Here is a 43,453-nt window from a genome sequence, read left to right as displayed (position 1 = left end):
GAGGACAAAGTCCTTTTAGAAACTTTCCTTAGGTGAATACGAACGTCAGCGAACTTCGAAGAAGTTCCATGACTTAGTTTTGGACCTTAGGCTCCAAAACTCTCGAGTGCCTGAATCAATTACGTTTCAGGCACTTTTCTCACAGCGGAAAGTTTTTAATCTTCTTAAATAACTAAAAAGATAGATTTAATTTTTTAAAAAACGTCTAGCCATTATATATAAAAATTAGTATGGAAACAGAATGTTTTTTACACCATTTAGGTGTTTTTTGTTCTGAATCTAGCTTGGATTGTTGATGCTTGATATAGGTCAATTTTTCCTCTCGGCTCTTCCGTTTAAAAAGTGCTTCTGCAGACATAGCTGCTCTTTTGTCGGGAAAAGACTCCTGATAGATCAAGGTCACAGGAAGTCTGGGACGTGTATATTTGGCGCCTTTGCCAGCGTTGTGGGTTTTGATACGGCGCTCGATATCGGTGGTGTAGCCAGTATAGAGGGTTCCATCCGCACACTGGACCACATACATATAAGCTTTAGTTCCCATAATAAATCTCATGAATTTCCGGCGTATAGCTCCCATCCTCCTCATGGATGAACAGTGGAGGAAGAATTTTTAGACCATCCTGCGATCCATCTTTAATGGCCTCGATGAGGAGCATGTTGGCATCTTTATGGACCTTGGGGTAGACAAATTGAATCCGTTTAGGAGCCAGATTGTAGCGTATCATGGTTTCAATGATATCTAAGAAGCGATCCGGACGATGCACCATGACGAGTCGGCCATTGGATTTGAGGGTCCGTTGGGCCACTTGACAAATTTGGTCCAGATTGGTGGTGATCTCGTGACGGGCTAGCAAATAATGAGGGCTTTCATTTAAATTGGAGTGCTCATCGACTTTAAAATAGGGAGGATTACAGAGAATAAGGTCAATCTTGCTACCGGGGAAATGGTGAGGCAAGTTTTTAAGATCATCTGTAATCATGGACATACGGTCAGACAAACCATTTAATTGGATGGAACGCTCTGCCATGTCGGCGAGTCTTTCTTGAATTTCCACTCCGACGATGGTTGCTTTAGTCCGCGTGCTAGCAAAGAGTCCGACTGCACCATTGCCAGCACAAAGGTCTACAATTAGACCACGATTGGGCAGTTTAGGAAAGCGTGACAGGAGGACACTATCAATAGAGTAGCTAAAAACCTCTCTGTTTTGAATGATTTTTATATCACTAGAAAATAGTTGGTTGACGCGTTCGCCGTCTTTTAATTCGATATCGTTCATGGCTCTATTATAGCATGAAAAGAGGACGTGGAAAAGCGTAGAAAGGGATAAGAAAAAACAAAGGACAGAACTTTTGTTCCATCCTTATCCAAGAGTTGTTTAATCAAACTCGTATTTTTGATAAATCGTAGCCAAGATGAAGATCCCTGTAAAGAGGGACATCAAGGCAAGGTAGACTGGGAAGGTCACAGCTGTCAATGTTCCGATTTCAATCAGACCTTTCAAGTAAAAGGCAGAAAGGTAGAAACCACAAACAGAGAAGATGATTAAGAGACCTCTCCAGATATTGAGTGGCAAACAAGCCCGAATGACGGACAAGAAACCAATAGATCCTAACAAGTAGTAGGAAAGGGTAGACATGTCCAGGCTAGACCAGCCATGATGAGCTCCCCATAAACGAACAAATAAGACGCTAAAGACAACCATCAAGGCATTTGGTAAGGCCAGATGCAAGGAGCGTTTGAGGAAGTGTTTTTCCACTGGCTTAATGTTTCGTTCAAAGGTTAAGACAAATGGAGGGAATCCTTCAACAAACTGGTCAATGAGAGTAATCTGAATTGGAATAAATGGGAAAATCAACAGGTAGTTGACATCAAAGAAGAGAGCACTTGCGATACAGATAATGGCTAGGATGAAGGAGTAAATGGTCTTGATAAAGAAGATAGGAGCAATCCGTCCAATGTTATTGACCACCCGACGTCCTTCAAAGAGAATTTCTGGAACATCATTGAAGTCTGAGTTTAGTAAGACGAGATTGGCAATTTGACGGGTTGCAGGATCTCCTTCAGCCATCACGATGGAGCAGTCAGCTTCTCGTAAGGCTAGAATATCATTGACTCCGTCTCCTGTCATGGCAGTGGTTCGACCAGCAGCCTTGAGTGTTTGAATCAAGAGTTTCTTTTGATGAGGAGAAACCCGTCCAAAAATGGCTGTACTTTCTGCTAGGTCCACCAACTCATCGTCCTCAATCTTAGAACAGTCAATATAACTTTCATAGCTTTCAAAACCAGCTTCCTTAGCAATGTAAGAAACAGTGACTGGATTATCACCAGAGATAATTTTTAGATCTACATCTTGGGAGCGAAGATAATCCAAGGTTTCAGCAGCCCCTTCGCGGATTAGATCGAGGATTTCAATGACGGCAATCGCTTCTACATCACTTGGTAAAGTCAAATCATGCATATCGATAGCTTCCACACTGCGAGCTAAAATCAAGACTCGTGATCCATGGGCTTGGGCTTCCAATACCGCTGGAGGGTTTTCTTTGAGGAGCATTTCTGGGGCCCCTAAATAAATGGTTCCCAAGTTGGTCAGGGTCATGGCACCCCATTTTCGATCACTTGAAAATGGAATGATTGATTCGGCTAAATAAGCGTGTTCTAACTCGCCATATGCTTTGCGGATTGCTTGGGCAGTTGGATTGTTATCCTCGGAATTTTGCATATAGGCAGCGAGAATAACTTCGATAGTTTCTTCAGAAAAGTGTTCAGATAGCGAGTGAATGCCTTTGACAGTCATTTTTCCTTGGGTGATGGTTCCTGTTTTATCCAAACAAAGAGTATCCACACGAGCTAAGGTTTCTACAGAGTACATCTCTTGGACCAAGACCTTGCGCATTCCTAACTTGATTACAGCTGTCAAGAGAGAGGTTACTGTCAGAAGGGCAATTCCTTTTGGCAACATGCCCAGGAGGGCAGTGGAAGAGGTAATCACAGAATCTTTCATTGGAAGCAGTTTGATTAAAAAGGCTTCACAAAAGAGGGCAATTCCAAATGGGATAATAATCTTTCCAGTAAAACTAGAGATTTTAGCCAGATTATAGAGAATGCGGGAGTTGATGGGTTTGAGAGTTTTCGCTTCTACCATTAATTTATTGGCATAGTTATTGGCCCCCACACGTTTGACACGGGCGTAGACCTGGCCACTCGCTAAGAAGCTACCGGATAGAAGTTCATCTCCCTCTTCCTTGAGAACCAAGTCACTTTCTCCCGTCAGCATGGCTTCGTTGGCTTCAGCAACTCCCTTTTGAACGAGGGCATCACTCGGAATTTGGTCCCCAGCAGATAGCTTAATCAGGTCACCAAGGACAATTTCCTCTGGGGCAATGGTTTCTTCTTCCCCAGCTCGGATGACAGTGACCAGCTCCTTACTCATCAAATTCAATTTATCAATCATCCGTTTGGCGCGGAGCTCTGTGGCAATTCCGGATAAGGCATTAAAGCAGATGACTGCAAAAAAGACCAGGTTGCTCCAGGCTTGTACCGCAACCAAAGCGACGGCAATCACAAAGTTCAAAGCATTAAACAAGGTGAAGACATTGCGCTTGATGATTTGCCAGGTACTGGTACTGGTATTCGCTTTAAATTCGTTGGTTTGGCCACGCTGTATTTTTTTGCGGACCTCTTCATAGGTTAATCCCTTTAATTCATTCATTTCCATAAAAACATCATATCATTTTTTTAAGAAAAAGACTAGATGCAGTCGGTTTGTTGACTTGGCAACTTTTTGAAAAGATTTGCGGGGAACAGAAGGATAAGGTATAATGGATAAACAAGAGAATTATCAAAGGAGAAAGCATGTTTTATACCTATTTACGTGGCTTAGTGACCTTTATTTTATGGGTTCTGAATGGAAATGCTCATTATCATCATAAGGAACTGATTCCGAGTCAAGAAGAAAATTACATTCTCGTAGCTCCTCATCGAACTTGGTGGGATCCTGTCTACATGGCCTTTGCGACCAAGCCCAAGCAATTTATCTTTATGGCTAAGAAAGAACTCTTTACCAATCGGATTTTTGGCTGGTGGATTCGCATGTGCGGGGCTTTCCCAATTGACCGTGAAAATCCAGGTGCCGCTGCGATTAAATACCCAGTGAATATGCTCAAAAAAAGCAAGCGTTCCTTGATTATGTTTCCAAGTGGAAGTCGCCATTCACAGGATGTTAAGGGTGGAGTTGCTGTGATTGCTAAGATGGCTAAGGTACGCATTATGCCTGTTACTTATACGGGTCCAATGACCCTGAAAGGCTTAGCTACTTGTGAACGGGTTGACATGAACTTTGGGCATCCCATTGATATTTCTGATATTGCAAAGATGAACGATGAGGGCGTGGAAGAAGTTGCAAGACGTATCCAGGCTGAGTTTGATCGCTTAGATGCGGAATCTCAGGCACTCCGCAATGACCGGAAACCTTTTATCCTCATCCGTTTGTTGAAGTTTTTACTCCTGCCATTTGTCTTGGTGGTCGTTCTACTGACCCTCTTGTTTAGTTATATCGCAAGTTTCGTTTGGGATCCAGACAAGCATCGGAAGGACTAATGAGTTTTCTTGAGAACAAGAAAGTCAAAAATCATGTGATTTTTGACTTTCTTTTTTTTTATTTCTTCGATTTTTTACGAATAATAAAAATAAAAGGGGTATTTATGGAGACGTGGATTGAGAAGATCAAGGAATATAAACTATTTTTAGGCTTGGCTGCTGTGGGCTTGGTAATTGGAGGACTATTTCTCTTTTGGCCTAAGCAGCCCCCACAAGCACCGGAAACTGTCATTTCCCAGTTAGAAATGGTGGATCAGGAGACGTCTCCTAAGGAAGACACAAGCCTCTCTTCCAGCTCTCAGCAGAGGAGTGAGGAAAAGATGGAGCCCTCTCAAGAGAAAATCATGGTGGATGTGAAGGGAGCTGTCAGACAAGCGGGGGTTTATGAGCTTCCAGTGGGGAGCCGGGTCTATGACGCAGTGCAAAAAGCAGGAGGGATGACAGACGAAGCTAACAGCCAATCCGTCAACTTGGCGCAAAAATTGGAGGATGAGTCCATCGTCTATGTTGCTAAGAATGGAGAGGAGATAGCGCCTGTTGCATCCGCATCTGCTGGAACGACAAGTGGCGAACAGCAGTCAAAAGATGGGAAAGTCAATCTCAATACGGCAACAGAAGCAGAACTACAGACGATTTCTGGGATAGGTCAAAAGCGAGCCCAGGATATCATTGCTTATCGAGAGGGGAAAGGAAAATTTCAATCTGTTGATGAATTGAAAAATGTTTCTGGGATTGGCCAAAAGACGCTAGAAAAGTTAAAAGAGCATGTTACAGTGGATTAGAAGTCTCCATATTCATTTATTTCATCTCACCCTGCCGGTCTTAGCTCTCTATTACTGGATGTACACGGAGCACTGGCTCGCTCTAATCTTCCTGCTGGCTTTCCTCATCTTGTTTAGGAGACGCTACGGGGACAAACGATTTTTGTGCCTCATAGGGTTTCTTTCCCTCTTTGCCCTTTGTTTTGCTTTCCGGATCGAACAAGGAAGACGAGAGTCAAGCGATCATAGGGTCCCAAGTGTTATTCAGCTTTTACCGGATACCATCAAGGTGAATGGAGATGCTTTATCCTTTCGTGCCAAGTCAGGTAGCCGTACTTTTCAGGTTTTCTACCAGCTTCAGTCAGAGGAAGAACAAGCCTATTTTAAACACCTGGATCATGGGCTAGAATTACGGATCAAAGGGGAATTAGAACCCCCGACAAAACAGCGGAATTTTATGGGTTTTGATTACCAGGCTTATCTGAAAACACAAGGGATCTATCACCTTTTGAAAATTAGCCACATCCTTGAAAAGAGACCTGCTGAGCCTAGAGATTTCATAGGTCTGCTGTCTAGTTGGAGGAGGAAGGCCCTTGTATGGGTTCACCAGCATTTTCCCCAGCCCATGAGTCACTATATGACGGGCTTGCTTTTTGGTTTTTTAGACGTCGAGTTTGAGGAAATGAGCCAGCTGTATTCGAACTTGGGGATTATTCATCTGTTTGCCTTGTCAGGCATGCAGGTTGCCTTTTTCTTAGATGCCTTTCGACGATTCTTTCTCCGCTTGGGATTGGAACAGGAGAAGGTTGTAATCCTCCTCTATCCGTTTTCCCTTCTTTATGCTGGGATGACGGGGTTTTCGGTTTCAGTCGTTCGAAGCGTCTTACAGAAACTCCTGGCCCAGGCTGGGCTCAAAGGAATGGAAAATATGGGAGTCACCCTTCTTTTATTGATTGTTCTCCTACCTTCCTCCTTATTAACTGCTGGAGGTCTCTTATCCTGCGCCTATGCCTTTATATTGACGCTCACCTCTTCTGAAGAGGAGAAGTCAGGAATCCGAAAAGTCGTCAAGGAAAGTCTAGTGTTAACACTAGGGGTTCTTCCTTTTCTCATCTTTTTCTTTGGAGAATACCAACCCTGGTCTCTTCCTCTAACCTTTATTTTTTCTCTCTTATTTGATCTTCTGTTGTTACCAGGTCTGAGTGTCGTCTTTCTCCTCTCCTTTTTCTATCCCTTGACCTTCTGGAATCCTTTCTTCGTCTGGATGGAAAAAAGTATGGAGTATATAGCGAGCTTCACTAGCAAATCCTTGGTTTTTGGACAGCCAAGCATTTATTTTTTCATCTTGCTTTTGTGCTTGCTGGCTTGTCTCTATGAGATGCGAAAGGTTAAGAAATGGAGATATCTTTTTCTACTCTTAGTATGCTCTGTATTTGCTATCGTGAAGCATCCTTTAGAAAATGAGATTACCATCATTGATATTGGTCAAGGTGATAGTATTTTGTTGCGTGATTGGCGAGGAAAAACGATCTTAATTGATACAGGAGGAAAAGTGGACTTTGGCCAAAAGGAGGAATGGAAGAACCGAAGGTCTACTAGCAATGCAGAACGGACCCTGCTCCCCTATCTCAAGAGCAGGGGGATTGACCAGATTGATCATATGATTCTCACGCATACTGACACAGATCATATGGGAGATTTGGAAGTGCTTGCGACTAAGGTTAGGATAAAGGAAATAAATATTTCTAAGGGAAGCTTAAAGAAAGACTCTTTTGTCCGTTTGCTCAAACGGTTGAACTTACCGGTGAAAACGCTAGAGATTGGAAATCGGTTATCAATCTTTGATGGGAGTGCAGAAGTCCTCTATCCGGTAGAAGTAGGAGATGGAAGTAATAATGATTCCATTGTTCTCTATGGACGCTTTTATGGGTGGTCCTTCCTTTTTACAGGAGATTTAGAAGAAGAAGGGGAAAAGACCTTGTTAGCCCGTTATCCTCAACTGCGCGTGGATGTCCTAAAAGCAGGCCACCATGGTTCTAAGGGTTCTTCTCACCCTGCCTTCTTAGAGAAAATCCAAGCAAAAATTGCCTTGATATCTGCGGGTGAAAAAAATCGTTACCAGCACCCTCATCAGGAAACCTTGGAGCGTTTCGAAGAGTTACAAATGACTGTTTTTCGTACAGACCAGCAAGGAGCGATTCGTTTTAGAGGGTGGAATCAGTGGAAGATTGAAACCGTTCGATAGGAGCTGTTTGATTTCTAGCTTGAAAATTGCTATGATAAAGTCAAGGAAATGAGGTTACAAGTATGAAATCATTACAGTTGTTTTGGATGCAATATGCTGATTTTTCTAGAAGATCAGATAGAAAAGAATTTTGGATTAGCCAAGTCTGGCATTTATTGTTTACAAGTCCTTTTTGGATTTACCAATTGGTCTTATTCTTTTCAAATTCGAAATCAGAGGAAGAGGTGATTCCCTTGACCGGGATGGACGTTTCAGCTTGGTTCAGCATCTTTTTTCTCCTCTATCTCTATCTTATTTTTGTTCCCCAGCAAGCGGTAGTCGTTCGGCGATTGAGAGATGCGGGTCTTCATTGGTCGTTGATTTTCCTATTTCTAGGCCCTATCTTGCTCTACCTTTTATCTCCTATTTCAATTTTTCTAGTCTTAGCTCTTGCAGGCTTGCTTTGTTTGGCATGTCTCTTGGTCCTTCCAAGTGCTAGACTTGCACAACCGGACCAGAATGCTTCTCCAGGATTTGATTTTACGAGTCCCGTGGTCTCTTCGCCAAGTATGCCATCCCATTTGATGGATCCCAACAGTTTTTCAGCTATTCCCCAGATTGTTTCGGCTCCACCAACTCCACTAGAGAAAGCGCCACTTGAAAAGAAAATGGAATCGGAACAGACCCAGCATCAGTTTAGAGAGTGGAATGAGGTACCTTCAGAACATGCAGGCTTTACAAACAATTAAAAAAATCAGTGCTGAGAACCTTCCTCCAATCCTGGTTCTATCAGGAGATGACATCGGTCAGTTTGAGTGGATGAAAGAGCAACTTTTAAAGAAAGTTGGCTACAATTCATCTGATTTGAACTATTCCTATTTTGACATGAAAGAAACAGCATATGCAGAAGTCGAGCTTGACTTGGTCAGCCTCCCATTTTTTGCGGACGAAAAAATAGTGATTTTAGATCATTTTATTGATGTGACGACCGCAAAAAAAAGATACCTGACAGATGATGAATTGCAGTCCTTTGAAGATTACTTAGCGGCGCCTTTAGAAACGACTCGCTTGATTGTCATTGCGGAAGGAAAACTGGATAGCAAGCGAAGGATTGTCAAGCTTTTAAAACGGGATGCCCAGTTGCTGGAGGCAACTGAATTAAAAGAGCAGGAGTTGCGTGCCCATTTCACGGAAGAGATCAAGTCTCTAGGGCTAGCGATTGATTCACAAGCCTTCGACCAACTTTTGATTAAATCGGGCTTTGATTTTAGTGAGATTCAGAAAAACTTGGAGTTTCTTAAAACTTACAAAGGAGCTTCTAGCATCACCATCTCAGATATTGAGGAGGCTATTCCGAAGACACTACAGGATAATCTGTTTGATCTGATTCAGATGATCCTAAAGAAACAAATTGATTCCGCCCGCAGTTTGGTTAAGGACCTTCGGTTACAAGGAGAGGATGAAATCAAACTTCTGGCCATCTTGTTGAGTCAGTTCCGCATCTTCACACAGGTTAAGCTGTTGAAGCAAGAGGGACGGACAGAACCCCAAATCGTTTCAGACCTATCAGAGTTGACCGGTCGGAAAGTGAACCCCTACCAAGTCAAATTTGCCCTAAGAGATAGTAGAGGGATATCTCTATCTTATTTGGAGCAGGCGATTTGTCTTTTGATTGATACCGACTTTCAAATGAAGTCGGGAACGTATGAGAAGGACTATCTATTTGATTTAGCTTTACTAAAGCTGGCCAACCCATCTGTGTAAGCAGAATAGTTGAATTAATTAGATGATTGCGTTATCATTTTTATATACATAAAGAAATAGAGGTATTTTCCATGGCAATTATTTTACCAGATCTTCCGTACGCATACGATGCATTGGAACCATACATTGATGCTGAAACAATGCACTTGCACCATGACAAACACCATCAAACTTACGTAAACAATGCAAATGCAGCTCTTGAAAAACACCCTGAAATCGGTGAAGACCTTGGAGCTTTGCTTGCTGACGTAGAATCTATCCCAGCTGATATCCGTCAGGCGCTTATCAACAATGGTGGTGGACACTTGAACCACGCTCTTTTCTGGGAATTGATGACTCCTGAACAGACAGCTCCTTCAGCAGAACTTGCAGCAGCAATCGATGAAACTTTTGGTTCATTCGAAGAATTCCAAGCAGCCTTCACTGCAGCAGCAACTACTCGTTTTGGTTCTGGATGGGCTTGGTTGGTTGTTAACAAAGAAGGGAAGCTTGAAGTGACTTCAACAGCAAACCAAGACACACCAATCTCAGAAGGGAAGAAACCAATCTTGGGCTTGGACGTTTGGGAACATGCCTACTACGTGAAATACCGCAACGTTCGTCCTGACTACATCAAAGCTTTCTTCTCAGTGATCAACTGGAACAAAGTAGATGAGCTTTACGCAGCAGCTAAATAAGCTTTCATAATAAAAAAAGTTTGAATCAAGAGGCCACTTAACGGGGGGCCTCGATTCAGGCTTTTTATTTTTAAATTGGTCAACATAGACTAAAAGGATTCTCCCGTTTTGGAAGGGATATTTCTTGCGTTTATACCTGAAAATGATACACTAGAGGAGTATGTGAAAATGAGGAGAAAGGTTTCCTACATAAGGAAGAAGCCTTGTCACTTTTTCTGAAAAAACTGTGCCTTAACAAAAGGGAGAATGAAAATGACAAGTATTACGATTACAAAAGGAGCAGTGGATACGCCACTTTATCTAAAAATGCTCAACCGCCACGGTTTAATTGCAGGAGCTACTGGTACAGGGAAAACCGTGACCTTAAAAGTGATAACTGAAAAATTAAGTCAGCAAGGGATTCCGGTGTTTCTAGCAGACATCAAGGGAGATCTTTCAGGTCTTGCAAAAGCTGGACAATGGACGCCAAAGATGGAAGAGCGCTATAAGCTACTAGGTATTACAGATCCTTTTGAACCTCAAGCTTTTCCAGTTCGTTTATGGGATGTCTTTGGTCAAGCAGGCCATCCAGTCCGTGCAACGATTGAAGGAATGGGGTCTCTTTTACTAGCTCGCTTATTGGACCTCAACGAAACGCAAACAGGGATTTTGGCCATCGTCTTTAAATTGGCCAAAGAAAAAAATTGGCCTTTGATTGATTTGAAGGATTTGCAGAGCCTTTTGAAGGAAGTGTATGACCATGCCTCAGATTATTCCGCTCAGTATGGAAATATCAGTAAACAATCAGTAGGGGCTATTCAACGAAGCTTGTTAGTGCTAGAGCAAGAGGGAGCAGATCAATTCTTCGGAGAGCCAGCTTTGGATCTTCAAGATTTTATGCAATTGGATAACAGTGGACGAGGTTACATTAACATTCTATCAGCGACTCGTCTCTTCAACTCCCCTAAACTCTATTCAACCTTCCTTATCTGGATGTTATCTCGTCTGTTCGAAACCTTGCCAGAAGTTGGAGATTTAGAAAAACCAAAATTTGTCTTCTTCTTTGATGAAGCCCACCTTTTGTTTAATGATGCGAGCAAGCTCTTCCTTGAAAAAGTTGAGCAAGTCGTTCGACTCATCCGGTCTAAAGGAGTGGGGATCTACTTTATTACACAGAATCCTCAAGATCTTCCTGAATCTGTATTGGCCCAGCTTGGTAATCGTGTCCAACATGCCTTGCGTGCCTATACGCCAAAGGAAATGAAGGCTATCAAAGTTGCTGCTCAAAGTTTCCGACCAAACCCAGAGTTTGATACGGAAACTGTCTTGACGGAGTTGGGAACAGGGGAAGCTCTAGTCTCCTTCCTAAATGAAAAGGGGCAACCAAGTGTGGTTGAGCGCTCCTATATTTTGTCTCCACAATCCAGTTTTGATTTGTTAAACGAGAGTGAACAGTTGGCCTTGATTACCAGCTCTCCTTTCCATCAAAAATATGCTGTTCGAGTAGACAATGAATCAGCTTATGAAAAATTGACTGAAAAATCTGCTAGAGAAGAGAAGGAAAAGGAGAGGGAAGCGGAAGAAAAGACAAGAGTTGCAGAAGAGAAGGCTAGCCAAAAACGGAGTCCGGGCCGTCCACGAAAATCTAGTATAGAAAAGGCCAAAGATTCCTTTATCAGTTCCTTGTTCCGTACCATTGCGCGTGAAGTTGCTAAATTGATTATGGGATCTTTTAAGCGCAAGTAAGACAGTCAAAAGGGGACAGATTCATAGGAACAGGAGGAAGGATTCAGTCGGGATTGCTAAAAAAGTTTCTTCCAGAAGAAATCGTTTTCTGATTCAGAAATACCTTGTTATTTTAAAGAGAATCTTTTATAATTAACTTCATATGAAAAAAATATTTAATGTTCGATCGATCATGATTGTATTGGGAATTTTACTATGTATAGGAGGAGTTGGAGCATTAAGTTACCTTCATCTTCATCAGGCTCCAGCTTCTCCTCTTGCTCAAGAGGGAACGACGGCTCAACCAGCTGAGTCAAAGCAAGAGAAGCAACCCCTCCAACCTCCTCGTGTCAAAACTCCTGAGGAGAAACAAGCCGTCATGGATCAAGATCGTGAAACCATGGAGAATTTGGGTCTTGTCTATGATTATGCCAATAAAGGCTTGGTAGAAGTTGTACAAGACTACATGGCTGAATATGGTATTGATCCTTCCCAAATTACCTTTACCTATAAAAATCCTGCGACAGGTCAACAATTTTCGATGAATGAGTTACAGCCAATGACAGCGGGAAGTACTTATAAACTACCCCTAAATATGTTAGTCGTGGATGAAGTCGATGCAGGAAAGTTAAACTTAACGGATGAATTTGATATTACCAATACTTACTACGAGTACCTTGGAGAGCATGATAATTATGTAGCTGCCTTTGGTGGAGCTATGACGATTCCAGATATGCAACGTTATTCTCTTGTCTATTCAGAAAATACGCCGGCATATGCCTTGGCCGACCGCTTTGGTGGCATGGACAATGTCTATGAGAAGTATAAAAAATATGGAAAATCCCGTGCAGAAATAAAAACCATTAGTCCTGAAAACAAAACGACATCTGATTACTATATTCAAGTCTTGGACTATCTTTGGAACCACAAAGAAAAGTATGGGACCTTGCTAGAATTAATCGGAGAGTCCTTTCCAAATGAATACTACAAACGGTATTTACCAGATTTAGTCATTCAGCAAAAACCTGGTTATGTAGCGGAAGCCCTGAATGTCGAAGCTATTGTTTACGAACAAACTCCTTATCTTATCTCAATTTTTACAGCTGGTCTAGGGGGGACAACCCCAGAAAGTACGGAGATCAGTGGTTACGGTCTTCATTTACTTGGTCAACTCTGCTATGTGATCAATGAATGGCACCGTGTAAATGTCAATTAAGGAATTAGAACCTTTCCCAAGATAGTTTTGGGAAGGTTTTTTCTATGCAAAAATATGGTTTAATGGTTAAAATCTTGGTGACATTCTTTGAGGTCAGTGAATAAATATGATATAATAACTAAAGAACCTAAAGAAAGAATAAAAATGATTACAAAAGAAGATTATCAGTTGATTCGATCCCATCCAGCTTTCTCTGAAATTCCAGTTGAAAAATTTGATAAATTAGCTGTAGAAATCCATTATAGAGAAATTCCAAAGGGACAAATCCTATTTTTTGCTGGTGATAAACGCGATCGTATCTTTTTAGTGGTGGAAGGCTATGTCCGGATTGAGGAGTTTGACTCTTCAGACACCTTCTCGTATATGGATTACATCAAAGAAGGAGCTGTTTTTCCATATGGTGGTATGTTTACAGATTCAACTTATCACTATACAGCCACTTCCATGACAACGGTAAAATATTTAAGTATCCCTGTTCAGCTTTATGAAGAAATTGTTCAGTCCAGTATGGAACAAGTTCTCTTTATAACGAGAAAACTTTCAAAAATTCTGGAATTCCAGGAGTTGCGACTTCGCAATGTGGTGGCAGCTAGTGCCAGTGATCGTGTGATCCAATCCCTAGCTCTACTCTGTAAGGATTATCAAAAGTCTGGGCCAACTATTCCTTTTCCAATGAGTATGAAGGAGTTGGCTAGATTAGCTGCGACGACGAGAGAAACCGTCAATCAAGTGTTAAAGAAGCTCCTAGAAGAGGAGAGAATCGAGTACAAGCATAAGAAATTAACTTTTCTAGATCTTCCGTTCTTTTTAGATAGTTTTGAAGAAGCCTAATAGGGCTTCTTTTATTTTCTGTCAAAAACGTTAAAAAGTTTCAAAAATCAAATAAAAAAATATTTACTCGCAAAAAGAATATATTTAGCAAAATATTCAAAGAAAGCGGTTGATTTTTCATAAAACAAGGGTAATATTTAAAAAAGTGTCAGATTCTTGGCGTTCGTAATGGAAGATTGGCTGTGAAAGCGGTACCAATTGGTGATAAAATAAAACCTGTAAACGGGATTAGCTAAGCTAAACCGCAAGAAAAAGGAGGACTATAGATGTCTACACACCCAATTCATGTTTTCTCAGAAATTGGAAAACTGAAAAAAGTTTGTTTGCACCGTCCAGGTAAAGAGTTGGAAAATTTGATGCCTGACTATCTTGAACGTCTTCTTTTTGATGATATTCCTTTCTTGGAAGATGCTCAAAAAGAACACGACGCATTTGCTGAAGCACTTCGTAACGAAGGTATCGAAGTACTTTATCTTGAACAGTTAGCTGCTGAGTCATTGACTTCTCCAGAAATTCGCGATCAGTTCATCGAAGAATACCTTGAAGAAGCGAACATTCGTGGACGCCAAACAAAAATTGCGATCCGTGAATTGCTTCACAGCATTGAAGACAACCAAGAATTGGTTGAAAAAACAATGGCAGGGGTTCAAAAAGCTGAACTTCCAGAAATTCCTGAAGAAGCAAAAGGATTGACAGACCTTGTTGAATCTGACTATCCATTTGCTATCGATCCAATGCCAAACTTGTACTTCACACGTGACCCATTTGCGACAATTGGTAATGCAGTATCATTGAACCACATGTACGCAGATACACGTAACCGTGAAACCTTGTATGGTAAATACATCTTCAAATACCACCCAGTTTACGGTGGAAAAGTTGAACTTGTCTACAACCGTGAAGAAGATACTCGTATCGAAGGTGGAGATGAGTTGGTACTTTCTAAAGATGTATTAGCAGTTGGTATCTCACAACGTACTGATGCTGCATCAATCGAAAAATTGTTGGTAAACATCTTCAAGAAGAACGTTGGCTTCAAGAAAGTATTGGCCTTCGAATTTGCTAACAACCGTAAATTCATGCACTTGGATACAGTATTCACAATGGTGGACTACGATAAATTCACAATCCACCCAGAAATCCAAGGTAACCTTCGCGTCTTCTCTGTAACTTACGAAAACGAACAATTGAAGATCGTTGAAGAAAAAGGTGATTTGGCTGAATTGCTTGCTGAAAACCTTGGTGTTGAAAAAGTTACATTGATTCCATGTGGAGATGGCAACATCGTTGCTGCTGCACGTGAACAATGGAATGACGGATCAAATACTCTTACAATCGCACCTGGTGTGGTAGTAGTATACGACCGTAACACTGTTACCAACAAGAAATTAGAAGAATACGGACTTCGTTTGATCAAGATCCGCGGAAGTGAATTGGTTCGCGGTCGTGGTGGACCTCGTTGTATGTCAATGCCATTCGAACGTGAAGAAATCTAATCATCCTTCTACAGGTTAGACGGGCTCAGTGTCTAAACTGAGCCCTCTAAACTGATTGACAGGATCTTATCATGCATAATTAAAGGAGATAATTAATGACAACTTCAGTATTCCAAGGACGTAGCTTTTTAGCAGAAAAAGACTTTACACGTGCAGAGTTAGAATACCTTATCGGACTTTCAGCTCACTTGAAAGACCTTAAAAAACGCAACATTGACCACCGCTACCTAGCTGGTAAAAACATTGCGCTTTTGTTTGAAAAAACTTCAACTCGTACTCGTGCAGCCTTCACTACTGCAGCCATCGACCTTGGTGCTCACCCAGAATACCTTGGTGCAAACGACATCCAACTTGGTAAAAAAGAATCTACAGAAGATACTGCAAAAGTTCTTGGACGTATGTTTGATGGTATTGAATTCCGTGGTTTCAGCCAACGCATGGTTGAAGAATTGGCTGAATTCTCAGGTGTTCCAGTATGGAATGGTTTGACTGACGAATGGCACCCAACTCAAATGCTTGCTGACTACTTGACTGTTCAAGAAAACTTTGGACGTTTGGAAGGTTTGACACTTGTATACTGTGGTGACGGACGTAACAACGTTGCAAACAGCCTTCTTGTAACAGGTGCTATCCTTGGTGTGAACGTACACATCTTCTCACCAAAAGAACTCTTCCCAGAACAAGAAATTGTTGAATTGGCAGAAGGATTCGCAAAAGAAAGTGGCGCTCATATCTTGATCACTGAAGATGCTGACGAAGCTGTGAAAGGTGCAGATGTACTTTACACTGACGTTTGGGTATCTATGGGTGAAGAAGACAAATTTGCAGAACGCGTTGCCCTTTTGAAACCTTACCAAGTAAACATGGAATTGGTTAAGAAAGCTGATAACGAAGACTTGATCTTCTTGCACTGCTTGCCAGCTTTCCACGACACAAACACTGTTTATGGTAAAGATGTTGCTGAAAAATTCGGCGTAGAAGAAATGGAAGTTACTGACGAAGTGTTCCGTAGCAAATATGCTCGCCACTTTGACCAAGCTGAAAACCGTATGCACACAATCAAAGCGGTTATGGCAGCTACTCTTGGTAACTTGTACATTCCAAAAGTTTAAGACTTTATAACCGTATACCAACAGCTATAGGGGCTGGACTGCTAGCTTTAGTCCTGCCCCTATTTTTTATAGAAAGGGAAAAACTATGTCAAGAAAAATCGTCGTTGCTTTGGGAGGAAATGCCATTCTCTCATCTGATCCTTCTGCAAAAGCTCAACAAGAAGCACTTGTAGAAACAGCAAAACACTTAGTAAAATTGATTAAAAATGGGGATGACTTGATCGTCACTCACGGAAATGGTCCTCAAGTAGGAAACCTTTTGCTCCAACATTTGGCAGCAGATTCTGAAAAGAACCCAGCTTTTCCATTGGATTCATTGGTTGCAATGACTGAAGGAAGCATTGGTTTCTGGCTTCAAAACGCTCTTCAAAATGCTCTTCTTGAAGAAGGAATTGAAAAAGATGTGGCTTCTGTTGTGACACAAGTCGTTGTTGATAAAAATGACCCAGCTTTCGTTAACTTAAGCAAACCAATCGGCCCATTCTACTCTGAAGAAGAAGCAAAAGCAGAAGCTGAAAAATCAGGTGCAACTTTCAAAGAAGATGCTGGTCGTGGCTGGCGTAAAGTTGTTGCTTCTCCAAAACCAGTGGATATCAAAGAAATCAATACTATCCGTACCTTGTTCAATGCAGGCCAAGTAGTGGTTGCAGCCGGTGGTGGCGGTATTCCAGTTGTGAAAGAAGCTGATGGCAGCTTGACTGGTGTTGAAGCTGTTATCGATAAAGACTTTGCATCCCAACGTTTGGCTGAATTGGTAGAAGCAGACCTCTTCATCGTTTTGACAGGTGTGGACTATGTCTTTGTGAACTACAACAAACCAGATCAAGAAAAATTGGAACATGTAAATGTCGCTCAATTGGAAGAGTACATCAAACAAGACCAATTTGCACCAGGAAGCATGCTTCCTAAAGTAGAAGCTGCGATTGCCTTTGTAAATGGTCGTCCAGAAGGAAAAGCAGTCATCACTTCACTTGAAAACCTTGGCGCTTTGATTGAGTCTGAAAGTGGAACAATTATCGTTAAAGACTAAATCATGCACATGAGGAGGGGAGTAAATCTTATTTTTACAGGATTTTGTATAAAGATTCTCCCCTTGTTTTTTCTAAAAAAGATTAGGAAAAACTAGTTTTTTAATCTTAAATATGATAAAATAAACATATAGGTAAGCGCTTTCTAAAAGATAAACCTTTTGAAAGAGTCACTCAAACTTTGTTGCGTTAGGAGGATAAGCAAATGAGTGAAAAAGCGAAAAAAGGGTTTAAGATGCCTTCATCTTATACCGTATTGTTAATCATCATTGCCATTATGGCAGTGTTAACTTGGATTATTCCAGCTGGTCAATACAAAGTTGACGATGGTGGTGCCATCATCGCAGGTAGTTATGAAGCTGTGAAACAAAATCCTCAAGGGATTTGGGACGTCTTGATGGCCCCAATCAATGCCATGCTTGGTAAAGCACCAACCAGTGCAGCCATTGACGTAGCCTTCTTTATCTTGATGGTCGGTGGTTTCCTTGGTGTTGTGAACGAAACAGGTACCCTTGATGTAGGGATTGCTTCTATCGTTCGTAAATACAAAGGCCGCGAAAAAATGTTGATCTTGATCTTAATGCCATTGTTTGCCCTTGGTGGGACAACTTATGGTATGGGTGAGGAAACCATGGCCTTCTATCCACTTCTTGTACCTGTTATGATGTCTGTTGGTTTTGACAGCTTGACAGGGGTAGCCATTATCTTGCTTGGTTCACAGATTGGATGTTTGGCATCTACCTTGAACCCATTTGCGACAGTTATCGCATCTGATACTGCAGGTATCTCAAGTGCTTCAGGTCTCTTGCTTCGTTTAATCTTCTGGATTGTCATGACAGCCCTTAGCACCTACTATGTATACCGTTACGCTGATAAAATTCAAAAAGACCCAACCAAATCTCTCACCTATGCTACTCGTGAAGAAGATTTGAAACACTTCAACGTTGATAGTGGCGAAGAAATTCCTTCACAAATGAACAAGAAACAAAAACGTGTCTTGCTCGTCTTCATTTCAACATTCGTCATCATGGTTGCTGGATTTATCCCATTCAAAGATTTGGGTATTACATTCTTTGACAGCTTTAACGAGTCTCTCCATAAAGTTCCTTACCTTGGTCAATTGATCGGTAACACAGATGCTCTTGGTACTTGGTATTTCCCTCAAACAGCTATGCTCTTTGCCTTCATGGGAATCCTTGTTGGTATCATTTATGGCTTGAAAGAAGAACAAATCATTTCATCCTTCATGAATGGTGCAGCTGACCTCTTGAGTGTTGCTATTATCGTAGCAGTAGCACGTGGTATCCAAGTCATCATGAACGACGGTATGATCACTGCAACAATTCTTCACTGGGGTGAAGAAGGACTTAAAGGTCTTTCATCTCAATTGTTCATTGTCTTGACTTACATTTTCTACTTGCCAATGTCATTCTTGATTCCATCATCATCTGGTCTTGCCAGCGCGACAATGGGTATCATGGCACCTCTTGGTAAATTCGTTAATGTACCAGCTAGCTTGATTGTTACAGCTTACCAATCTGCATCTGGTGTCTTGAACTTGATCGCACCAACTTCAGGTATCGTAATGGGAGCTCTTGCTCTTGGACGTGTTGAATTGAGTGCATGGTGGAAATTCATGGGTAAATTGGTCGTAGCGATTGTAGTGATTACCATTGCCCTTCTTCTACTAGGAACTGTGGTTCCATTCTTACAATAGAATAAAGTAGGTGTTTCATGAAAAATAGAATAAAGGACGATGTAAAAGAGCAGTTTTTAACCTCTCTTCAAACCATCATTTCTTATCCTTCGGTTTTAAACGAAGGCGAAAATGGAACACCGTTTGGACAAGCTATCCAAGATGTCCTTGAGAAAACGTTAGAAATTGCTCAAGAAATGGGCTTTCAAACCTATCTAGATCCTGAAGGATACTATGGATATGCAGAGATCGGTCAGGGGGAAGAACTCCTGGCCGTTCTTTGTCACTTGGATGTTGTTCCAGCCGGTGATTTAGAAGATTGGCAAACGCCACCTTTTGAGGCAACTTTGAAAGATGGATGGTTGATTGGACGTGGGGTACAAGATGACAAGGGGCCATCCCTTGCGGCCCTTTACGCAGTTAAGAGTCTTCTCGACCAAGGAGTGACATTTACCAAACGGATCCGCTTTATATTTGGTACAGACGAGGAAACTCTCTGGCGCTGTATGAATCGCTACAATCAGATAGAAGAAAAAGCAGATCTTGGCTTTGCTCCGGATTCCTCTTTCCCATTAACCTATGCTGAAAAAGGCTTGCTTCAAGTGAAGCTCCATGGACCAGGCTGGGAGGATCGTCCCTTACAAGCTGGTCGTGCCCTTAACGTGGTACCAGATAAGGCAACTTATAAGGGGGAACGTTTAGAGGAACTTTTACCAGTGATCGAGCAAAGTGGTGTGAACTATACAGAAGAAACAGGAGCAGTAACCGTTCTTGGACTGTCTAAACACTCCAAGGATGCGGCTGAGGGTGTCAATGCTATTGTCGGCTTAGCGGAAAGTCTTTCCTTGATCCAGCCTCATCCAGCTCTTCTCTTTATAGCAGATGCTGTTGGGGAAGATGCGACAGGAGCAGCTCTCTTTGGTGAAATCAAAGATGAACCAAGTGGTGCTCTTTCCTTCAATATTGCAACCCTCTCCATTGATGAACAGCAATCTGAAATCGGGATTGATATTCGGATCCCTGTCCTAGCAGATAAGGATGCTTTAGTAGAGCGATTAACTGAGGTGGCGTCTAGTTACCAACTTCAGTATGAAGAATTTGATTATGTAGCTCCACTGTACGTGCCGTTAGATAGTCCATTGGTAAGTACTTTGATGAAGGTCTACCAAGAAGAGACTGGTGATCAAACCCCAGCTATGTCCTCAGGAGGAGCTACTTTTGCTCGAACCATGGAAAATTGTGTGGCTTATGGGGCCCTCTTCCCTGATGCTCTCCAAACAGAGCACCAGGCTAATGAGCGAGCCAAACTGGATGATTTATATCGTGCAATGGAAATTTATGCCGAGACCATTCGACGGTTAGCAGGCAAGGAAGTCTAATATAGATTTGAAAAAAAAAGCTTAGATGGTCAGACCATCTAAGCTTTCTTTTATTTGCTAAAGAAGAAGGGAGGAGTAAATTCTTTCAATTTTTCAAAGCAGTCCAAGGCACCTTGATTGTCTTCACAGATGATGAGGCAGACGTCGTCCCCACAGACGGTTGCGACAATTTGTGGTAATTCAAGGGCGTCTAAGATAGCACCAAAAGACTGAGCCAGTCCAGGTAGAGTTTTCACCACCACTTGGTTTTGGACGGGACGAAGCATGACGAGGGCATCCTCCATATAAAAACGAAGTCGGTTTTCCCAGCGAGATGGGGCAATGCTATTGATGGCATAGTAAGAGGTATCCCCTTCGTTAATTTTTACTAGATTCAAGGATTTGACATCTCTTGATAGGGTTGACTGGGTCACGATGATGCCGTTAGCTTCCAGGCTGTCCTGCAATTCCTGTTGGGTTCGAATTTTCTTTTCTGAAATAATGGACCGGATCAGGCGGTGGCGACTTTCAATCTTATTCATAAGGGGCTCTCCTTATTTGATAAACATAGCATCTCCAAAGCTGAAGAAACGGTAGCCTTGGTCGATAGCGTGCTGATAAGCATTCAGAGTGAGTTCTCGACCTGCGAAGGCAGAAACGAGCATGACTAAGGTTGATTTTGGTAGGTGGAAGTTGGTTGAAAAGGCGTCGACAACCTGCCACTGATAGCCTGGTTTGATAAAGATATTGGTCCAACCAGAGTCGGCTTGTAACTCCCCATTAAACTTGTTGCCAATTGTTTCTAAGGTTCGGATAGAAGTGGTTCCAACAGCTACGATGCGGTGACCGCTCGCTTTAACTTGCCGAAGGGTTTGGGCAGCCTCTTCAGAAAGTTGATAAAACTCGGAATGCATCTCATGTTGGTCGAGATTGTCGACAGATACAGGACGGAAGGTACCCAGCCCGACATGGAGGGTTAGATAAACCAAGTGAACCCCTTTGTCTTCAATTTTTTGTAAGAGCTCGGGTGTGAAATGGAGGCCAGCAGTAGGAGCAGCGGCGGATCCATTTTCTTTGGCATAGACCGTCTGGTAACGTTCTTGATCTTCTAATTTTTCATGGATGTATGGTGGTAGGGGCATTTCCCCTAGACTTTCCAAGACTTCAAGGAAAATTCCTTGGTAAGAAAACTCTACGATACATCCTCCGTGTTCCAGCTTTTTGATTAGGGTAGCTTGAAGACGTCCATCTCCAAAGCTGACGACCCCTCCCTCTTTGAGACGTTTAGCAGGTTTGGCAAGAACCTCCCATTGATCGCCCTCGATATTTTTTAAGAGAAGAAGCTCCACATGCCCCCCTGTATCCGGTTTGACCCCATGGAGACGAGCTGGCAGGACACGGGTATTGTTCATCACCAAAGCATCCCCTGGTTCTAATTCATTGATAATGGCATCAAAATGCTGGTCTTCCATCTGACCTGTTTGTCGATTGAGGATTAGTAGTTTTGAGGCATCGCGCTTCTCTAGTGGGGTTTGCGCAATTAATTCCTCGGGGAGGTGGAAATCAAAGTCATTCGTGTTCATGTTCTCTCCTTGTATCTAAATTCTTCTATTTCTTACATTTAACCTTCCCCATTATATCATGAAATAAGAGTGAAACAAAGGAAATCACTAGCCGAATTTTAAAGGGATGAAGGTGAAAAATCCTTTTCTAACATCAAGAAAGCGCTTGACAAAAATTGGTCTATACCATATAATGAAAATAAGAAATAAGAGGAGGTATAATCATGAAAGTTATTGAAGTAGCCAATCAAATCGAAGGAGGGCAGGTTGCTTTTGACCTGTTAAAAGAAAAGTTAGAGCAGGGTGCCAAAACTTTAGGGCTTGCGACTGGAAGCAGTCCACTTGAATTTTATAAATTGATTCGAGAAAGTGACTTGGATTTCTCAGACATGGTCAGTGTCAACTTGGATGAGTATGTCGGTTTGACGGGAGAGGATCCTCAATCTTATCGTTACTTTATGCAGGAAAATTTATTCAATGAGAAACCCTTTAAAGTCAGCTATCTTCCAAAAGGAAATGAAGATACTGCAGAAGAGGAAACAGCTCATTACAATGAAATTTTGGCTCAAAACCCAGTAGATCTGCAAATTCTAGGAATTGGTCGCAACGGGCATATTGGTTTTAACGAACCTGGAACCCCGTTTGACAGCCAAACGCATTTGGTCCATTTGGATCAATCAACGATTGAAGCCAACGCTCGCTTCTTTGAAAAAATTGAAGATGTGCCAACTCAAGCCATTTCCATGGGAATTGCGAACATTCTCGATGCTAAGTCTATCATTCTCTTTGCCTATGGAGAATCAAAGGCACAAGCAATCGCAGGAATGGTCAATGGTCCAAAAACAGAGAGTTTACCAGCGAGTGCGCTTCAAGCTCATCCAGATGTCGTGATTATTGCAGACCAAGCAGCCTTGAGCCTACTGTAACCAGTTGAAAAAGAGAGACCTATCTGAAATATCCTGAAAGATAGGTTTTTTTATGGATTGAAGTATGGTACAATAAGATAAAATTAAATATTTGAGGAAAATATATTTTGAAAAAGAAGTTGCTCGTTTTAGGAATCGTCGTCTTATCTCTGCTCCGGCCATTGTCGATTGTGGCTGATGAGTTAGTGGATATGGCGCAAAAAATGTATCCCAATGATCATGTGCAGGCCTATAACCGACCTAGGTCTTCCCTCGTTATCGACGCGAATACCGGGGATGTTTTATGGAAAGACAATATTGATGAAGTGCGGGATCCTGCAAGTATGAGTAAGCTCATGACGTTGTATCTGCTTTTCGAATCCATGAAAGAGGGGAAGATTACCAAAGATACGGTTGTCACTGCAACAGCTGCGGATCAATCCATGTCAAAAATCTATGAGATTTCCAACAATAACATCGTTGCAGGCGTAGACTATACGGTCTCTGAATTGATTACCATGACCGCGGTTCCATCCTCCAATGTGGCAACGATTATGTTGGCCAATCTCCTTTCTAACCACGATGCGGATGCCTTTATTCAGAGGATGAATGAAAAGTCCAAGGAGTTGGGGATGACTAATACCATTTGGAACAATCCTAGTGGTGCGGCCATTTCAACCTTCCAAGGTTTATATACCAGTTATAACTATCCAAATGATGCTGCTAACCAGACAACTGCAAGAGACTTGGCGATTCTCGTCTATCATTTCGTGAAAGAATATCCTGAGATTCTTAGCTATACCAATCAGGCTAAGGTGACCGTCAAACAAGGAACTCCTTATGAGGAAACCTTTGATACCTATAACTATTCCTTGCCAGGAGCTAGATATGCTCTTGAAGGAGTAGATGGTCTGAAGACAGGCTCGAGTCCTCGCGGTGCCTTCAACTATATCGCAACTGCTAAACGAGGAGAGCAACGAATTATCTCCGTAGTCATGGGAGTTGGTGATTGGTCTGACCAGGATGGCGAATACTATCGACATCCATTTGGCAATGCCTTGATTGAAAAAGCTTTTGCAGATTATCGTTATAAGAAGTTATTGGACAAGGGTGTTCAGACGATTGATGGAAAGACCTACACACTGGATCAACCTTTCTATGCCACGGTGAAAAAGGGAGAAGAGAATCCAAAACTAGTTGTCAAAGATGGACAGGTAGAGGCGGATTCAGGCTTGATGACCCTATCAGAAAAGATTTCTGATGGACTTCCAGTAAAAGAAGGAGCAGTGAATCAATCGGATACCCAAAGTACTACGGCTTCAACTACAGGGAAATCCTTCCATTTTCCTCTTGAAAGCCTGGTCATTCTGATTCCAATTGGTATTCTTGCTATGATTCTGTATTTAGAAAGAGCCCGTCGTAAAGAACGTGCGCGCAAGGCTCAGGATCGATACAAAAAATAAATAATCAAAACTCAACTGAAATCCAGTTGGGTTTTGTCATTGCCTCTTATATTTAAATTTGAAAGGAAACTAATGAAAGCATTTCGAAATTCCTATCCTGCTTATTTATTTTTATATAGTTTTTACTTCATGTCGACTGCTCTCTTTACGACTCTAATCTCTGTCTATCTTATTGGCCAGCAGTATTCAGCCAGTCAGGTCTCTCATTTGGTATCAATGGCCTTTTTCCTATCCATGCTTGCCCAGCCCTTATTTGGTTATATCAATGAACGATTTGGCATTGTTAAAATCACCACTTTGAGCTTGGGAGTCCTCATGGCAGGAGTGGCTGGCTTCATCTGGGCCCCTAACTACTTTTGGTTGACGATTTTTTATGGCTTGGTTTTGCTGTGTCTAAATGGGACGGCTCCCATGATGGAGGTTTTCGCTACCCAGAGTTCCTATGCTTTTGGAAAAATCCGCGTTTGGGGGACACTAGGGTATGCGGCTGGAGCGCAACTAGCTGGTTGGCTCTATGCTCATCTTAGCCCCCAGTCTGTATACTATTGTGTTTTGGTAACTATCCTTCTTAGTTTCCTCACTTTAGGAGCTATTCGTATCGACAAGACCAATCGGGTACAGAAAGAAGCTGTATCGATCCGTCCTTTGCTCCACAATGGTCCCTATCTCTTTTTCTTACTTTTGATGGGGCTTGTGTCGGGCGTGGGCAATATTGGCCATACCTATATTCCAGCTCTCTTGATGGATAGTGGGCTCCCTGTTCAGATAGCCTCTACGGTTGTGGCCATATCTGTCGTAGTCGAAGCACCTCTCATCTTTTTCTCAGATCGTTTTATGGACCATTGGCCCTTGCGCTTACTGATTTTGCTTCCTGTGGGGATTCTCTTGCTCCAGTATTTCATCTATGCTCTTCCAAGTCCTGTCTTCTTAAAAGTGCTGGTCACTCTGTTGGCCAAGCATACGACGGGGATGGTCTTGGTCATGGTCTCCTTACGCTTTATCTCCCAACAGGTGGATAAGAAAGATCTAGTCTTAGCCATGGCTATCCTGCAGGGAGTCCGCTATCTTGCTACCATTCTCTTGCAACCAGTAGCAGCTTTCTTTGTGGATCACGGTGGATTTTCAATGATGAGTTCCTTCTTGGTGGCTGTCCTGGTTCTCGTCCTTCTTCTAAGTATCTTTTTAAAGATGCCAAAAGGAAAATCTCCGGGTCTCTTTGGTAGTATGAAGGAGTAAAAAGATTAGGAAATAGTGTTTCTGAATAGAGGGACTTATGCTATAATGGAGAACGATGATGATGAAAGAAATGAGAGAGAATGAAGTTTAAACGTGCCTTATTTGCGACACTTTCCCTTGGTTGCCTATGTTTTCCAATGCTCGTAAGGGCGGATGATCTTTACCAACAAGAAGACATCATGTCAATCACTGAAAAATCAGGGACTTCGGTGGATGAGTTTTTCCGTCCCAAGGCCGATATTGTTGTTGACGCTCACACAGGAGCGATTGTTTATGGAGATAATATTGATGCTCCTCGTGACTCTGGTAGTATGGCTAAATTGATGTCCGTCTATGTTCTTCTGAAAGCCATTCAAGAAGGGCAGCTGGATTATGATACCCAAATTACAGCGACAGAAACAGATGTAGCAATTTCGCAAAACCAGAAGTTGAGCAATAGTCCCATTGTGGCGGGTGCTAAATACAAGGTATCGACCCTCCTGAATATGATTTTTGTTCCTTCATCTAGTGCCGCTACCATCATGATTGCCAATAAGGTGTCTGGAGGAGATCCGGATAAATTTTTGGATTTGATGAACCAGCGGGCCCAAGAAATTGGAATGACCAATACCAAGTGGAACAATCCTAATGGTGCCCCAACTGCAGTCTTGGATGGCTACTATAATCCGACACGCTATGATCAACACGCCATTAACCAAACAACAGCGAGAGATATGGCTATTTTGGCTTATCACATGGTCAATGAGTTTCCTGAAATCCTCAACTACACTAAAAATGCTAAGATTACTCTCTTCGAGGGCACAGATTATGAAGAAACGCATGAGAATTATAATTATTCTTTAGAAGGTGGAAGGTATTCTCTAAAGGGAGCGGATGGTCTGAAAACAGGCTCTAGCCCGACTGCGGATTATAATTACACCTTGACGGTTAATCGTGGGAACCAGAGATTTGTCCAAGTCATTATGGGAGTTGGCCATTACGATGTAGAAATTGCAGAGAGCCTGCGCCACGTCATTGGAAATGCCCTGATTGAAAGACTCTACCAGGATTATGAATACAAAGAGGTTCTGCCGGCGGGGGATCACACCATTCAGGGGCAAACCTATCACTTAGACAAACCCTTCTATGCTACGGTAAAAAGAGGGACCAATCCAGAGATCAGTGTTCAAAATGGCCAGCTACAAATTGCAAATGGTTTGCAAACTCTTTCTCCGTCCATTCAGCAAACACAGTCTGTAACCGCACTACAAGGGGCTCATCAGAAGTCCACTAGCACGCGTCAAAAAGGCTGGGATCCAATGTGGCTCTGTTGCTTCCTTCCCTTTATTTTCTTAAGAATTTTCTTTAACATAAGATATAAGAGAAAATAAAAAAGATTTCCAAATAAATCGATAGACCGGAGATAGACTAATCTCTGGTCTTTTTTTAAAAAATCAGGGGACAGGTATGAATTGACGGCAACCTGGCTTGATGCTAGAATGGTAATGGAATGATAAAAAGGAGAGATTGAATGAAAAAAAGACTATTAACAATGCTTGCTTTAATGGGAGTGCTTGGGCTAGTAGCCTGCTCAAATCAAGAAGGGACCTCGTCCAGTGAAAAGTCAGTTCAGGGAACAGCCCAGTCTTCTAGGGCCTCTCAGAGCAAGAAAGTGACCAGTTTGAAAGGATCCTCAGAATCTCCTTTTGTTTTGTATACAGATGAGGAACTTGAAAATACCAGAACCGTTGGGGATTTTAAAGCTCTCTATGCTTTGATGATGGACCGAACAGTTGCTCATTCGGAGGAAGCAGGAGCATCACTCACGGGCTCTGCAAAAGATACCTATGAGACTTATCTGAAAAACTTGAAGGAGAAAATGGAAACCAGCAAGGCCCGTTTTAATGAATCCATGGATACGATAGGGTCTGAAGACACAGATGTCCCGGAAGATGCTCGTGCAACCATTGTTGAAAAATTCGAAACAGCTCGAAAACAAGCTGAAGCATATGAAAATGGGACCTCCCCATCAGCGGAAAATCAAGATCCGGCATCAGACGAGAAAACGAGTGAGTCAAATCAATAAGCGGGGGACTCTTTATTAACAGTCTCGTCTAAGATGAATGAACATTCGCTATACATGTCAGTAAGATCATATCTAAACAGAGGCTGGGACAAAAGTCCTAGCCTCTCAATTGTCTTTGGATTGTCGAGCAAGACGCAGTGGTTGAGTGGGCTCTACTACGCTGATTTCATCAGCTTTTACAGCCCTACTCAACTGTGCGGAGGTGGGACGACGAAATCGAATTCTAATGAATGACCGATTTCTGTCCCACTCTTTTTTTCTTTCTCCTCTAGTATAAGCGTCTTTGGTTACGAATTATATAAGTGGAGGTGATGACATGTTTATTGCGGCTGATGCAAAGCAACAGCGTTGGAATTGTTTGGAGAAGGTTCCGATGAGAAGAGATGGTCCCTTTGTCTGTCTCCTGTGTGGAAAGGAAGTCCGCTTAAAGAAAGGGCGAGTGATGCGTCCTCATTTTGCTCACGTCAACCTAGAGGCTTGTCCCTTCCATCATGAAACGGAGAGTCCAGAACATTTGGAGTTAAAGTTGGAGCTTTATCGATGGGCCAAACAAAATACCCAAGCTGAAGTGGAAAGTCCTTTGCAGGCTCTCCAACAGATTGCGGATGTTCTCCTTCCAGATCAAAAGATTGCCTTAGAAGTGCAATGTAGTTCCTTGTCTATGGAGCGTTTAAAAGAACGGAGCGATGCCTATCGCATGCATGGTTATCAAGTTTATTGGTTATTGGGGAAAAACTTATGGCTCAAGAAAAGCTTGTCAGCTCTGCAAGAAGGTTTTGTCTATTTTAGCCAAAATAGGGGCTTTCATCTCTGGGAGTTGGACCTAGAACAGCAAGAAGTTCGGCTCCACTATCTCATTCATCAAGATTTGCGAGGGCGTCTTCATTATCGGACTCAACATTTTCCTTTTTATGGAGGGAGCTTATTAGAAGTTTTGCGGACCCCTTATGCCCAACAAGGCTTGCAACGAATGACGGTCCCTCTAGACCGACAGTTTAAGGACTACCTTCGTCAGCAGTTGTATTACCGGCATCCTAAGTGGATGGCTCTTCAGGAACAACTCTATCTGAAAGGAAAGCATCTCCTGGACTTGAACTTGGAAGCCTTTTATCCCCTGTGTCGGCCACTGAAGTCTCTCCATTTTATCCAGATTAAGGGAGACTGGCGAAGCTATTACCAGAACTTTATGACTTATTATCTCCAAACCGGAATGAAAGCGACGCAGACTCTTTATTCGCCTCGTTTTTATCAGAACTGGAAAGCTTAAATTTCTGTCAATCAAATACCCCCAAATGCTAATATTATGTTAGAATAGAAGCATTGGAGGATTTTTGTAATGGTAAAACAACGAAATGAAATTGATGAAAAATACCAATGGGATTTGTCGACCATTTTTGCGACAGACCAAGCTTGGGAAGAAGAAGCAACTGTTTTAGCTGCAGCTATTAAAGATGCTGCCCATTTTGCAGGCTCTTTATTGTCTTCTCCAGCCAACCTATTAGAAACCACAGAAGTTTATTTGGACTTGAGCCGTCGTTTGGAAAAGGTCTATGTCTACGCCCATATGAAGAATGACCAGGATACACGCGTAGCCAAATACCAAGAATTCCAATCAAAAGCCATGTCTCTTTACAGCCTTTTAGGGGAGACCTTTGCCTTCTACGAACCAGAATTTATGGAGATCACCGAAGAGCAATATGCCAACTTCTTGAAAGAAGTCCCTGCCTTAGAAGCTTACGCTCATTACTTTGATAAACTGCTCAAAACCAAAGAGCATGTCCTCTCTCAAAAAGAAGAAGAGTTGCTAGCAGGAGCGGGTGAAATCTTTGCTGCTGCGGGTGAAACTTTTGAGATTTTGGACAATGCAGATATCGTCTTCCCGATGGTGAAGGATGACCAAGGACAAGAAGTGCAGTTGACCCATGGAAACTATATTTCTTTGGTAGAGTCTAAGAACCGCCAAGTCCGTAAGGAAGCTTACCAGGCCTTGTATGGTGTCTACGAACAGTACCAACATACCTATGCTAAGACCCTTCAGACCAACGTCAAGGTTCACAATTACAATGCCAAGGTTCGCAAATTCTCAAGTGCGCGTGAGGCAGCTCTTTCTGCTAACTTTATCCCTGAAAGCGTCTATGACAGCTTGGTAGAAGCGGTGAACAAGCACTTGCCTTTGTTACAACGCTACGTGAAACTCCGCTCAAAAATCTTGGGAATTGAAGATTTGAAGATGTATGATGTCTACACACCATTATCTTCTACCGATTACAAGTTCACCTATGAAGAAGCCCTTGCCAAGTCTGAGCAAGCTTTGGCGGTGCTTGGTGATGACTACCTATCCCGCGTGAAGCGCGCCTTCACTGAACGTTGGATCGATGTCCATGTCAACCAAGGAAAACGCTCAGGTGCCTATTCAGGTGGATCGTATGACACCAATGCCTTTATGTTGTTGAACTGGCAAGATACATTGGATAATCTTTTCACCTTGGTTCATGAGACTGGTCACAGTATGCACTCCAGCTATACCCGTGAAACCCAGCCTTATGTCTATGGGGATTATTCTATCTTCCTTGCTGAGATTGCTTCCACAACCAATGAAAATATCTTGACCGAGCAACTGTTAGCTGAAGTAGAAGATGATGAAACCCGTTTTGCTATTCTCAACCACTTCTTGGATGGTTTCCGTGGTACGGTCTTCCGTCAAACCCAGTTTGCTGAGTTTGAACATGCGATTCACAAGGCCGACCAAGAAGGACAAGTCTTGACCAGCGAATTCTTGAATGAACTGTATGCGGACTTGAATGAGAAATACTATGGTCTTTCAAAAGAAGACAATCCAGAAATCCAATACGAATGGGCTCGCATTCCTCATTTCTACTATAACTACTATGTTTTCCAATATTCAACTGGTTTTGCAGCAGCCTCTGCCTTGGCTGAGAAAATCGTTCATGGAACACAGGAAGATAAGGACAAATACCTAGAGTATTTGAAAGCTGGAAATTCGGATTATCCACTCAATGTGATCCGCAAGGCGGGTGTCGATATGGAAAAAGAAGACTACCTCCATGCAGCCTTTGAAGTCTTTGAACGTCGTCTCAACGAATTTGAGGCACTGGTTGAAAAATTAGGATTGGCCTAAGATGGTTGAGTCTTACAGTAAGAATGCTAACCACAATATGCGCAGACCGGTTGTGAAGGAGGAAATTGTCTCCTTCATGCGGGAGCGCCAAGCACCAGTTACGGACGCCTTAAAGGAGCTAGAAGAATTTGCTCGTCGGGAGAATATTCCCATCATCCCTCATGAAACGGTTGCTTTCTTCCGTCTCTTTTTGCAGACCATGCAACCCAAGTCGATCTTAGAAATCGGGACGGCGATTGGTTTTTCAGCCCTCTTGATGGCGGAGCAAGTACCGGATGCAAAGATTATGACCATTGATCGCAACGAGGAAATGATTGGTTTTGCCAAGGAAAACTTTGCTCGTTTTGACCAGCGCAAGCAAATCACCCTTTTAGAGGGTGATGCGGTGGACCTGCTGGAGCATATTGAGCAACGCTTTGACTTGATTTTTATGGATTCGGCTAAATCTAAGTACATCGTCTTTCTCCCAGAAGTTCTCAAACGGTTGGAAGTTGGGGGAGTAGTCGTTTTGGACGATATCTTCCAAGGAGGAGATGTGGCGCGTGATATTATGGAAGTTCGTCGTGGACAACGCACCATCTATCGAGGTTTGCAACGTCTCTTTGATGCCACTTTGGACCAACCTGGCTTGACGGCCAGTCTGATTCCCCTCGGAGATGGCATTCTTATGATCCGTAAAAATCAGGAAGAGATTTCTTTGCCGACAGAAGAGTAGCTTTTAGACTTATTTAAGTTATCCTGTTGAATTTGTGGTAAAATAGTAGCAGTGAATTTTAGAATGGAGAAATAAAGATGAAGAAAAAATTTGTAGCTGGAGCGGTGACCCTTTTATCCGTTGTAACGCTAGCAGCTTGTGCAAAAGGTGGCAGTGACAAAGATATCGTCACAATGAAGGGTGACACGATTACTGTTGGTGATTTCTATGATGAAATCAAAAACAACCAAGGTGCACAACAATATCTTTTCCAAATGACCATTAATAAAGTCTTTGAAAAAGAATACGGCTCAAAAGTCTCAGACAAAGATGTTGAGAAAAAAGTTGATGAGCAGAAAAAACAATTGGGTGAAGCCTTCAATAGCTACCTCACACAACAAGGTTTAACAGAAGAAACCAACAAACAACAAATCCGTAGTAACCTTTTGTTAGAGTATGCGGTTGACCAAGCTATTTCAAAAGAGTTGACAGACGAAGCTTATAAAAAAGCCTTTGAAACCTATACACCAGAAATCACTGCAAATGTGATAAAATTGGATTCAGAAGAAAAAGCAAATGAAGTTCTTGCAAGTGTAAAAGCTGAAGGCGCTGACTTTGCACAAATTGCCAAAGAAAATTCTACAGATGCTAGCACCAAAGAAAAGGGTGGAGAAATCAAATTTGACTCTGGAACAACAACTGTTCCAACTCGTGTCAAGGAAGCAGCATCTAAGCTTGATGTAAATGGTATTTCAGATGTCGTTATTGATCCTGCTAGTCAAAAAAGCGCTGGTGCCTACTATATCGTTAAAGTAACTAAGAAGGAAGAAAAAGGATCTGACTGGAAGAAATACGAAAAACGCTTGAAAGAAATTCTGACGGCAGAACGTAAAAATGATGCCAACTTTATCCGTAGCATCATTGCTAAAGCAATGACAAATGCCAATATCAAGGTCAAAGATGATGCCTTCAAGGCAACCTTCAACCAATACATGCAAAATATTGGTGCAACAACAGAAAATAGCTCATCTTCTAAATAAGGATATTAGTTGACGAGCATTGTATTTATCTGTATAATGAGATAGTTGAGAATAAATCATTTAGAATCAGATTCAGAGAAGTGGCGGGGGTGCGAGCCATGGAAGAGGAATGATTTTGCTACTCAATAGAACAATTACATAATCGAATGAAGAATGACAAGTTCATTGAATGAAGGTGGTACCGCGGTTTTTCGCCCTTCGTTAGTGAGCTTGTCTTTTTTTCAGCATTTCTACCGGAGATCCTTTCTAATAAGAGAAAGGTTTTAATAAGGATTTGCAGGAGGAAACTGATGAAAACGTATCTGGTCAAACAAAAGTTTCGACTTGGAGGGGAACGCTTTGATATCAAAAATGATCTGGGAATGGTAGAATACCAGGTAGAAGGTTCATTTTTGAAAATTCCTAAAACCTTTACGGTATTTGATGTGGAAGGCCAGAAGGTCAGCCATATCACGAAGAAGCCTTTTAGCCTCTTACCTCAATTCACTGTAGAATTAGCGGATGGCTCCAGTTTTTTTATCCGTAAAAAACTGACCTTACTCCGTGATAAGTACGAAATTTCTAATTTAGGACTACGCATCGAAGGCAATATCTGGGATTTGGATTTCAAGTTATTGGATGATCGCGACCAGCTGGTTGCAGAGATTAGCAAGCAAGTCTTTACCTTGACGTCGACTTATCAGGTTTCCGTCTATGAAGAGGAATATGCCAATCTGGTGATTTCCTTGTGTCTTGCCATTGACTATGTAGAAATGATGGAAAATGGCTCCTAAGCCAATCAATAGAAAACAATAAATAGAGGAGAAAACATGAAACAATTATCTAGTGCACAAGTCCGCCAAATGTGGCTTGATTTCTGGGCTACCAAAGGTCACTCAGTAGAACCATCTGTTAGCTTGGTTCCTGTCAACGATCCAACCCTTTTATGGATCAACTCAGGGGTAGCAACCCTTAAGAAATACTTTGATGGGACTATCATCCCTGAAAACCCACGGATTACCAATGCGCAAAAGGCCATCCGTACCAACGATATTGAAAACGTAGGAAAAACAGCTCGTCACCATACCATGTTTGAAATGTTGGGTAACTTCTCAATCGGTGATTACTTCCGTGATGAAGCCATCACTTGGGCTTATGAACTTTTGACAAGTCCTGAATGGTTTGACTTCCCCAAAGACAAACTCTACATGACCTACTACCCAGCTGATACGGATTCTTACAATCGCTGGATTGAAGTGGGTGTAGATCCAAGTCACTTGATCCCAATTGAAGACAACTTCTGGGAAATCGGTGCTGGACCTTCTGGACCAGATACAGAAATCTTCTTCGACCGTGGGGAAGCCTTTGACCCAGAAAACATCGGTATTCGCCTCCTTGCAGAAGATATCGAAAACGACCGTTACATCGAAATCTGGAATATCGTTTTGTCACAATTTAACGCAGATCCAGCTGTACCTCGTAGTGAATACAAGGAATTGCCACACAAAAACATTGATACGGGCGCTGGTTTGGAGCGTTTGGTAGCCGTGATCCAAGGGGCGAAAACTAACTTTGAAACGGACCTCTTCATGCCAATCATCCGTGAAGTGGAAAAATTGTCTGGTAAAGTTTACGACCAAGATGGTGACAACATGAGCTTCAAGGTCATCGCAGACCATATCCGTTCTCTTTCATTTGCTATCGGTGATGGGGCTCTCCCTGGAAATGAAGGCCGTGGTTATGTCCTTCGTCGTCTTCTTCGTCGTGCATCTATGCATGGTCAAAAATTGGGCATCAATGAGCCTTTCCTTTACAAACTGGTTCCAACCGTTGGTAAAATCATGGAAAGCTACTATCCAGAAGTGCTTGAAAAACGTGACTTTATCGAGAAAATTGTGAAGAGCGAGGAAGAGTCATTTGCTCGTACCCTTCACTCAGGTCAACACTTTGCAGAAACAATCGTAGCAGACTTGAAAGAAAAAGGTCAAACGGTTATCGCTGGTCAAGATGTCTTCAAACTCTACGATACTTATGGATTCCCAGTGGAGTTGACAGAAGAAATCGCTGAAGAAGCTGGTATGACAGTTGACCGTGAAGGTTTTGAAGCAGCTATGAAGGAACAACAAGAACGTGCGCGTGCGTCAGCTGTCAAAGGCGGATCCATGGGGATGCAAAACGAAACCCTTCAAAATATCACTGTTGAGAGCGTCTTTAACTACAATGCTAGCCAATTGCCTTCAAAATTAGTGGCTATCGTAGCAGATAACGCAGAAGTAGAAGCTGTTTCAGAAGGAACTGCATCACTGATCTTTGCAGAAACTCCATTCTACGCTGAAATGGGTGGACAGGTTGCTGACCATGGTCAAATCTTGGATGCTACAGGAAATGTCGTAGCGACTGTAACAGACGTTCAAAAAGCACCAAACGGACAAGCTCTTCATACCGTTGAAGTTCATGCTCCACTTGCTTTGAACCAAGAATATACCTTGGCAATCGATACGAACCGTCGTCATCGTGTCATGAAAAACCACACAGCGACTCACTTACTCCATGCAGCTCTTCACAATATCCTTGGCCACCATGCTACTCAAGCAGGATCTCTTAACGAAGTAGAATTCCTTCGTTTTGACTTCACTCATTTCCAAGCGGTAACTCCTGAAGAATTGCGTGCCATTGAACAACAAGTCAATGAAAAGATTTGGGAAGCGATCGCTGTAGAAACAGTTGAGACAGATATTGATACAGCTAAAGAAATGGGAGCTATGGCCCTCTTTGGTGAGAAATACGGTAAGGAAGTCCGTGTTGTCACCATTGGTGACTACTCAGTCGAGCTTTGTGGTGGTACCCACGTTGGCAATACTTCTGAGATCGGTCTTTTCAAGATTGTTAAAGAAGAAGGGATTGGATCAGGAACTCGTCGTATCTTGGCAGTGACTGGTAAGGAAGCCTTTGAAGCTTATCGTGAACAAGAAGATGCACTGAAAGCAGTCGCAGCAACCTTGAAAGCTCCTCAACTCAAAGAAGTACCTCACAAGGTTGAAGGACTTCAAGAACAACTCCGTCAATTGCAAAAAGAAAATGCAGAATTGAAGGAAAAAGCAGCAGCAGCAGTGGCAGGTGATGTCTTCAAACATGTTCAAGAAGCAAACGGTCACCGTTATATTGCTAGCCAAGTTTCTGTTTCTGATGCGGGTGCTCTTCGTACCTTTGCGGATAACTGGAAACAAAAAGACTACTCAGACGTCCTTGTTCTTGTCGCAGCAATCGGTGACAAAGTGAACGTCCTTGTAGCCAGCAAGACAAAAGATGTACACGCAGGTAACTTGGTCAAAGAATTAGCTCCAATCGTTGATGGACGTGGCGGCGGAAAACCAGACATGGCCATGGCAGGAGGAAGCAACCAAGCGAAAATCCAAGAATTGTTGGATGCCGTAGCAGGTAAATTGTAATAAACAGAAGAGGTTGGATGTTTGTCCAACCTCTTTTTTCAAAAAATAAGTAGCTCCAATCAGAAAAAGATTGCAACAAAAAAACCTTTCCGTCTGGAAAGGTTTTTGTCTTATAGGCCGTAGTTGTAATCGTCATCCTGCATGGCTTCTACTTCACCGAGAAGGTAACCATTTCCGACTTGAGAGAAGAAGTCGTGGTTGGATGTACCGGTTGAGATCCCATTCATGACGATTGGGTTGACATCATCTGCTGAGTCTGGGAAGAGCGGGTCTTGTCCCAGGTTCATGAGGGCTTTGTTAGCGTTATAACGAAGGAAGGTCTTGACTTCCTCTGTCCAGCCAACACCGTCATAGAGGCTCTCTGTATAGCCTTCTTCATTCTCATAGAGGGTGTAGAGCAAGTCATACATCCATTCTTTGAGTTTTTCTTGTTCCTCTTCTGGTAATTCGTTAAATCCAAGTTGGAACTTGTAGCCGATATAGGTTCCGTGAACAGATTCGTCCCGAATGATCAACTTGATGATTTCTGCCACGTTGGCCAACTTGTTGTTTCCAAGATAGTAGAGCGGTGTGAAGAAACCAGAGTAGAAGAGGAAGGTTTCAAGGAAGACGCTGGCTACTTTCTTTTCTAGAGGAGTGCCATTGAGGTAGATCTCGTTGATGATTTCTGCCTTCTTTTGAAGGAAGGGATTGGTATTGGTCCATTCGAAAATCTCTTCGATTTCTGACTTAGTATTCAAGGTAGAAAAGATAGAAGAGTAGGACTTAGCATGGACAGATTCCATAAATTGGATGTTGTTAAAGACAGCTTCTTCATGAGGAGTACGGATATCTGCACGAAGAGCTTGCACACCAGTTTCGGACTGCATGGTATCCAAGAGTGTCAATCCACCAAAGACTTTACCAACAAGGTCTTTTTCCTTGTTAGAAAGCTTTCTCCAGTCGTCCAAGTCGTTTGACAAAGGAATACGTGTATCCAACCAGAATTGTTCGGTTAGCTTTTCCCAAGTAGATTTATCGATGACATCCTCGATGGCATTCCAGTTAATGGCTTTGTAGTAAGTTTGCATGACAATCTCCTATGAAATAATTTTTAATTTTTAAAGTGACGAGAGTTGTGTATCCAATTTATATTTTTAAAGCGATTATAAATATACATTTGATGTGTAATATTAAAAGGTTTATTTGATATTATATAATAGTTGGCAGTATTAATAGTGGCTTCATTAATATAGCGCAATTTCTCATTTGTCATTTCCACCCATAAATTATCAGAGCAATTCATTTCATTATTTTGGAATTCAAAACACAGATAAGGGGAAATAGGCATTAGGATTTGAAATCCATTTGGAATGTTTGGAGGTCCGAATGTTGAAACAACTGGATTATCACTAGTTAGAAATCCATTGCCAATAGAGATATGAAAATTCATTTGTTTAGGCTTTTTAAAAAAACTGAGAAAACTCTCTAAATTTTTATCTTTTTTCATTACTTTATTAAAAATATTAATATTTTCTAGATTGTTCTTTATTTCAGCTAATTCAATTGGGAACCCCCGAGATTCTGAGAAATGATTAATAAAATTAGATACTAACCTTACTCTGCCAGAGTCAGTTCTGATTTCTTGGAGAAACATATATTTCCAGATTGTTTCAATTTCGCTTTGATTTAAGGTACATGGTTTTCTTGATAATACGATATGTTCAACTATTTCAGAAATCTCCCCTTCAAATCTACTAAGCTTATTTTCAAGAATATTATCAACAATAATACGATTATCTGATCTTTTTTCTTCGTAGGTATATTTCTTGTAACATATACTTTCATAGTGGACATATTGTTCCATATTAGCAATGCAATTATAAACATGAAACTTACTTGTATTATCAGCAAAATGTTTAAGTAAGCTTCTTGGATAATAATGTTGTTTTTTTGTAACCATAAGTAATCAAATCACACAGCTTTCACATTGGTTAGCACCGACTTCCCCACCATCATCTGTATAGGTACGGACGTAGTAGATAGACTTGATTCCCTTATTAAAGGCATAGTTGCGAAGGATAGACAAGTCACGAGTGGTTTGTTTGTTTTCAGTTTTCCATTCATAAAGACCTTTTGGAATGTCACTGCGCATAAAGAGAGTCAGTGAGAGCCCTTGGTCTACGTGCTCAGTTGCAGCAGCGTAGACATCAATCACTTTCCGCATATCCATGTCGTAAGCAGAAGTGTAGTAAGGAATGGTATCTGTTGATAATCCTGCAGCAGGATAGTAGATCTTCCCGATTTTCTTTTCTTGACGTTCTTCAATCCGTTGTGTGATTGGGTGGATAGAAGCAGATACATCATTGATGTAGCTGATAGAACCATTTGGTGCCACAGCCAAGCGGTTTTGGTGGTAAAGACCATCTGCTTGAACCTTCGCACGCAATTCTGCCCAATCTTCTGCACTTGGAATGAAGATATCTTTAAAGAGTTCTTTGACGCGATCAGATTGTGGAACAAACTCTCCAGTCGTGTACTTATCGAAGTAGCTACCGTTGGCATAGTCTGATTTTTCAAAGTTGTGGAAGGTAATACCCCGTTCACGCGCGATGTTGTTTGATTCTACGAGGGTCCAGTAGTTCATAAGCATGAAGTAGATGCTCGTAAACTCAACAGACTCAGGTGAGCCGTATTCGATCAATTGTTGGGCAAGATAGCTGTGAAGTCCCATGGCTCCAAGTCCGAATGTATGCGCTTGGCTGTTTCCATGGTCGATAGTAGGAACAGCGACGATGTGAGAACTATCGGTTACAAAGGTCAAGGCACGAACCATGGCACGAATGGAACGACCAAAGTCAGGTGAGGTCATCATGTTGACCACGTTGGTTGAACCAAGGTTACAGGAGACATCTGTCCCCATTTTAATGAATTCTTGGGCATCGTTGATCAAGCTTGGTTCTTGAACCTGGAGGATTTCTGAACACAAGTTACTCATGATGATCTTCCCATCAACTGGGTTTGCCCGGTTAGCAGTATCGATGTTGACTACATAAGGGTAACCAGATTCTTGTTGCAATTTAGAAATTTCAGTTTCCAAATCACGCGCCTTGATTTTTGTCTTGCGGATATTTGGATTAGCGACCAACTCATCGTATTTTTCAGTGATGTCGATGTAGTTGAATGGTACTCCGTATTCACGCTCTACAGAATATGGGCTGAAGAGGTACATTTCTTCATTCTTACGAGCCAACTCATAGAATTTGTCTGGTACGACGACACCAAGTGAAAGGGTCTTAACCCGAATCTTTTCATCGGCATTCTCTTTCTTAGTAGAAAGGAAGGCGATGATGTCTGGGTGGAAGACGTTGAGGTAAACCACCCCAGCCCCTTGGCGTTGACCCAATTGGTTTGAATAAGAGAAGCTATCTTCAAAGAGTTTCATAACAGGAACGACCCCAGAAGCAGCTCCTTCATAGCCCTTGATCGGTGCTCCAGCTTCACGAAGGTTGCTGAGGGAAATCCCAACCCCACCACCGATACGAGAAAGTTGAAGGGCAGAGTTGATAGAGCGTCCGATCGCATTCATGTCATCGGTTACTTGGATCAAGAAACAGGAGACCAATTCTCCACGGCGGGCACGTCCAGCATTTAAGAATGAAGGAGTAGCTGGTTGGTAGCGTTGGTGGATGATTTCGTTTGCGATGTCCTTTGCAATGTCTTCATTTCCATCCGCAAAATAGAGAGCGTTGAAGAAGACGCGGTCTTCCATGCTTTCGAGATAGTATTCTCCATCATTTGTTTTCAGAGCGTACTGGTTATAGAATTTATAGGCAGCCATGAAGGACTTGAATTGGAAGTTTTGATCTTTGATAAATTGGGCCAATTCTTCCAAAAAATCAGGACGGTACTTCTGAATGAAGGCTGTTTCGATATAGTTGTGTTCAATAAGGTAGTTGATTTTATCCGTTATTGAATCGAAGGCCATGGTATTTGGCACAACGTTTTCTTTGAAGAAGGCATCCAAGGCTTCTTTATCTTTATGAAGCATGATTTGACCGTTTACTGGACGGTTGATTTCATTATTAAGACGGAAGTAGGTTACGTCTTCAAGTGATTTTAATCCCATAATGTTCCTTTTTCTAATTCAAAAACAAAGGGGAGGCAAGCTCCCCTGTACAAGTAAAAGGGCCAGGGAACACCGTAGTAGCTTTCTACAGTGGTGAAATCCCTAGACCGATCAGATCCTGTTTAACAGTATTAAGATAATTTTTTGAGTTTAGCTGGTTGGAATCCAGAGAAGACTTCATCAGCAGTCTGGATAACCGGTGCAGCATTGAAACCAAGATTCTTTACATGGTCTACAAACTCAGGTTGCTCATCTAGATTAATTTCACGGTATTCAACGTGATTGGTATCTAAAAAACGTTTGGTCATTTTACATTGAACGCAATTATTTTTTGAATAAATTGTCACCATAGTGTGATCTAACTCCTCTAAATTCATAAATCTGTATCTAGTATAAACAAAAGGTTTTTTCTTGTCAAGAGTTTTAACTAAATATTGTGCATATAAATTAACTATTCTGAAAGATACCACAATATGTAGTATTGTAAGGATTGGTGAAAATTAAGGAAAACGTGATAAAATATAGGTTTTTTAAGTCAAAGTAATTTAGTTGTTTTTCCTAAAATTCTATATACTGTGTCCATGAAACCAATTCTATTTATTTAATAGAAGAAAGTAAAAAAGTAGTCCAAAAGAATAGAAAAATTGAGTGCTTCCTGTAAGTATTTTCAGTAAGTGTGTGATAAAAATCTTGAAAAATATTGGAGAAGATGATATAATAGCAAATTGTAAGGGTTATCACAGATAACTCAAAACTAATTATAAAAGGAGAGTCAAACTATGGCTTCTAAAGATTTCCACATCGTGGCAGAAACAGGTATCCACGCACGTCCAGCAACTTTGTTGGTTCAAACTGCTAGCAAATTTGCTTCAGATATTACTCTTGAATACAAAGGTAAATCAGTTAACTTGAAATCAATCATGGGTGTTATGAGCCTGGGTGTTGGTCAAGGAGCTGACGTTGTAATCTCAGCTGAAGGTGCTGATGCTGATGACGCTCTTGCAGCAATCGCTGAAACAATGGAAAAAGAAGGATTGGCATAAACATGACAGAAATGCTTAAAGGAATTGCAGCATCTGATGGTGTTGCCGTTGCTAAGGCATATCTACTTGTTCAACCCGACTTGTCATTTGATACAATCTCAGTTGAAGATACAAATGCAGAAGAAGCTCGTTTGGATGCAGCTCTTGAAGCTTCACAAAACGAGCTTTCTCTTATTCGGGAGAATGCAGTAGCGAGCCTTGGTGAGGAAGCGGCACAAGTATTTGATGCTCACATGATGGTTCTTTCTGACCCTGAAATGGTTGGTCAGATCAAGGAAACGATTCGCACGAAGAAGGTGAATGCTGAGGCTGGATTGAAAGAAATCACAGACATGTTTATCACCATCTTTGAAGGAATGGAAGATAACCCATACATGCAAGAACGTGCGGCAGATATTCGCGACGTGACCAAACGTGTTCTTGCAAACTTACTTGGTAAGAAATTGCCAAACCCAGCGACGATCAATGAAGAAGCAATCGTGGTTGCGCATGACTTGACTCCATCAGATACAGCTCAATTGAACAAACAGTTTGTTAAAGCTTTTGTTACAAACATTGGTGGCCGTACCAGTCACTCAGCCATCATGGCTCGTACACTTGAAATCGCAGCTGTTCTTGGTACAAACAACATTACCGATCTTGTAAAAGATGGTGATGTTTTGGCTGTATCTGGAATCACTGGTGAAGTAGTCATCAACCCAAGTGAAGAACAAATTGCAACCTTTAAAGCAGCTGGTGAAGCTTATGCGAAACAAAAAGCTGAATGGGCTCTCCTTAAAGATGCGAAAACAGTGACTGCAGATGGTAAACACTTTGAGTTGGCAGCTAACATCGGTACACCTAAAGACGTTGAAGGTGTGAACGAAAATGGTGCAGAAGCTGTTGGTCTCTACCGTACAGAATTCTTGTACATGGATTCTCAAGATTTCCCAACTGAAGACGACCAATACGAAGCTTACAAAGCAGTTCTTGAAGGTATGAACGGTAAACCTGTTGTCGTTCGTACAATGGATATCGGTGGGGATAAAGAACTTCCTTACTTCGATCTTCCTAAAGAAATGAACCCATTCTTGGGTTACCGTGCTTTGCGTATCTCTATCTCTGAAACAGGTAACCAAATGTTCCGTACACAATTGCGTGCTTTGCTTCGTGCATCTGTTCACGGTAAATTGCGGATCATGTTCCCAATGGTTGCTTTGTTGACAGAGTTCCGTACAGCTAAAGGTATTCTGGAAGAAGAAAAAGCGAAATTGGTTGCTGAAGGTGTTGCCGTTGCTGACGACATCGAAGTAGGGATCATGATTGAAATCCCAGCTGCAGCGATGTTGGCTGACCAATTTGCCAAAGAAGTTGATTTCTTCTCAATTGGTACAAACGACTTGATCCAATACACAATGGCTGCTGACCGTATGAACGAACAAGTTTCATACCTTTACCAACCATATAACCCATCGATCCTTCGTTTGATTAACAATGTGATCAAAGCAGCTCACGCTGAAGGTAAATGGGCTGGTATGTGTGGTGAGATGGCTGGTGACCAAACTGCTGTTCCACTTCTTGTCGGAATGGGCTTGGATGAGTTCTCAATGTCAGCTACATCTGTCCTTCGTACACGTAGCTTGATGAAGAAACTTGACACAGCTAAGATGCAAGAATACGCTAATCGTGCTCTTACTGAATGTTCAACCATGGAAGAAGTGCTTGAACTTTCTAAAGAATACGTGAACGTAGACTAATTGATGTTAAAAATCTGATAAAAGTTATCACCTTTGAAGAGGTGGTAGCTTTTTTGTTTTAAACGTCTATTTGTTTCTTTAAATGAAGTAGCTGAACAAAAATGGAGTTGTTGTCGTTATATCAAAACAAAAAATCTAAATTTTCTAAAAAATTTCGGAAATAGCTTTAATTACACTTATTTTTATAGTATAATATTGGAAAGATAGTTTGAAAGCTGAACAATTATGAATCTATTTTAGGAAATTTCAGAGAAATAATGGAAGTTTCAAATTCTTTTCATAAATTTTCATCGTATTATTCAAGAAAAAATCTTGAATATTTCAACTATTTATAGTAGAATAATACTAATAGGAAGCGCTTACATAAAAGCGAGAGAGGTGAGTGAATGGATACGAAACAAGCATTGTATACATTTGGAACTGGGGAGAACTTTCATCTTCAACATTATCTAGGGGCTCATAAAGAGCAAGTAGATGGTGTGGAAGGGTATAGTTTCCGTGTATGGGCTCCAAATGCTCAGGCAGTACACCTAGTAGGTGATTTTACCCAATGGGAAGAAAATGAAATTC

At 41.8% G+C, this 43,453-nt stretch carries 37 protein-coding genes (1 of these 37 cut by a window edge); 28 read left to right on the top strand and 9 right to left on the bottom strand.

Annotated features, from left to right (window positions below):
* Positions 1-205: 205 nt before the first annotated feature.
* The 3 genes from HMPREF9421_RS08810 to HMPREF9421_RS08800 form a co-directional block, all read right to left on the bottom strand.
* A complete protein-coding gene (locus HMPREF9421_RS08810; RefSeq protein ID WP_050786743.1) occupies positions 206-541 on the bottom strand; it encodes a GIY-YIG nuclease family protein in 336 nt (111 codons plus the stop codon).
* The gene (locus tag HMPREF9421_RS08805) at positions 531-1,277 is read right to left on the bottom strand and encodes a tRNA1(Val) (adenine(37)-N6)-methyltransferase (protein ID WP_006596670.1); all 747 of its coding nucleotides are present in this window, start codon (positions 1,275-1,277) and stop codon (positions 531-533) included. Before HMPREF9421_RS08805 ends, HMPREF9421_RS08810 begins: the two co-directional genes overlap by 11 nt.
* A 99-nt stretch (positions 1,278-1,376) precedes the next feature.
* The gene (locus HMPREF9421_RS08800) at positions 1,377-3,716 is read right to left on the bottom strand and encodes a cation-translocating P-type ATPase (RefSeq protein WP_006596669.1); all 2,340 of its coding nucleotides are present in this window, start codon (positions 3,714-3,716) and stop codon (positions 1,377-1,379) included.
* 137 nt (positions 3,717-3,853) lie between these two features.
* Here HMPREF9421_RS08800 and HMPREF9421_RS08795 point away from each other — a divergent pair, with 137 nt between their 5' ends.
* The 14 genes from HMPREF9421_RS08795 (at position 3,854) to HMPREF9421_RS08730 (ending at position 20,485) form a co-directional block, all read left to right on the top strand.
* Entirely contained in the window at positions 3,854-4,597 is a 744-nt protein-coding gene (locus HMPREF9421_RS08795) for a lysophospholipid acyltransferase family protein (RefSeq protein WP_006596667.1), read from the top strand.
* A 104-nt stretch (positions 4,598-4,701) separates the two neighbouring features.
* On the top strand, positions 4,702-5,379 hold the full coding sequence (locus HMPREF9421_RS08790; RefSeq protein WP_006596934.1) for a helix-hairpin-helix domain-containing protein: 678 nt from the start codon (positions 4,702-4,704) through the stop codon (positions 5,377-5,379).
* Positions 5,363-7,603, top strand: coding sequence for a DNA internalization-related competence protein ComEC/Rec2 (locus tag HMPREF9421_RS08785; RefSeq protein WP_006596665.1), 2,241 nt, complete (start codon positions 5,363-5,365; stop codon positions 7,601-7,603). Before HMPREF9421_RS08790 ends, HMPREF9421_RS08785 begins: the two co-directional genes overlap by 17 nt.
* A gap of 62 nt (positions 7,604-7,665) precedes the next feature.
* Positions 7,666-8,331 carry a DUF805 domain-containing protein gene (locus HMPREF9421_RS08780; protein WP_006596664.1) on the top strand — a complete coding sequence of 222 codons (666 nt, stop codon included), beginning with the start codon at positions 7,666-7,668 and terminating at the stop codon, positions 8,329-8,331.
* The gene (gene holA / locus HMPREF9421_RS08775; RefSeq protein WP_006596663.1) at positions 8,309-9,346 is read left to right on the top strand and encodes a DNA polymerase III subunit delta; all 1,038 of its coding nucleotides are present in this window, start codon (positions 8,309-8,311) and stop codon (positions 9,344-9,346) included. The genes HMPREF9421_RS08780 and holA overlap by 23 nt, the downstream gene beginning before the upstream one ends.
* 71 nt (positions 9,347-9,417) lie before the next feature.
* Complete coding sequence (sodA, locus tag HMPREF9421_RS08770) at positions 9,418-10,023, top strand: superoxide dismutase SodA (protein WP_006596662.1); 606 nt, start codon at positions 9,418-9,420, stop codon at positions 10,021-10,023.
* A 252-nt stretch (positions 10,024-10,275) separates the two neighbouring features.
* Complete coding sequence (locus HMPREF9421_RS08765) at positions 10,276-11,748, top strand: helicase HerA-like domain-containing protein (protein ID WP_006596922.1); 1,473 nt, start codon at positions 10,276-10,278, stop codon at positions 11,746-11,748.
* 142 nt (positions 11,749-11,890) lie between these two features.
* Positions 11,891-12,943: a serine hydrolase gene (locus tag HMPREF9421_RS08760; protein WP_006596660.1), complete on the top strand. Its 1,053-nt coding sequence runs from the start codon at positions 11,891-11,893 to the stop codon at positions 12,941-12,943.
* A gap of 144 nt (positions 12,944-13,087) precedes the next feature.
* Positions 13,088-13,774 carry a Crp/Fnr family transcriptional regulator gene (locus HMPREF9421_RS08755; protein ID WP_006596925.1) on the top strand — a complete coding sequence of 229 codons (687 nt, stop codon included), beginning with the start codon at positions 13,088-13,090 and terminating at the stop codon, positions 13,772-13,774.
* A gap of 266 nt (positions 13,775-14,040) precedes the next feature.
* Entirely contained in the window at positions 14,041-15,270 is a 1,230-nt protein-coding gene (gene arcA, locus HMPREF9421_RS08750) for an arginine deiminase (protein WP_006596658.1), read from the top strand.
* A 95-nt stretch (positions 15,271-15,365) separates the two neighbouring features.
* Positions 15,366-16,382 (top strand): ornithine carbamoyltransferase, encoded by a 1,017-nt coding sequence (gene argF, locus HMPREF9421_RS08745; protein ID WP_006596657.1) that lies wholly within the window; start codon positions 15,366-15,368, stop codon positions 16,380-16,382.
* 85 nt (positions 16,383-16,467) lie between these two features.
* Complete coding sequence (gene arcC / locus HMPREF9421_RS08740) at positions 16,468-17,412, top strand: carbamate kinase (RefSeq protein WP_006596656.1); 945 nt, start codon at positions 16,468-16,470, stop codon at positions 17,410-17,412.
* A 203-nt stretch (positions 17,413-17,615) separates the two neighbouring features.
* Positions 17,616-19,127: a YfcC family protein gene (locus tag HMPREF9421_RS08735; protein ID WP_006596655.1), complete on the top strand. Its 1,512-nt coding sequence runs from the start codon at positions 17,616-17,618 to the stop codon at positions 19,125-19,127.
* A 17-nt stretch (positions 19,128-19,144) separates the two neighbouring features.
* Entirely contained in the window at positions 19,145-20,485 is a 1,341-nt protein-coding gene (locus HMPREF9421_RS08730; protein ID WP_006596654.1) for a dipeptidase, read from the top strand.
* 50 nt (positions 20,486-20,535) lie between these two features.
* On the opposite strand, the gene HMPREF9421_RS08725 is transcribed toward HMPREF9421_RS08730, so the two are convergent.
* Both HMPREF9421_RS08725 and queA read right to left on the bottom strand, forming a co-directional pair.
* Positions 20,536-21,006 (bottom strand): arginine repressor, encoded by a 471-nt coding sequence (locus HMPREF9421_RS08725; protein ID WP_006596653.1) that lies wholly within the window; start codon positions 21,004-21,006, stop codon positions 20,536-20,538.
* Between the two features lie 12 nt (positions 21,007-21,018).
* A complete protein-coding gene (gene queA / locus HMPREF9421_RS08720) occupies positions 21,019-22,047 on the bottom strand; it encodes a tRNA preQ1(34) S-adenosylmethionine ribosyltransferase-isomerase QueA (protein ID WP_006596652.1) in 1,029 nt (342 codons plus the stop codon).
* A gap of 203 nt (positions 22,048-22,250) precedes the next feature.
* Here queA and HMPREF9421_RS08715 point away from each other — a divergent pair, with 203 nt between their 5' ends.
* The 11 genes from HMPREF9421_RS08715 to alaS all read left to right on the top strand — a co-directional run bounded on the left by HMPREF9421_RS08715 (position 22,251) and on the right by alaS (position 35,996).
* Positions 22,251-22,952, top strand: coding sequence for a glucosamine-6-phosphate deaminase (locus tag HMPREF9421_RS08715; protein ID WP_006596651.1), 702 nt, complete (start codon positions 22,251-22,253; stop codon positions 22,950-22,952).
* Positions 22,953-23,059: 107 nt separating this feature from the next.
* On the top strand, positions 23,060-24,394 hold the full coding sequence (locus HMPREF9421_RS08710) for a DUF1958 domain-containing protein (RefSeq protein WP_006596650.1): 1,335 nt from the start codon (positions 23,060-23,062) through the stop codon (positions 24,392-24,394).
* Between the two features lie 72 nt (positions 24,395-24,466).
* Complete coding sequence (locus tag HMPREF9421_RS08705) at positions 24,467-25,630, top strand: MFS transporter (RefSeq protein ID WP_006596649.1); 1,164 nt, start codon at positions 24,467-24,469, stop codon at positions 25,628-25,630.
* Between the two features lie 80 nt (positions 25,631-25,710).
* Entirely contained in the window at positions 25,711-27,000 is a 1,290-nt protein-coding gene (locus tag HMPREF9421_RS08700; protein ID WP_006596648.1) for a D-alanyl-D-alanine carboxypeptidase family protein, read from the top strand.
* 140 nt (positions 27,001-27,140) lie between these two features.
* Positions 27,141-27,695 carry a hypothetical protein gene (locus HMPREF9421_RS08695; RefSeq protein ID WP_006596647.1) on the top strand — a complete coding sequence of 185 codons (555 nt, stop codon included), beginning with the start codon at positions 27,141-27,143 and terminating at the stop codon, positions 27,693-27,695.
* Positions 27,696-28,011: 316 nt separating this feature from the next.
* Entirely contained in the window at positions 28,012-28,962 is a 951-nt protein-coding gene (locus HMPREF9421_RS08690; protein WP_006596646.1) for a competence protein CoiA, read from the top strand.
* Between the two features lie 69 nt (positions 28,963-29,031).
* A complete protein-coding gene (gene pepF / locus HMPREF9421_RS08685) occupies positions 29,032-30,834 on the top strand; it encodes an oligoendopeptidase F (RefSeq protein ID WP_006596645.1) in 1,803 nt (600 codons plus the stop codon).
* A 1-nt stretch (position 30,835) separates the two neighbouring features.
* The gene (locus HMPREF9421_RS08680) at positions 30,836-31,549 is read left to right on the top strand and encodes an O-methyltransferase (protein WP_006596644.1); all 714 of its coding nucleotides are present in this window, start codon (positions 30,836-30,838) and stop codon (positions 31,547-31,549) included.
* Between the two features lie 77 nt (positions 31,550-31,626).
* Positions 31,627-32,568: a peptidylprolyl isomerase gene (locus HMPREF9421_RS08675; protein ID WP_006596643.1), complete on the top strand. Its 942-nt coding sequence runs from the start codon at positions 31,627-31,629 to the stop codon at positions 32,566-32,568.
* A gap of 290 nt (positions 32,569-32,858) precedes the next feature.
* Entirely contained in the window at positions 32,859-33,341 is a 483-nt protein-coding gene (locus HMPREF9421_RS08670; RefSeq protein WP_006596642.1) for an LURP-one-related/scramblase family protein, read from the top strand.
* A gap of 36 nt (positions 33,342-33,377) precedes the next feature.
* Positions 33,378-35,996 (top strand): alanine--tRNA ligase, encoded by a 2,619-nt coding sequence (alaS, locus tag HMPREF9421_RS08665; protein WP_006596641.1) that lies wholly within the window; start codon positions 33,378-33,380, stop codon positions 35,994-35,996.
* Between the two features lie 110 nt (positions 35,997-36,106).
* Here alaS and nrdF read toward each other — a convergent pair whose 3' ends face one another.
* The 4 genes from nrdF to nrdH all read right to left on the bottom strand — a co-directional run bounded on the left by nrdF (position 36,107) and on the right by nrdH (position 40,454).
* Complete coding sequence (gene nrdF / locus HMPREF9421_RS08660; RefSeq protein WP_006596640.1) at positions 36,107-37,066, bottom strand: class 1b ribonucleoside-diphosphate reductase subunit beta; 960 nt, start codon at positions 37,064-37,066, stop codon at positions 36,107-36,109.
* A gap of 23 nt (positions 37,067-37,089) precedes the next feature.
* On the bottom strand, positions 37,090-37,938 hold the full coding sequence (locus HMPREF9421_RS08655; RefSeq protein WP_006596639.1) for a DUF4238 domain-containing protein: 849 nt from the start codon (positions 37,936-37,938) through the stop codon (positions 37,090-37,092).
* 6 nt (positions 37,939-37,944) lie between these two features.
* Entirely contained in the window at positions 37,945-40,104 is a 2,160-nt protein-coding gene (gene nrdE, locus HMPREF9421_RS08650; RefSeq protein WP_006596638.1) for a class 1b ribonucleoside-diphosphate reductase subunit alpha, read from the bottom strand.
* A gap of 131 nt (positions 40,105-40,235) precedes the next feature.
* Positions 40,236-40,454 carry a glutaredoxin-like protein NrdH gene (gene nrdH, locus HMPREF9421_RS08645; protein ID WP_006596951.1) on the bottom strand — a complete coding sequence of 73 codons (219 nt, stop codon included), beginning with the start codon at positions 40,452-40,454 and terminating at the stop codon, positions 40,236-40,238.
* Between the two features lie 429 nt (positions 40,455-40,883).
* On the opposite strand from nrdH, the gene HMPREF9421_RS08640 reads away from it, so the two are divergent.
* The 3 genes from HMPREF9421_RS08640 to glgB all read left to right on the top strand — a co-directional run.
* Positions 40,884-41,147 carry a phosphocarrier protein HPr gene (locus HMPREF9421_RS08640; RefSeq protein ID WP_006596636.1) on the top strand — a complete coding sequence of 88 codons (264 nt, stop codon included), beginning with the start codon at positions 40,884-40,886 and terminating at the stop codon, positions 41,145-41,147.
* Positions 41,148-41,149: 2 nt separating this feature from the next.
* Positions 41,150-42,883 (top strand): phosphoenolpyruvate--protein phosphotransferase, encoded by a 1,734-nt coding sequence (gene ptsP / locus HMPREF9421_RS08635; RefSeq protein ID WP_006596635.1) that lies wholly within the window; start codon positions 41,150-41,152, stop codon positions 42,881-42,883.
* 386 nt (positions 42,884-43,269) lie between these two features.
* On the top strand, positions 43,270-43,453 hold the beginning of the coding sequence (gene glgB, locus HMPREF9421_RS08630) for a 1,4-alpha-glucan branching protein GlgB (RefSeq protein WP_006596634.1). It continues 1,718 nt past the right edge of the window; only the first 184 of its 1,902 coding nucleotides appear in the window; it begins with the start codon at positions 43,270-43,272; its stop codon lies beyond the right edge, outside the window.

Source organism: Streptococcus australis ATCC 700641 (genome assembly GCF_000186465.1).
GTDB classification, from domain to species: domain Bacteria; phylum Bacillota; class Bacilli; order Lactobacillales; family Streptococcaceae; genus Streptococcus; species Streptococcus australis.
Note: the sequence above shows the minus strand (reverse complement) of the source record. Positions and strands in the feature narration are given on the sequence as shown.

Excerpts from the sequence above, each read along its gene's own strand:
- HMPREF9421_RS08810 (WP_050786743.1), bottom strand. The coding sequence starts at position 541 with ATGGGAACTAAAGCTTATATGTATGTGGTCCAGTGTGCGGATGGAACC.
- HMPREF9421_RS08805 (WP_006596670.1), bottom strand. The coding sequence starts at position 1,277 with ATGAACGATATCGAATTAAAAGACGGCGAACGCGTCAACCAACTATTT.
- HMPREF9421_RS08800 (WP_006596669.1), bottom strand. The coding sequence starts at position 3,716 with ATGGAAATGAATGAATTAAAGGGATTAACCTATGAAGAGGTCCGCAAA.
- HMPREF9421_RS08795 (WP_006596667.1), top strand. The coding sequence starts at position 3,854 with ATGTTTTATACCTATTTACGTGGCTTAGTGACCTTTATTTTATGGGTT.
- HMPREF9421_RS08790 (WP_006596934.1), top strand. The coding sequence starts at position 4,702 with ATGGAGACGTGGATTGAGAAGATCAAGGAATATAAACTATTTTTAGGC.
- HMPREF9421_RS08785 (WP_006596665.1), top strand. The coding sequence starts at position 5,363 with ATGTTACAGTGGATTAGAAGTCTCCATATTCATTTATTTCATCTCACC.
- HMPREF9421_RS08780 (WP_006596664.1), top strand. The coding sequence starts at position 7,666 with ATGAAATCATTACAGTTGTTTTGGATGCAATATGCTGATTTTTCTAGA.
- holA (WP_006596663.1), top strand. The coding sequence starts at position 8,309 with ATGCAGGCTTTACAAACAATTAAAAAAATCAGTGCTGAGAACCTTCCT.
- sodA (WP_006596662.1), top strand. The coding sequence starts at position 9,418 with ATGGCAATTATTTTACCAGATCTTCCGTACGCATACGATGCATTGGAA.
- HMPREF9421_RS08765 (WP_006596922.1), top strand. The coding sequence starts at position 10,276 with ATGACAAGTATTACGATTACAAAAGGAGCAGTGGATACGCCACTTTAT.
- HMPREF9421_RS08760 (WP_006596660.1), top strand. The coding sequence starts at position 11,891 with ATGAAAAAAATATTTAATGTTCGATCGATCATGATTGTATTGGGAATT.
- HMPREF9421_RS08755 (WP_006596925.1), top strand. The coding sequence starts at position 13,088 with ATGATTACAAAAGAAGATTATCAGTTGATTCGATCCCATCCAGCTTTC.
- arcA (WP_006596658.1), top strand. The coding sequence starts at position 14,041 with ATGTCTACACACCCAATTCATGTTTTCTCAGAAATTGGAAAACTGAAA.
- argF (WP_006596657.1), top strand. The coding sequence starts at position 15,366 with ATGACAACTTCAGTATTCCAAGGACGTAGCTTTTTAGCAGAAAAAGAC.
- arcC (WP_006596656.1), top strand. The coding sequence starts at position 16,468 with ATGTCAAGAAAAATCGTCGTTGCTTTGGGAGGAAATGCCATTCTCTCA.
- HMPREF9421_RS08735 (WP_006596655.1), top strand. The coding sequence starts at position 17,616 with ATGAGTGAAAAAGCGAAAAAAGGGTTTAAGATGCCTTCATCTTATACC.
- HMPREF9421_RS08730 (WP_006596654.1), top strand. The coding sequence starts at position 19,145 with ATGAAAAATAGAATAAAGGACGATGTAAAAGAGCAGTTTTTAACCTCT.
- HMPREF9421_RS08725 (WP_006596653.1), bottom strand. The coding sequence starts at position 21,006 with ATGAATAAGATTGAAAGTCGCCACCGCCTGATCCGGTCCATTATTTCA.
- queA (WP_006596652.1), bottom strand. The coding sequence starts at position 22,047 with ATGAACACGAATGACTTTGATTTCCACCTCCCCGAGGAATTAATTGCG.
- HMPREF9421_RS08715 (WP_006596651.1), top strand. The coding sequence starts at position 22,251 with ATGAAAGTTATTGAAGTAGCCAATCAAATCGAAGGAGGGCAGGTTGCT.
- HMPREF9421_RS08705 (WP_006596649.1), top strand. The coding sequence starts at position 24,467 with ATGAAAGCATTTCGAAATTCCTATCCTGCTTATTTATTTTTATATAGT.
- HMPREF9421_RS08700 (WP_006596648.1), top strand. The coding sequence starts at position 25,711 with ATGAAGTTTAAACGTGCCTTATTTGCGACACTTTCCCTTGGTTGCCTA.
- HMPREF9421_RS08695 (WP_006596647.1), top strand. The coding sequence starts at position 27,141 with ATGAAAAAAAGACTATTAACAATGCTTGCTTTAATGGGAGTGCTTGGG.
- HMPREF9421_RS08690 (WP_006596646.1), top strand. The coding sequence starts at position 28,012 with ATGTTTATTGCGGCTGATGCAAAGCAACAGCGTTGGAATTGTTTGGAG.
- pepF (WP_006596645.1), top strand. The coding sequence starts at position 29,032 with ATGGTAAAACAACGAAATGAAATTGATGAAAAATACCAATGGGATTTG.
- HMPREF9421_RS08680 (WP_006596644.1), top strand. The coding sequence starts at position 30,836 with ATGGTTGAGTCTTACAGTAAGAATGCTAACCACAATATGCGCAGACCG.
- HMPREF9421_RS08675 (WP_006596643.1), top strand. The coding sequence starts at position 31,627 with ATGAAGAAAAAATTTGTAGCTGGAGCGGTGACCCTTTTATCCGTTGTA.
- HMPREF9421_RS08670 (WP_006596642.1), top strand. The coding sequence starts at position 32,859 with ATGAAAACGTATCTGGTCAAACAAAAGTTTCGACTTGGAGGGGAACGC.
- alaS (WP_006596641.1), top strand. The coding sequence starts at position 33,378 with ATGAAACAATTATCTAGTGCACAAGTCCGCCAAATGTGGCTTGATTTC.
- nrdF (WP_006596640.1), bottom strand. The coding sequence starts at position 37,066 with ATGCAAACTTACTACAAAGCCATTAACTGGAATGCCATCGAGGATGTC.
- HMPREF9421_RS08655 (WP_006596639.1), bottom strand. The coding sequence starts at position 37,938 with ATGGTTACAAAAAAACAACATTATTATCCAAGAAGCTTACTTAAACAT.
- nrdE (WP_006596638.1), bottom strand. The coding sequence starts at position 40,104 with ATGGGATTAAAATCACTTGAAGACGTAACCTACTTCCGTCTTAATAAT.
- nrdH (WP_006596951.1), bottom strand. The coding sequence starts at position 40,454 with ATGGTGACAATTTATTCAAAAAATAATTGCGTTCAATGTAAAATGACC.
- HMPREF9421_RS08640 (WP_006596636.1), top strand. The coding sequence starts at position 40,884 with ATGGCTTCTAAAGATTTCCACATCGTGGCAGAAACAGGTATCCACGCA.
- ptsP (WP_006596635.1), top strand. The coding sequence starts at position 41,150 with ATGACAGAAATGCTTAAAGGAATTGCAGCATCTGATGGTGTTGCCGTT.